The organism is Escherichia albertii NBRC 107761 = DSM 17582 (assembly GCF_000759775.1).
In the GTDB taxonomy this organism is placed as follows: Bacteria; Pseudomonadota; Gammaproteobacteria; order Enterobacterales; family Enterobacteriaceae; genus Escherichia; species Escherichia albertii.
Genome location: NZ_BBMY01000021.1, coordinates 1 through 49686, shown reverse-complemented (window position 1 = coordinate 49686; position 49686 = coordinate 1). Strand labels below are relative to the sequence as shown.

49 protein-coding genes and 1 pseudogene are annotated in these 49686 nt (G+C 51.7%); 17 read left to right on the top strand and 33 right to left on the bottom strand.

Going from position 1 to position 49686, the window contains the following annotated elements; translation table 11 throughout:
* Positions 1-203: 203 nt before the first annotated feature.
* Positions 204-776: a D-glycero-beta-D-manno-heptose 1,7-bisphosphate 7-phosphatase gene (gmhB, locus tag EA14781_RS06150; RefSeq protein ID WP_001140171.1), complete on the bottom strand. Its 573-nt coding sequence runs from the start codon at positions 774-776 to the stop codon at positions 204-206.
* A gap of 187 nt (positions 777-963) precedes the next feature.
* Between gmhB and metN the strand changes: the two genes are divergently transcribed.
* The 6 genes from metN (at position 964) to proS (ending at position 6551) form a co-directional block, all read left to right on the top strand.
* On the top strand, positions 964-1995 hold the full coding sequence (gene metN / locus EA14781_RS06145; protein WP_000590964.1) for a methionine ABC transporter ATP-binding protein MetN: 1032 nt from the start codon (positions 964-966) through the stop codon (positions 1993-1995).
* On the top strand, positions 1988-2641 hold the full coding sequence (locus tag EA14781_RS06140) for a methionine ABC transporter permease MetI (protein ID WP_001294595.1): 654 nt from the start codon (positions 1988-1990) through the stop codon (positions 2639-2641). The genes metN and EA14781_RS06140 overlap by 8 nt, the downstream gene beginning before the upstream one ends.
* 39 nt (positions 2642-2680) lie before the next feature.
* Entirely contained in the window at positions 2681-3496 is an 816-nt protein-coding gene (gene metQ / locus EA14781_RS06135; RefSeq protein WP_000874219.1) for a methionine ABC transporter substrate-binding lipoprotein MetQ, read from the top strand.
* A gap of 117 nt (positions 3497-3613) precedes the next feature.
* Entirely contained in the window at positions 3614-4018 is a 405-nt protein-coding gene (gene rcsF, locus EA14781_RS06130; RefSeq protein WP_001202318.1) for an envelope stress sensor lipoprotein RcsF, read from the top strand.
* A complete protein-coding gene (gene tsaA, locus EA14781_RS06125) occupies positions 4015-4722 on the top strand; it encodes a tRNA (N6-threonylcarbamoyladenosine(37)-N6)-methyltransferase TrmO (RefSeq protein WP_000094024.1) in 708 nt (235 codons plus the stop codon). The genes rcsF and tsaA overlap by 4 nt, the downstream gene beginning before the upstream one ends.
* A gap of 110 nt (positions 4723-4832) precedes the next feature.
* Positions 4833-6551, top strand: a complete 1719-nt coding sequence (gene proS / locus EA14781_RS06120) for a proline--tRNA ligase (RefSeq protein WP_001260698.1) — start codon at positions 4833-4835, stop codon at positions 6549-6551.
* A 42-nt stretch (positions 6552-6593) separates the two neighbouring features.
* On the opposite strand, the gene nlpE is transcribed toward proS, so the two are convergent.
* From nlpE to EA14781_RS06105, 3 genes are read right to left on the bottom strand one after another with little or no spacing between them, the layout of a single operon-like run.
* Positions 6594-7295 (bottom strand): envelope stress response activation lipoprotein NlpE, encoded by a 702-nt coding sequence (gene nlpE, locus EA14781_RS06115; RefSeq protein ID WP_001223990.1) that lies wholly within the window; start codon positions 7293-7295, stop codon positions 6594-6596.
* Positions 7296-7311: 16 nt separating this feature from the next.
* A complete protein-coding gene (arfB, locus tag EA14781_RS06110; RefSeq protein WP_000635524.1) occupies positions 7312-7734 on the bottom strand; it encodes an alternative ribosome rescue aminoacyl-tRNA hydrolase ArfB in 423 nt (140 codons plus the stop codon).
* Positions 7731-8276: a YaeQ family protein gene (locus EA14781_RS06105; RefSeq protein ID WP_001185304.1), complete on the bottom strand. Its 546-nt coding sequence runs from the start codon at positions 8274-8276 to the stop codon at positions 7731-7733. The genes arfB and EA14781_RS06105 overlap by 4 nt, the downstream gene beginning before the upstream one ends.
* A gap of 165 nt (positions 8277-8441) precedes the next feature.
* Between EA14781_RS06105 and EA14781_RS06100 the strand changes: the two genes are divergently transcribed.
* The gene (locus EA14781_RS06100; RefSeq protein ID WP_000417057.1) at positions 8442-8642 is read left to right on the top strand and encodes a YaeP family protein; all 201 of its coding nucleotides are present in this window, start codon (positions 8442-8444) and stop codon (positions 8640-8642) included.
* Positions 8629-8889 carry a Rho-binding antiterminator gene (gene rof, locus EA14781_RS06095; protein ID WP_000062303.1) on the top strand — a complete coding sequence of 87 codons (261 nt, stop codon included), beginning with the start codon at positions 8629-8631 and terminating at the stop codon, positions 8887-8889. Before EA14781_RS06100 ends, rof begins: the two co-directional genes overlap by 14 nt.
* A 52-nt stretch (positions 8890-8941) precedes the next feature.
* Here the strand turns inward: rof and tilS are convergent, their stop codons facing one another.
* From tilS to rpsB, 20 genes and pseudogenes are all read right to left on the bottom strand, one after another.
* Positions 8942-10237, bottom strand: a complete 1296-nt coding sequence (gene tilS / locus EA14781_RS06090; protein ID WP_000176589.1) for a tRNA lysidine(34) synthetase TilS — start codon at positions 10235-10237, stop codon at positions 8942-8944.
* A gap of 64 nt (positions 10238-10301) precedes the next feature.
* Positions 10302-10691 (bottom strand): VOC family protein, encoded by a 390-nt coding sequence (locus EA14781_RS06085; protein WP_000901084.1) that lies wholly within the window; start codon positions 10689-10691, stop codon positions 10302-10304.
* Positions 10692-10747: 56 nt separating this feature from the next.
* Positions 10748-10935: pseudogene (locus EA14781_RS24160) on the bottom strand (Orn/Lys/Arg family decarboxylase); the annotation flags it as partial.
* A gap of 109 nt (positions 10936-11044) precedes the next feature.
* The gene (gene accA, locus EA14781_RS06080) at positions 11045-12004 is read right to left on the bottom strand and encodes an acetyl-CoA carboxylase carboxyl transferase subunit alpha (RefSeq protein WP_000055744.1); all 960 of its coding nucleotides are present in this window, start codon (positions 12002-12004) and stop codon (positions 11045-11047) included.
* Positions 12005-12016: 12 nt separating this feature from the next.
* The gene (gene dnaE, locus EA14781_RS06075; protein WP_001294809.1) at positions 12017-15499 is read right to left on the bottom strand and encodes a DNA polymerase III subunit alpha; all 3483 of its coding nucleotides are present in this window, start codon (positions 15497-15499) and stop codon (positions 12017-12019) included.
* A 36-nt stretch (positions 15500-15535) separates the two neighbouring features.
* On the bottom strand, positions 15536-16132 hold the full coding sequence (gene rnhB, locus EA14781_RS06070) for a ribonuclease HII (protein WP_000569415.1): 597 nt from the start codon (positions 16130-16132) through the stop codon (positions 15536-15538).
* Positions 16129-17277: a lipid-A-disaccharide synthase gene (lpxB, locus tag EA14781_RS06065; RefSeq protein ID WP_000840597.1), complete on the bottom strand. Its 1149-nt coding sequence runs from the start codon at positions 17275-17277 to the stop codon at positions 16129-16131. The genes rnhB and lpxB overlap by 4 nt, the downstream gene beginning before the upstream one ends.
* A complete protein-coding gene (gene lpxA, locus EA14781_RS06060; RefSeq protein ID WP_000566780.1) occupies positions 17277-18065 on the bottom strand; it encodes an acyl-ACP--UDP-N-acetylglucosamine O-acyltransferase in 789 nt (262 codons plus the stop codon). The genes lpxB and lpxA overlap by 1 nt, the downstream gene beginning before the upstream one ends.
* 3 nt (positions 18066-18068) lie before the next feature.
* Positions 18069-18524: a 3-hydroxyacyl-ACP dehydratase FabZ gene (fabZ, locus tag EA14781_RS06055; RefSeq protein ID WP_000210739.1), complete on the bottom strand. Its 456-nt coding sequence runs from the start codon at positions 18522-18524 to the stop codon at positions 18069-18071.
* Between the two features lie 104 nt (positions 18525-18628).
* A complete protein-coding gene (gene lpxD / locus EA14781_RS06050) occupies positions 18629-19654 on the bottom strand; it encodes a UDP-3-O-(3-hydroxymyristoyl)glucosamine N-acyltransferase (protein WP_001139292.1) in 1026 nt (341 codons plus the stop codon).
* A gap of 3 nt (positions 19655-19657) precedes the next feature.
* Positions 19658-20143 carry a molecular chaperone Skp gene (gene skp / locus EA14781_RS06045; protein WP_000758953.1) on the bottom strand — a complete coding sequence of 162 codons (486 nt, stop codon included), beginning with the start codon at positions 20141-20143 and terminating at the stop codon, positions 19658-19660.
* Positions 20144-20265: 122 nt separating this feature from the next.
* Complete coding sequence (gene bamA, locus EA14781_RS06040; protein WP_001240910.1) at positions 20266-22698, bottom strand: outer membrane protein assembly factor BamA; 2433 nt, start codon at positions 22696-22698, stop codon at positions 20266-20268.
* A 29-nt stretch (positions 22699-22727) separates the two neighbouring features.
* Positions 22728-24080 carry a sigma E protease regulator RseP gene (gene rseP / locus EA14781_RS06035; protein WP_000948220.1) on the bottom strand — a complete coding sequence of 451 codons (1353 nt, stop codon included), beginning with the start codon at positions 24078-24080 and terminating at the stop codon, positions 22728-22730.
* A gap of 11 nt (positions 24081-24091) precedes the next feature.
* Positions 24092-24949 carry a phosphatidate cytidylyltransferase gene (gene cdsA, locus EA14781_RS06030; RefSeq protein WP_000922458.1) on the bottom strand — a complete coding sequence of 286 codons (858 nt, stop codon included), beginning with the start codon at positions 24947-24949 and terminating at the stop codon, positions 24092-24094.
* A 12-nt stretch (positions 24950-24961) separates the two neighbouring features.
* Entirely contained in the window at positions 24962-25720 is a 759-nt protein-coding gene (gene ispU / locus EA14781_RS06025; protein ID WP_010338877.1) for a (2E,6E)-farnesyl-diphosphate-specific ditrans,polycis-undecaprenyl-diphosphate synthase, read from the bottom strand.
* A gap of 188 nt (positions 25721-25908) precedes the next feature.
* Positions 25909-27105, bottom strand: coding sequence for a 1-deoxy-D-xylulose-5-phosphate reductoisomerase (gene ispC / locus EA14781_RS06020; RefSeq protein WP_000811947.1), 1197 nt, complete (start codon positions 27103-27105; stop codon positions 25909-25911).
* Positions 27106-27196: 91 nt separating this feature from the next.
* Positions 27197-27754, bottom strand: a complete 558-nt coding sequence (gene frr / locus EA14781_RS06015; protein ID WP_000622416.1) for a ribosome recycling factor — start codon at positions 27752-27754, stop codon at positions 27197-27199.
* 333 nt (positions 27755-28087) lie between these two features.
* On the bottom strand, positions 28088-28813 hold the full coding sequence (pyrH, locus tag EA14781_RS06010; protein ID WP_000224577.1) for a UMP kinase: 726 nt from the start codon (positions 28811-28813) through the stop codon (positions 28088-28090).
* Between the two features lie 146 nt (positions 28814-28959).
* Positions 28960-29811 (bottom strand): translation elongation factor Ts, encoded by an 852-nt coding sequence (gene tsf / locus EA14781_RS06005; RefSeq protein WP_000818112.1) that lies wholly within the window; start codon positions 29809-29811, stop codon positions 28960-28962.
* A 257-nt stretch (positions 29812-30068) separates the two neighbouring features.
* Positions 30069-30794, bottom strand: a complete 726-nt coding sequence (gene rpsB / locus EA14781_RS06000) for a 30S ribosomal protein S2 (RefSeq protein ID WP_000246882.1) — start codon at positions 30792-30794, stop codon at positions 30069-30071.
* A 367-nt stretch (positions 30795-31161) separates the two neighbouring features.
* On the opposite strand from rpsB, the gene map reads away from it, so the two are divergent.
* The 5 genes from map to EA14781_RS05975 all read left to right on the top strand — a co-directional run bounded on the left by map (position 31162) and on the right by EA14781_RS05975 (position 36956).
* Positions 31162-31956, top strand: a complete 795-nt coding sequence (map, locus tag EA14781_RS05995) for a type I methionyl aminopeptidase (protein WP_001008090.1) — start codon at positions 31162-31164, stop codon at positions 31954-31956.
* A gap of 61 nt (positions 31957-32017) precedes the next feature.
* On the top strand, positions 32018-34690 hold the full coding sequence (glnD, locus tag EA14781_RS05990) for a bifunctional uridylyltransferase/uridylyl-removing protein GlnD (protein ID WP_001094529.1): 2673 nt from the start codon (positions 32018-32020) through the stop codon (positions 34688-34690).
* Between the two features lie 30 nt (positions 34691-34720).
* The gene (gene dapD / locus EA14781_RS05985) at positions 34721-35545 is read left to right on the top strand and encodes a 2,3,4,5-tetrahydropyridine-2,6-dicarboxylate N-succinyltransferase (protein WP_001186661.1); all 825 of its coding nucleotides are present in this window, start codon (positions 34721-34723) and stop codon (positions 35543-35545) included.
* Positions 35546-35598: 53 nt separating this feature from the next.
* On the top strand, positions 35599-36411 hold the full coding sequence (gene yaeI, locus EA14781_RS05980; protein ID WP_000625640.1) for a phosphodiesterase YaeI: 813 nt from the start codon (positions 35599-35601) through the stop codon (positions 36409-36411).
* Between the two features lie 158 nt (positions 36412-36569).
* On the top strand, positions 36570-36956 hold the full coding sequence (locus EA14781_RS05975; protein WP_000272188.1) for a DUF3461 family protein: 387 nt from the start codon (positions 36570-36572) through the stop codon (positions 36954-36956).
* Positions 36957-37009: 53 nt separating this feature from the next.
* Here EA14781_RS05975 and cdaR read toward each other — a convergent pair whose 3' ends face one another.
* The 3 genes from cdaR to dgt all read right to left on the bottom strand — a co-directional run bounded on the left by cdaR (position 37010) and on the right by dgt (position 41392).
* Positions 37010-38167 (bottom strand): DNA-binding transcriptional regulator CdaR, encoded by a 1158-nt coding sequence (gene cdaR, locus EA14781_RS05970; protein ID WP_000929424.1) that lies wholly within the window; start codon positions 38165-38167, stop codon positions 37010-37012.
* 153 nt (positions 38168-38320) lie between these two features.
* Positions 38321-39745 carry a serine endoprotease DegP gene (gene degP / locus EA14781_RS05965; RefSeq protein WP_000753933.1) on the bottom strand — a complete coding sequence of 475 codons (1425 nt, stop codon included), beginning with the start codon at positions 39743-39745 and terminating at the stop codon, positions 38321-38323.
* A 129-nt stretch (positions 39746-39874) separates the two neighbouring features.
* On the bottom strand, positions 39875-41392 hold the full coding sequence (dgt, locus tag EA14781_RS05960) for a dGTPase (RefSeq protein WP_000057057.1): 1518 nt from the start codon (positions 41390-41392) through the stop codon (positions 39875-39877).
* 83 nt (positions 41393-41475) lie between these two features.
* Here dgt and mtnN point away from each other — a divergent pair, with 83 nt between their 5' ends.
* The 3 genes from mtnN to EA14781_RS05945 are packed head-to-tail and all read left to right on the top strand — an operon-like array spanning position 41476 to position 43628.
* Positions 41476-42174: a 5'-methylthioadenosine/S-adenosylhomocysteine nucleosidase gene (mtnN, locus tag EA14781_RS05955; protein ID WP_000689859.1), complete on the top strand. Its 699-nt coding sequence runs from the start codon at positions 41476-41478 to the stop codon at positions 42172-42174.
* On the top strand, positions 42167-42967 hold the full coding sequence (btuF, locus tag EA14781_RS05950; protein ID WP_002430291.1) for a vitamin B12 ABC transporter substrate-binding protein BtuF: 801 nt from the start codon (positions 42167-42169) through the stop codon (positions 42965-42967). The genes mtnN and btuF overlap by 8 nt, the downstream gene beginning before the upstream one ends.
* A 37-nt stretch (positions 42968-43004) precedes the next feature.
* Positions 43005-43628, top strand: a complete 624-nt coding sequence (locus EA14781_RS05945; RefSeq protein ID WP_000964217.1) for a TRIC cation channel family protein — start codon at positions 43005-43007, stop codon at positions 43626-43628.
* Positions 43629-43675: 47 nt separating this feature from the next.
* On the opposite strand, the gene erpA is transcribed toward EA14781_RS05945, so the two are convergent.
* The 4 genes from erpA to yadX are packed head-to-tail and all read right to left on the bottom strand — an operon-like array spanning position 43676 to position 45582.
* Positions 43676-44020 carry an iron-sulfur cluster insertion protein ErpA gene (erpA, locus tag EA14781_RS05940; RefSeq protein ID WP_002430292.1) on the bottom strand — a complete coding sequence of 115 codons (345 nt, stop codon included), beginning with the start codon at positions 44018-44020 and terminating at the stop codon, positions 43676-43678.
* Positions 44013-44078, bottom strand: coding sequence for a small protein YadW (gene yadW, locus EA14781_RS24680; protein WP_123057734.1), 66 nt, complete (start codon positions 44076-44078; stop codon positions 44013-44015). The genes erpA and yadW overlap by 8 nt, the downstream gene beginning before the upstream one ends.
* A gap of 23 nt (positions 44079-44101) precedes the next feature.
* Positions 44102-45523 carry a H(+)/Cl(-) exchange transporter ClcA gene (gene clcA / locus EA14781_RS05935; protein WP_000845421.1) on the bottom strand — a complete coding sequence of 474 codons (1422 nt, stop codon included), beginning with the start codon at positions 45521-45523 and terminating at the stop codon, positions 44102-44104.
* Between the two features lie 14 nt (positions 45524-45537).
* A complete protein-coding gene (yadX, locus tag EA14781_RS25415; RefSeq protein ID WP_212736864.1) occupies positions 45538-45582 on the bottom strand; it encodes a hypothetical protein in 45 nt (14 codons plus the stop codon).
* Positions 45583-45747: 165 nt separating this feature from the next.
* Here yadX and hemL point away from each other — a divergent pair, with 165 nt between their 5' ends.
* A complete protein-coding gene (gene hemL, locus EA14781_RS05930; protein WP_000045243.1) occupies positions 45748-47028 on the top strand; it encodes a glutamate-1-semialdehyde 2,1-aminomutase in 1281 nt (426 codons plus the stop codon).
* Between the two features lie 118 nt (positions 47029-47146).
* On the opposite strand, the gene fhuB is transcribed toward hemL, so the two are convergent.
* Positions 47147-49129 carry a Fe(3+)-hydroxamate ABC transporter permease FhuB gene (fhuB, locus tag EA14781_RS05925; protein WP_000044012.1) on the bottom strand — a complete coding sequence of 661 codons (1983 nt, stop codon included), beginning with the start codon at positions 49127-49129 and terminating at the stop codon, positions 47147-47149.
* Positions 49126-49686, bottom strand: a 561-nt coding sequence (fhuD, locus tag EA14781_RS05920; RefSeq protein ID WP_042335453.1) for a Fe(3+)-hydroxamate ABC transporter substrate-binding protein FhuD, incomplete at its 5' end; no start/stop codon positions are given. The genes fhuB and fhuD, both read right to left, overlap by 4 nt.

The window sequence follows — 49686 nt, the reverse complement described above, 5'->3', positions numbered from 1 at the left end:
TTCACTGTCGCGAGGTGGCGTATATTACGCTTTCCTCTTTCAGAGTCAACCCCGAATTTCAGGATTTTTCTCTTCAACCGAACCGGCTATTTGTGTGAAGTGATTCACATCCGCCGTGTCGATGTGAGGCGCATTATAGGGAGTCGTTTCAGGAAGACAAGCAAAAAAATGCATTTTTATTTCAACAGCTCACCTTTTAATCATCACGTCAGTTTTTGCTGCTTTTTTATCGCTTGCGGCAGGTCTGCCAGGCTATTTAACACCCAATCCGCCGCGTCTTCCGCTTCTGGAGTAACAGGTTTTCCCGTACGCACCAGCACCTTAGTTCCGACATTCGCCGCAGAGGCTGCCTGCATATCTTCTAATTTATCGCCCACCATATAAGAAGCGGTCATATCAATATGCAAATAATCGCGTGCCGAGATAAGCATCCCTGGATGCGGTTTGCGGCAATCGCAAACCTGGCGAAATTCTTCAACACTCCCTTGCGGATGATGCGGGCAATAATAAATGCCATCCAGATCAACATCGCGGTCCGCCAGCGACCAGTCCATCCACTCAGTCAACGTTTCAAACTGCGCTTCAGTAAATTTACCGCGCGCAATGCCAGACTGGTTAGTCACCACTACCAGCGCAAAGCCCATCTTTTTTAGCTCGCGCATCGCGTCGATGACACCGTCGATAAATTCAAAGTTGTCAATCTCGTGAACATAGCCGTGATCGACATTAATGGTGCCATCACGGTCAAGAAAAATTGCGGGTACGCTCTTCGCCACCTTTTATAGCTCCTTAATAAGGTATGTCGCGTTAGTATCGCATGTTTCGACCAGCAAGAAAGTGCTCTTCGTATAAACCTGATTGATTTAGACGTCTGGATGCCTTAACATCCATTTCGTTGACGGCTTTGACCGTATCAGGCAGACGAAAATGCCACGGCTAACTTAATTACGATAATAAATATCAATGATAAAAATTTCGAATATCAGCAAAGTGTTCCACCAGGGCACCCGCACCATTCAGGCGTTGAATAACGTCAGCCTGCATGTGCCTGCTGGACAAATTTATGGCGTTATCGGTGCCTCGGGCGCGGGTAAGAGTACGCTTATCCGTTGTGTAAACCTGCTGGAGCGCCCAACCGAGGGTAGCGTGCTGGTCGATGGCCAGGAGCTGACCACGCTGTCAGAATCCGAACTGACCAAAGCACGCCGCCAGATTGGCATGATTTTCCAGCATTTCAATCTACTCTCTTCGCGTACTGTTTTTGGCAACGTGGCGCTGCCGCTTGAGCTGGATAACACGCCGAAAGACGAGATCAAACGTCGCGTGACTGAGCTGCTGGCGCTGGTTGGTCTTGGCGATAAGCATGATAGCTACCCGTCAAATCTTTCCGGCGGGCAGAAACAGCGTGTGGCGATTGCCCGTGCGTTAGCCAGCAATCCCAAAGTGTTGCTGTGCGATGAAGCCACCAGCGCGTTGGACCCGGCAACCACGCGTTCTATTCTCGAACTGATGAAAGATATCAACCGCCGTCTGGGTTTGACGATTCTGTTGATCACCCACGAAATGGACGTTGTGAAGCGCATTTGTGATTGCGTGGCGGTCATCAGCAATGGCGAACTGATCGAGCAGGACACGGTAAGCGAAGTGTTCTCGCATCCCAAAACACCACTGGCGCAGAAGTTTATTCAGTCGACGCTGCATCTGGATATCCCGGAAGATTATCAGGCACGTTTAAAAACAGAGCCCTTCGCTGACTGCGTGCCAATGCTACGTCTGGAATTTACTGGCCAATCAGTAGATGCGCCATTGCTTTCAGAAACTGCGCGCCGTTTCAACGTCAATAACAACATAATTAGTGCGCAGATGGATTACGCCGGTGGCGTGAAGTTCGGCATCATGCTGACTGAAATGCACGGCACACAACAAGATACGCAAGCCGCCATTGCCTGGCTGCAGGAACACCATGTAAAAGTAGAGGTACTGGGTTATGTCTGAGCCGATGATGTGGTTACTGGTTCGTGGCGTATGGGAAACGCTGGCAATGACCTTCGTATCCGGTTTTTTCGGTTTTGTGATTGGTCTGCCGGTCGGCGTCTTGCTTTATGTCACGCGTCCGGGACAAATTATTGCCAACGCTAAGCTGTATCGCACCATATCTGCGATTGTGAACATTTTTCGTTCCATCCCATTCATTATCTTACTGGTATGGATGATTCCGTTCACCCGCGTTATTGTCGGTACATCAATTGGCTTACAGGCAGCGATTGTTCCACTGACCGTTGGCGCAGCGCCGTTCATTGCTCGTATGGTCGAGAATGCCCTGCTGGAAATCCCAACCGGATTGATTGAAGCCTCTCGCGCAATGGGCGCCACGCCGATGCAGATCGTCCGTAAAGTGCTGTTACCGGAAGCGCTTCCGGGTCTGGTGAACGCCGCAACCATTACGCTGATTACTCTGGTTGGTTATTCCGCGATGGGTGGCGCAGTCGGTGCCGGTGGCCTGGGTCAGATTGGCTATCAATATGGTTACATCGGCTATAACGCGACTGTCATGAATACGGTTCTGGTATTACTGGTCATTCTGGTTTATTTAATTCAGTTCGCAGGCGATCGCATCGTCCGGGCTGTCACTCGCAAGTAACGTTCAACACAACATAAATAATTGAAGAAGGAATAAAGTATGGCGTTCAAATTCAAAACATTTGCGGCAGTGGGAGCTCTGATTGGATCTCTGGCACTGGTAGGCTGTGGCCCGGATGAAAAAGATCCGAATCACATTAAAGTCGGTGTGATTGTCGGCGCCGAACAGCAGGTTGCAGAAGTTGCACAGAAAGTCGCGAAAGACAAATATGGCCTGGACGTTGAACTGGTAACCTTCAACGACTACGTGCTGCCGAACGAAGCACTAAGCAAAGGCGATATCGACGCCAACGCCTTCCAGCACAAACCATATCTCGATCAACAACTGAAAGATCGTGGCTACAAACTGGTAGCAGTAGGCAATACCTTTGTTTATCCGATTGCCGGCTATTCCAAGAAAATTAAATCATTAGATGAACTTCCGAATGGTTCGCAGGTTGCCGTTCCCAACGATCCGACTAACCTCGGTCGTTCGCTGCTGTTGCTGCAAAAAGTGGGGTTAATCAAACTGAAAGATGGCGTTGGTCTGCTGCCGACCGTTCTTGATGTAGTCGAGAACCCAAAAAATCTGAAAATTGTTGAGCTGGAAGCGCCACAGTTGCCGCGTTCTCTGGACGATGCTCAGATTGAACTGGCAGTTATCAATACCACCTACGCCAGCCAGATTGGCCTGACCCCGGCAAAAGATGGAATCTTCGTAGAAGACAAAGAGTCTCCTTACGTGAATCTGATCGTGACGCGTGAAGATAACAAAGACGCAGAAAACGTGAAGAAATTCGTCCAGGCTTATCAGTCTGATGAAGTTTACGAAGCGGCAAACAAAGTGTTTAACGGCGGTGCAGTTAAAGGCTGGTAATTTTTAGGCTGTTTCCACAATTTGTAATATCATTCAGGACGGGCGCTTGCCCGTCTTGTTATTTTTATAAGCGCCTGATTCAATATTGACGTTTTGATCATACATTGAGGAAATACTATGCGTGCTTTACCGATCTGTTTATTAGCACTCATGCTGAGCGGCTGTTCCATGTTAAGCAGATCCCCTGTCGAACCCGTTCAAAGCACCGCACCCCAGCCGAAAGCGGAGCCAGCAAAACCGAAAGCGCCGCGCGCTACGCCGGTCCGAATTTATACCAATGCTGAAGAATTAGTCGGCAAACCGTTTCGCGATCTCGGTGAAGTGAGCGGCGACTCTTGTCAGGCCTCTAATCAGGACTCTCCGCCGAGTATCCCAACTGCACGTAAGCGGATGCAAATCAACGCCTCTAAAATGAAAGCCAACGCAGTATTGCTGCATAGCTGTGAAGTCACCAGCGGCACGCCAGGCTGCTATCGTCAGGCTGTATGTATCGGTTCTGCGCTTAACATTACGGCAAAATGAGCAGTTTCCAGTTCGAGCAAATAGGCGTTATTCGCTCGCCCTATAAAGAAAAATTCGCCGTTCCACGCCAGCCAGGTCTGGTAAAAAGTGCTAACGGCGAACTGCATCTCATTGCTCCATACAACCAGGCCGACGCCGTTCGCGGCCTGGAAGCATTCAGCCATTTATGGATACTTTTCGTCTTTCATCAAACAATGGAAGGCGGCTGGCGCCCAACTGTGCGCCCACCTCGTCTTGGTGGTAATGCCAGAATGGGCGTTTTCGCCACACGCTCTACTTTCCGTCCTAACCCGATTGGTATGTCGCTGGTAGAGCTGCAAGAGGTTGTTTGCCATAAAGATAACGTGATTCTGAAGCTTGGCAGTCTGGATCTGGTCGATGGTACGCCGGTGGTAGATATAAAACCGTATCTCCCCTTTGCCGAATCGCTTCCCGATGCCAGCGCCAGCTATGCGCAAAGTGCGCCAGCGGCAGAGATGGCGGTGAGCTTTACCGCAGAAGTCAAAAAACAACTTTTGACACTGGAGAAACGTTATCCGCAGTTAACGCTGTTTATTCGTGAAGTACTGGCGCAGGACCCGCGCCCGGCCTATCGTAAAGGTGAAGAAGCGGGTAAAACCTATGCCGTCTGGCTGCATGATTTTAATGTCCGCTGGCGCGTCACCGATGCCGGTTTTGAAGTCTTTGCGCTGGAACCACGTTAAATTCACGCCCTTCTCTTTTGACATCTCTTTTGCACTGGTAAACTAAATCACTTTTTTTGTCCCAGGCTCACTTTGAGCCTGTTCTACCTTCCAACTGGAACCGTAACAACATGCGTACTAGCCAATACCTGCTCTCCACTCTTAAGGAGACACCTGCCGACGCCGAGGTTATCAGCCACCAGCTGATGCTGCGCGCCGGGATGATCCGCAAGCTGGCCTCCGGGTTATACACCTGGCTGCCGACCGGCGTGCGCGTCCTGAAAAAAGTCGAAAACATCGTGCGTGAAGAGATGAACAACGCCGGTGCTATCGAGGTGTTAATGCCGGTGGTTCAGCCATCTGAACTGTGGCAAGAGAGTGGTCGTTGGGAACAGTACGGCCCGGAATTGCTGCGTATTGCTGACCGTGGCGATCGTCCGTTCGTACTCGGCCCAACTCACGAAGAAGTCATCACCGACCTGATTCGTAATGAGCTCAGCTCTTACAAACAGTTGCCACTGAACTTCTACCAAATCCAGACGAAATTCCGTGACGAAGTTCGCCCGCGTTTTGGCGTGATGCGTTCCCGCGAATTCCTGATGAAAGATGCCTACTCTTTCCATACTTCTCAGGAATCCCTGCAGGAAACCTATGATGCAATGTATGCAGCCTACAGTAAAATCTTCAGCCGTATGGGGCTGGATTTCCGCGCCGTTCAGGCTGACACGGGCTCTATCGGCGGCAGCGCCTCTCACGAATTCCAGGTGCTGGCGCAGAGTGGTGAAGATGATGTGGTCTTCTCCGACACCTCTGACTACGCGGCAAACATTGAGCTGGCAGAAGCTGTCGCACCGAAAGAACCGCGCGGCGCGGCTACTCAGGAAATGACGTTGGTTGATACGCCGAACGCGAAAACCATCGCCGAACTGGTTGAACAGTTCAATCTGCCGATTGAGAAAACGGTTAAGACTCTGCTGGTTAAAGCAGTTGAGGGCAGTAGCTTCCCGCTGGTTGCGCTGCTGGTGCGCGGCGACCACGAGCTGAATGAAGTTAAAGCGGAAAAACTGCCGCAGGTTGCAAGCCCGCTGACTTTCGCAACTGAAGAAGAAATTCGCGCCGTGGTTAAAGCGGGTCCGGGTTCGCTGGGTCCGGTAAACATGCCGATTCCGGTAGTAATTGACCGTACCGTTGCGGCAATGAGTGATTTTGCTGCTGGTGCTAACATCGACGGTAAACACTACTTCGGTATCAACTGGGATCGCGATGTCGCTACTCCAGAAGTTGCTGATATCCGTAACGTGGTGGCTGGCGATCCAAGCCCGGATGGTCAGGGTACACTGCTGATCAAACGTGGTATCGAAGTCGGTCACATCTTCCAACTGGGTACTAAGTACTCCGAAGCCCTGAAAGCCTCCGTTCAGGGCGAAGATGGCCGTAACCAGATCCTGACGATGGGTTGCTACGGTATCGGGGTAACGCGCGTAGTGGCTGCAGCAATTGAGCAGAACTATGACGAACGCGGCATCGTGTGGCCTGACGCTATCGCACCGTTCCAGGTAGCAATTCTACCGATGAACATGCACAAATCTTTCCGCGTACAAGAGCTGGCTGAGAAACTGTACAGCGAACTGCGTGCACAGGGGATCGAAGTACTGCTGGATGACCGTAAAGAGCGTCCAGGCGTGATGTTTGCCGATATGGAACTGATTGGTATTCCACACACCATCGTGCTGGGCGACCGTAACCTCGACAATGACGATATTGAATACAAATATCGTCGTAATGGCGAGAAACAGTTAATCAAGACCGGTGATATCGTCGATTTTCTGCTAAAAGCCATTAAAGGCTGATAACACTGTTGCTCCCCCCGCGATCTGTCGTGGGGGTTCTCTTTATTTGCTGCTGCAATCCTGTCCTGGAATAAATTTAATCTCTTTATCCGCCACCAGCACTTTTACCGATTCGCCCGTGTCCGGGTTCTCTTCCAGAGTAAAATGACCTTCCATTGCCAACAATACGGGTTTCTCTGCCGTATCGCGTATCGCCAGATAATCTCGCTCAAGGCGAGGATCGCTAGCGACAATGACCCGTTTACCCGTTGCGCAATCGGTAAAGGTCGCCGCGTCAGCCATATAAAAATACATGCCGCGCATGGTCATCGGCGTCACAGGCAGACTGGATTTTGTCGGTTCCAGCGTATAGTTGAACTGGGATTCAATCGGATTACCTTCACGATCGAGCATCTCCAGCGCATCGCCTCTCACCCGATAATATGACTTCTCACCTTTACTATCGGTAAGTACCAACTTGTCGGCGGTTCGCGCCCAGGTGCCGTAAGAAGCAAAGGACGAAGGCTCTTCTCGTGCGCCAAGATAGCGCTCATTCATTACCCAGGTTCCGTCTTTTTCGAGGAACAAAGAGGTTTCGATACCTTCGCAATCAGCACACGGTAGCACGCCGCGCCAGTTTTGCGGCATCGGTTTCAATTCAGCAGCCTGCGCCGGAGAAAGCATCTCGACTTCGGCACGATTATTACATCCCATAAGTGTAAAAAGGCTGATTACAGCCATCGCTGTCACTATCGCTTTTCTCACTCTTCATTCCTTCTTTTTATTCCCGACCACTGCGCACTTTACCGCGCATTGCCTTCACGGTTGATTTTTGTGCCTTCGATGCCAGCCGGCGTTCTTTTGATGCGCGGGTGGGCCGTGTTGGTCGGCGGGCTTTTTGTACGGTGGTCAATTCTTTAATTACCGTCATCAGTCGGGCCAACGCCGCTTCGCGGTTAAGCTCCTGGCTACGATATTCCTGTGCCTTAATAACAATCACGCCATCGCTGCTGATCAGATGATGGCTGGCGGCAAGCAGGCGTTCTTTGTAATACTCTGGCAGGCTGGAGGCCCGAATGTCAAAACGTAAATGAATGGCCGTTGAGCCCTTATTAACATGCTGCCCGCCCGCGCCCTGCGAACGAATGGCGGTGATCTCAAGCTCGCCATCGGGGATAACTGCATGCCGGGAAATCACAATCATGATGGTGGTTGCCAGGCAGTTAAGTTCACTTCCAGATTATTCCTGTCATCCGATAACCAGATAACGCCATCCTGAATCGTCGCCTGTAGCGTCATAGTCCGGTCAGCGAAGGCGCTTACTTTTGCCAGCTGCTCATCGTCCAGATACCAGACTGACAGGTTGGCAAATTGCGCGCATTTGTTTTGATTTTGCTGCCACCAGATTTGCGCTGCCCGACTATTATAGGCAAACAACGCCACTTCTGCGGCCTGGGTGCAGGCTTTCTTAATCCGTCGTTCGTCCGGCAATCCCAGTTCAATCCACAAATCAATCCCCAGATGATCATTACGCAACCATGCTTCCGGCTCATCATCAGCACACAAACCACGGGTAAATTGCAGACGTTCATCGGCATATTTCATCCACGCCAGCAGACGCAGCATCATACGTTCCTGGGTTTCTGAAGGGTGGCGCGCCAGCGTCAGAGAGGCATCGAGAAACTGGTTGCGGTCGAGATCGGCCACATTAACTGTCGCTTTATAAATTGTCGCTTTAAGCGCCATAAGAAAACTCCTTTCGAATCAGGAGACCATTGTAACGGAATACGTGCAGTTGCGACGCTGATATTGCAGAAATGAGTGTGGTATAGTCACCTTGCGAAACAGAGTTTATCTTCGTAGGCTTAGACTTGCATCCACGGTTAAGTCAGAGTACTGACAGGAGGGCATGTGGAAAAATATTGTGAGTTAATACGCAAGCGGTACGCGGAAATTGCCAGCGGAGACTTAGGATACGTTCCAGACGCGCTGGGCTGCATTTTGAAAGTGCTGAATGAAATGGCAGCCGACGATGCCCTTTCAGAAGCTGTCAGGGAAAAAGCGGCATACGCTGCTGCAAACTTACTGGTGAGCGATTATGTCAATGAATGATACGTATCAACCAATCAATTGTGATGATCACGATAATCTTGAGCTCGCCTGCCAGCACCATTTAATGCTGACGCTGGAGCTGAAAGATGGCGAAAAATTGCAGGCGAAGGCCAGCGATTTAGTCTCCCGCAAAAATGTGGAATATCTGATTGTCGAGGCCGCTGGCGAACCCCGCGAGCTGCGTCTGGATAAAATTACCAGCTTTAGCCACCCGGAAATCGGAACAGTGGTGGTGAGCGAGTCCTGATTCACTTTTGCCGGATGCGACGTTTGATACGTCTTATCCGGCTTTCACTTAACTAAGCGTTTCTCTGCCAGACAAAACTTACGCCGTTCTCATCTTCAGCCACACCTTCTTGCGTCACAAAAATCCCTGCCGCCGCAATCAACGTTTCGCCATAAAACAGTAACGGCGTGGTGTCGCGCAACCACGGCGGCACGCCCAGTTCCTGCCAGATTTTCTTTAACTTGCGCCCACCGTTGCGCCCGACAATATGCAGTAATCCTGACGCTTTAAAACGCACGCTGACCGCTTCGTCTGCACGTGGAAAGCGAATATCGCCTCCCGCAGTAAGCTGTACACTTCCCAGCCCCGCCGGTAATTCCAGCGACTGTTGCCACATCTGCCACGGCACAATAGTTTCGCTTTGCCCGACAAAGGATTTAATCCACCACAATTGCGACTGATAGCGACGGATTTCAAACGCGCCAAAGCGCAAGCAAGGAGAAGCATCTTCTCGCGCCAGCGCCACTTCCTGCCAGATACGCACCAGAGCGTCGCGGGAAGGCATCTGCGCATTCAACTTCGCCAGCCAGCGACGAATAATCGCCGCGCGACGGGCATCGCTCATCGTCATCATTGGCGTAATCAGCAACGTTCCCTGCGACGTTTGACAGTGTGCTAAATCATCCGCCAGCAGTTCATCCAGAAGACGTTCTTGTTCAGCGCAAAGTGCGGCGCTACGAGCCGTTGCTTCGGTAAAATGCGGCCAACGCTGCTGCAATAACGGCACCACATGCAAGCGCAGAAAGTTACGATCGTAGGTATCATCCTGATTACTTTCGTCTTCAATCCAGCGCAAGCCATGTTCATGCGCCCACAGCTCAAGTTCTCCACGCGTGCGGGCAAGTAATGGGCGGATGAGTTGAGTTCCGGCAAAATCTGAGACTTCCCCCATGGCAGAAAGCCCGGCAGGACCGCTGCCGCGTTTGAGCGCCAGCAGAAAGGTTTCACATTGATCGTCAAGATGTTGCGCTGTAACCAGCACTTCACCGGGCAACAAGGTGTGGGCAAATGCCTGATAACGCGCTTGCCGGGCCTGGGCCTCAATACCCAATCCTTCCTCCGCAAGTTGTACTCGTTCAACCACCAGCGGCACCTGCCACTGTTGGCAGATGTTCTCGCAATGCATAACCCAGGCATCGGCATTGGCACTTAAACCGTGATGCACATGAATAGCGCGCAGAGTGACGCCCGGATTTTCCATCCGCCACTGCACCAGCTGATGCAGCAGAACAGTTGAATCAAGGCCGCCGCTAAAGGCCACCAGAATCTGGCGTGATGAAAGAAGATGTGTATTCAGCGTGAGTGTCATAATGGTGCTGCTTTATCGTGATGATGCCCGGCACGTTACCGGGCAAATGCCGTAATGACAAGCCTTACAGTTCGTACAATTCCAATGGTAATCCGTCAGGATCGTTAAAGAACGTGAAGCGTTTTTGCGTGTATGGATCGACACGTATCGCTTCACATTTCACATTATGACTTTCCAGGTGCGCCACCGCGTCATCAATATTATCAACGCTAAACGCCAGATGACGCAGGCCGCAAGCTTCTGGGCGACTGGGGCGTTCTGGCGGAAAAGGGAATGAGAAAAGCTCAATCACATACTGCCCATTAAGCGCCAAATCCCCTTTCCACGAATCTCGTTCTTCGCGATAGACTTCGCTTTGCAGCGTGAAACCGAGAATGTCGCAGTAGAAGGCTTTGCTCTGCGCATAATCCGTCGCAATAATCGCAATATGGTGAACCTGTTTTAACCCCAGCATAGCGTCTCCTTTATTTGTTAACTGCACGTTACTCGCCTCCTGGCTTGTCTGGCAAGTTATCCAGCTATTTTTAGCGCTCGTACGCGATAAACACCATCGTCATCCTGCTTCGCACCGTGAATATCCGTTGCGAAACCGGGGGAACTTTACCCACCGAACAAAGTAGCAGCAGAAAACCTGGCACCGCACAGCTCTTCTGGGTCAGTATTTCTCCCGGCATCAGTAGTGGCACGCCCGGAGGGTAAGAAGACGTCAGGTGTTCCTCCAGGAAAATCTTTCCTTAATCATAGCCAGCTCAAACTGCGGCGATAAAAAAAGGCCACCGAAGTGACCCTTTTCAGAACATTTACTGATTATGCGTAGCCGTAGCTCATCAGACGCTGATAACGACGATTTTTTAAATCTTCAGTGCTTAACACGTCGAGATCGGCCAGATCCGCCAGCAGTTGCGCTTTCAAAGATGCAGCCATCGCTTCCGGGTTACGGTGAGCGCCGCCCAGCGGTTCCGGGATGATGGAGTCAATCAGTTTCAGTTCTTTCAGACGCGGAGCGATGATCCCCATCGCTTCTGCCGCCAGAGGCGCTTTATCCGCGCTCTTCCAGAGGATAGAAGCACAACCTTCTGGCGAAATAACGGAATAGGTGCTGTATTGCAGCATATTTACTTTATCGCCCACGCCAATCGCCAGCGCGCCGCCGGAGCCACCTTCACCGATCACGGTGCAGATCACCGGTACGTTCAGACGAGACATTTCGCGCAGGTTGCGAGCAATAGCTTCAGACTGACCGCGCTCTTCTGCACCCACGCCAGGATAAGCGCCCGGAGTGTCGATAAAGGTGATGATTGGCATCTTAAAACGTTCAGCCATTTGCATCAGACGCAGTGCTTTGCGGTAACCTTCTGGCGCTGGCATACCAAAGTTACGACGAATTTTTTCTTTGGTTTCACGACCTTTTTGATGACCAATGATCATCACCGGACGACCGTCGAGACGGGCGATACCACCGACGATCGCTTTATCGTCTGCATACGCACGGTCGCCAGCCAGTTCGTCAAATTCATCAAATGCCAGGCGAACATAATCCAGGGTATAAGGGCGCTGCGGATGACGTGCCAGTTGGGCAATCTGCCATGCACCGAGATCGGCAAAGATTTTACGCGTCAGTTCTACGCTTTTTTCACGCAGACGATGCACTTCTTCATCGATATTAATATCCAGTTTCTCATCCTGGCGGCTAACCGCAGTCAGAGAATCGATTTTCGCTTCCAGCTCTGCAATCGGCTGTTCAAAATCAAGGAAATTCAGACTCATAGTATTCCTGTATTAGTCAAACTCCAGTTCCACCTGCTCCGAACCAATGAGGCCACGGAGATCGTTTAATAAACGATCGCTCGGAGAGACACGCCACGTCGCGCCAAAACGCAACCGCGCACGTGCATCCGTCCTCTGATAGTAGAGATGTACTGGAATTGTCCCAGAGCGGTGGGGTTCCAGAGACTGACGGAGTCGGTTTAAAAGCTGGTCATCAATTTGCCTGTCCGTCAGCGAGATAGCAAGCCCGCGAGCATATTTTTCCCGGGCTTCGTCAATATCCATCACTTCGCGAGCGGTCATTTTAAGCCCGCCGCTGAAGTCATCAAAGCTGACCTGTCCGCTGACGATAAGTATGCGGTCTTTTTCCAGCAATTGCTGGTATTTATCCAGGGCGTCAGTAAACAACATCACTTCGAGGCGCCCGGAACGGTCATCCAGCGTGCAGATACCGATACGATTACCGCGCTTGGTGACCATAACCCGCGCAGCAACAACAAGCCCGGCGGCCGTGGTGACTTTACCACGTTCTGTCGGGTGCATGTCTTTCAGCCTTACGCCTCCGACATAACGCTCAATCTCTTTTAAATACTGGTTGATAGGGTGTCCCGTCAGGTACAAACCCAACGTTTCGCGCTCCCCATCCAGCACCACCTGATCCGGCCACGGCTGGCAGCTGGCGTAGGATTGCTCAATTTGCTCCGGCTCTTCCGCCAGCACGCCAAACATATCGGCCTGACCGATGGCTTCCGCTTTCGCGTGTTGATCAGCCGCTTTTAACGCATCGCCCAGCGAGTTCATCAACGCGGCGCGGTGCGGCCCCAAGCGGTCAAACGCCCCGGACATGATTAGCTTTTCCAGCACTCGCCGGTTCAGCTTTTTAGTGTCGGTTCGGGCGCAGAGATCAAACAGTTCGCGGAAGTAGCCGCCTTTATTACGGGCTTCAATGATGGCCTCAATCGGGCCTTCCCCCACCCCTTTGATGGCGCCAATACCATACACGATTTCGCCGTCATCGTTGACGTGGAAATGGTAAAGACCCGAGTTTATATCTGGCGGCAGGATTTTCAGCCCCATCCGCCAGCACTCATCCACCAGACCCACCACCTTCTCGGTGTTGTCCATATCGGCGGTCATTACCGCCGCCATAAACTCTGCCGGGTAGTGCGCTTTCAGCCATAACGTTTGATATGACACCAAAGCATAGGCCGCAGAGTGCGATTTGTTAAATCCGTAACCAGCGAATTTCTCCACAAGATCGAAGATTTTCATCGCCAGTTCAGCGTTGATCCCGTTCTTTTCCGCACCTTCAGCAAATACAGAACGCTGCTTGGCCATCTCTTCTGGCTTTTTCTTACCCATCGCACGACGCAGCATATCTGCACCGCCGAGGGTATAGCCAGAAAGCACCTGGGCAATCTGCATGACCTGTTCCTGATACAGGATAATGCCGTAAGTCGGCTCCAGTACCGGTTTCAGGCTTTCATGCTGCCACTGCACGTCTGGATAGGAAATCTCTTCGCGACCATGTTTACGGTCGATAAAGTTATCCACCATCCCTGATTGCAACGGGCCGGGGCGGAACAGCGCCACCAGTGCGATCATATCTTCGAAGCAGTCAGGTTGCAGACGCTTGATCAGGTCTTTCATGCCGCGCGATTCAAGCTGGAATACCGCGGTGGTTTCCGAGCGTTGCAGCATGTCAAAACTTTTCTTGTCATCCAGCGGGATCGCGGCGATATCCAGCGGCGGCTCACCATTCTTCTCCCGCCGCTTATTGATCATCTCCAGCGCCCAGTTGATGATGGTGAGCGTACGCAGGCCAAGGAAGTCAAATTTCACCAACCCGGCGTATTCAACGTCGCTTTTATCAAACTGGGTGACCGGATGTTTACCCTCTTCATCGCAATAAAGCGGCGCAAAATCGGTAATTTTGGTCGGTGCGATAACCACCCCACCAGCATGTTTACCGGCGTTACGGGTAACCCCTTCCAGTTTGCGCGCCATGTCGATCAGCGCCTTAACTTCTTCATCCGCTTCATAGATTTCCGGCAGCTGCGGCTCTGCTTCAAACGCTTTCGCCAGCGTCATCCCCGGATCGGGCGGGATCAGTTTCGAGATACGATCAACAAAGCCGTACGGATGCCCCAGCACGCGGCCTACGTCGCGGATCACCGCTTTTGCCGCCATCGTACCGAAGGTGATAATCTGCGATACCGCATCGCGACCGTACATGTCCGCCACGTGTTCGATAACCTGGTCGCGTTTCTCCATACAGAAGTCAACGTCAAAGTCAGGCATGGAGACACGTTCCGGGTTAAGGAAACGTTCGAACAGCAGGTCAAACTCCAGCGGATCGAGGTCGGTAATTTTTAGCGCGTAGGCCACCAGTGACCCCGCACCTGAACCACGGCCCGGTCCTACCGGTACGCCGTTATCCTTCGACCACTGGATAAATTCCATTACGATAAGGAAGTAGCCGGGGAACCCCATCTGGTTGATAACCTGGAGTTCAGTATCCAGACGTACGTCATATTCCGGGCGCCGCTTAAGACGTTCTTCCTCGTCAGGGAATAAAAATGCCAGACGCTCTTCCAGCCCTTCTTTTGCACGTTTGATCAAATAATCTTCGGTGCTCATGTCCCCGGTCGGGAACTGCGGCAGGAAGTATTCACCAAGACGCACGGTCACGTTACAACGTTTGGCAATCTCAACGGTGTTGGCAAGGGCTTCGGGGATGTCGGCAAACAGCTCGCACATCTCCTCTTCGCTGCGCATATATTGCTGCGGCGAATAGTTACGCGGGCGTTTGGGATCGTCGAGAGTAAATCCATCATGAATGGCGACGCGGATTTCGTGTGCGTCAAAGTCGCTACTGTCGATAAAACGCACGTCGTTGGTCGCCACGACAGGCAAACCGCGCGCTTCCGCCAGTTCCACCGCCGCGTGCAGATAGCTTTCTTCGTCCGGCCTGCCAGTGCGAATCAGTTCGAGAAAATAACGATCCGGGAAATGTTCTTCATAAAAGGCGACACACTCATCTACCAGCGCACTGTTGCCACGCAAAAGGCTGCGACCAACGTCGCCCATGCGTCCACCGGAAAGAAGGATCAGTCCTTCGTTTAATTCGATAAGCCAGTCGCGATCGATGATTGGCCCGGCAGCACCATACCCGCGCTGATACGCTTTTGAGATCAGCAATGTCAGATTCTGATAGCCGGTATTGTTCGCAGCCAGCACTGTCAGGTGGGTTAACTCATCACCCAGCGGTTCGCTCTGGACGTTAAAATCCGCCCCGACGATGGGTTTAATCCCTGCACCATGTCCCGCTCCGTAGAACTTCACCAGACCGCAAAGGTTGGTGAAATCGGTGATCGCCAGTGCAGGCATACCCAACGCCGCCGCCTTTTTTACCAGCGGCGCGGTTTTGGCCAGGCCATCGATCATCGAGTAGTCGCTGTGCACCCGCAGGTGTACGAAACGTGGTTCAGACATCTTCAGATTCCGGTTTACTTAATCTCGACACAAGAATCAGGACGCAAGTCCCAGTGCGCGTTTGACAGGCCCAAAACTGCGCCGATGATGCTCAGTCGCACCGTATTCAGCCAGTTTTTCCAGATGAAAAGCCGTTGGATACCCTTTATGCTGGGCAAAACCATATTGCGGATATACGGTGTCCAGCGCTGCCATTTCAGCGTCACGCGTTACTTTCGCCAGAATAGACGCGGCGCTGATTTCCGGCACGCGGCTATCGCCTTTAACTACTGCCATCGACGGCACAGGCAATTTCGGACAGCGATTCCCATCAATCAATACATATTCCGGCGCAATATGTAGCCCAGCGACGGCACGCTGCATCGCCAGCATGGTCGCGTGTAAAATATTCAGCTCGTCGATTTCATGAGGCTCTGCGCGGCCCAGACTCCAGCTTAGCGCTTTTTCTTTGATCTCTTCGTACAGCGCCAGACGGCGTTTTTCGCTCAGCTTTTTGGAATCATTCAACCCGGCAATCGGACGCGCCGGATCGAGGATCACGGCAGCAGTAACAACCGCGCCAACCAACGGCCCACGCCCGACCTCATCCACACCCGCAACCAGGTTCGTGTGCGGATAAACAAATTCGATCATTGTGCTAACTCCAGAACGGCCTGTGCCGCCTGCTCATCGGCATTGCAGCGGATCTGCTGATGCAGTTCGCGGAAGGTGTCGTGCATCGTGTGACTGGTTTTACCATTTGCCAACAGCGGCAACAGCGCCGCAGCCAGTTTTTGCGGCTCACACTCTTCCTGCAATAACTCTTTGACTAACTCTCTTCCCGCCAGCAAGTTAGGCAGCGAGACATAATCCGTTTTTACCAATCGCTTTGCCAGCCAGAAGGTGAAAGGCTTCATACGATAGCCCACCACCATCGGGCATTTCGCCAGCATACACTCCAGTGCCGCCGTCCCCGATGCCAGCAGTGCCGCGTCGCTGGCGATCATCGCCTCACGGCCCATCCCATCCAGCAGATGAACCGAAAGATCCGGTGCGACTTCTGCTTTGATACGCTCAAATTGCTCGCGGCGTTTAGCATTTACCAGCGGCACCACGATCTCAAGATCAGGATACGTCTGGCGCAAAAGCTGAGCGGTTTTCAGAAAATCGGCGCTGAGCATCTCCACTTCCGCACCACGGCTGCCCGGTAACAACGCCAGACAGTGGACATCATGAGGGAGCCCCAACGCATCACGCGCGGCGTTTTTATCAGGATCTAACGGCATGGCATCAGCCATGGTGTGGCCGATAAAACGACACGGCACATTATATTTGTCATAAAACGCTTTTTCGAAAGGCAGAAAAGCAAGCACCAGATCGGTGGCTCTGCCTATTTTGAAAACGCGTTTCTGTCGCCACGCCCAAACGGACGGACTGACATAATGAATAGTTTTGATACCCTGCTTTTTGAGATTGCCTTCGAGGGTAATATTGAAGTCAGGCGCATCAATGCCGACAAAAACGTCTGGCTTCAGTTCGCCAAAACGCTTTGTCAGATCAGCACGAATATACAGCAAACGACGCAGGCGACCGAGCACTTCAACAATGCCCATCACCGCCAGCTCTTCCATTTCGTACCAGGCTTCGCAGCCCTCAGCCTGCATCCGCGGCCCGGCAACCCCCACAAAACGAGCGTTGGGCACACGTTCTTTCAGGGCACGGATTAAACCGGCGCCCAGAATATCGCCGGAGGTTTCTCCGGCGACCAGGGCAATCGTTAATGGACGCTGCTCAGCCATTAACGAATCAGACCGCGCGTTGAGCGAGCAAAGAAATCGGCAAAGGCTTTCACTTCCGGCCATGTTTCCGCCAGTTCAGCAATTTCCGGTTTCACTTCATCGAGCGTTTTACCGCTGCGATAAATCAGCTTGTACGCATTACGGATAGCGGTAATCGCCTCACGGCTAAATCCACGACGCTTTAACCCTTCGATGTTGACACCAAACGGCGTTGCGTGGTTACCCTGCGCAATAACATAAGGAGGGACGTCCTGTGCCACGCCGGAACAACCGCCAACCATCACGTGCGCACCAATGATGCAGAACTGATGGACTGCAGTCATACCGCCGATGATCGCAAAGTCGTCTACTGATACGTGCCCTGCCAGCGTTGCATTGTTGGCGAGGATGCAGCGGTTACCTACCGTACAATCGTGCGCGATATGCGCATTGATCATCAGTAAGTTGTCGCTGCCCACCTTCGTCAATCCACCGCCCTGGATTGTACCACGATGAATGGTGACGCTTTCGCGAATGCGGTTACGATCGCCGATTTCCACACGGGTCGGTTCGCCAGCATATTTCAGATCCTGGTTAACTTCGCCGATGGAGGCGAACTGATAAATCTCATTGTCGCGGCCAATTTTAGTATGACCATTCACGACAACATGAGATTTCAGTACGGTACCCTCACCAATTTCGACATGGGGTCCAACGATACAAAAAGGACCAATGTGGACGTTGGCGCCAATCGTCGCACCCTCTTCCACAATGGCGGTTGGATGCACAAAGGCGGAGTTATCAATCACGTATCAGGCCTCCCGGCTACGAGCACACATCATCGTTGCTTCGCAAACTACTTTACCGTCGACCAGAGCAACCCCTTTAAAACGGGTCAGGCCGCGGCGCGTTTTTTCGAAAGTGACTTCCATGATCATTTGATCGCCAGGCACGACCGGGCGCTTGAAACGCGCTTCGTCAATACCGGCGAAGTAGTACAGCTCGCCCGGTTCCAGTTTTCCTACGCTTTTAAACGCCAGAATACCCGTTGCCTGTGCCATAGCTTCCAGAATCAGCACGCCCGGGAAAATCGGTTTCCCAGGGAAATGGCCCTGGAAGAATGGCTCATTGACAGAGACATTTTTTACCGCGCGCAGAAAACGACCTTCTTCAAAATCCAGCACACGATCTACCAGTAAGAACGGAAAACGGTGCGGTAGAAGTTCTAAAATCTCTTCAATCTGCAGAGTATGAGTGTTAGTAGTCAAGATACTCTTCCTGTCAAAATATAAGAAACGACAATAATAACACGGCCTGCCACAATCGTAAGAATGAGACAGGCCGTAAAGCTTGGCGAACAAAAGATGGAACGTTAGTCTTGCTGATTAACTTTGCGCTCAAGCGCTTTCAGACGCTTGCTCATGTCATCAATGTTCATCACCAGTGCAGCGGTTTTGCGCCAGACTTTGTTGGGTTGCAGCGGAATGCCTGAGGAATAGACGCCAGGTTCTGTGATGGGACGCATCACCATACCCATGCCCGTAACCGTTACCTTATCGCATATTTCCATATGCCCGTTGATTACGCTGGCACCGCCAATCATGCAGTAACGACCAATTTTCAGGCTGCCCGCCATAATGACGCCACCGGCAACCGCCGTATTGTCGCCAATCACGACGTTATGTGCAATCTGACACTGGTTATCAATGATCACGCCATTGCCGATCACCGTGTCATCCAACGCGCCACGATCGATAGTGGTACATGCGCCGATCTCCACGCGATCGCCAATAATTACGCGACCAATTTGTGGGATCTTCACCCAGTTGCCACGATCGTTGGCATAACCAAAACCGTCCGCGCCTATCACAGTTCCTGACTGGATCAGGCAATTTTGGCCGATCTGGACTTCATGGTAAATGGTGACGTTTGCCCAAAGACGCGAGCCTGCGCCAATCTTACTGTTCTTACCAACGAAACAGCCAGCGCCGATAATCACGTTATCGCCTAACTCAACGCCGGACTCAATTACCGCGTTAGCGCCAATTGAGACATTGCTACCCAGCTTTGCCGTCGCGTCGATCACTGCACTGGGAGCGATGTTCTGCGCGGGCTGCGGCGTGGTATCTAAAATTTGCGCCATGCGCGCATAAGTCAGGTAGGGATTCTTCACTACCAGCGCGGCACTTTTCGCGAAAGGGAGATCGTCCTGGGTCATCACAACCGCAGACGCCTGGCACAAGCCTAAATGCTCACGGTATTTAGGATTAACCATGAACGTGATGTGACCTGTTTGTGCAGATTGCATGGACGCAACGCCGGTGATGACGATATCGCCATCACCGTGTAGTTCTGCATCCAACTGCTGCGCTAAATCAGCCAGTCGAATTGAAGGCATTACTTATTTAACCTGTTTCAGTACGTCGGCAGTGATGTCTTTTACATCGCTGCTGTTGTAAGCAACGGCGTTTGCATCAACAACCAGATCGATGCTCTGGCTGCTGGCAACGGATTTCACAGCAGTCTGGATACGAGTAACCAGTTTGCCGCGTTCTTCGTTGGAACGACGTGCGCGATCTTGCTCAAAGGCCTGTGCTTTCTGAGCAAAAGCCTGACGCTGAGCCATCACGTCTTTTTCCAGCTTAGTACGATCGCTGCCTGCTTTCATGGATTGCAGCTTTTTCATTTTAGCCTGTAGATCAGTTTCCATACGCTGTAGTTCGCTGGCACGGCCTTTGAACTCATTTTCCAGCGTGTTGGAAACTCCGGTTTTCTGTGCTACCTGCTGGAACAGGCTGCCCATATTGACGATTGCAATTTTGTCAGCCGCCTGAGCAGAAGTTGCCAGTGCTAAACCGAGACCTGCAGCTAATAACCACTTTTTCACAATAAACTCCTTACCATCCCATTTGCACCGGAAGGTGCAGTTCTTTGCGTGGCCCGGCGATCTTACACAAGATCGCCTAAAGTCATCGCTACACTACCACTACATTCCTTTGTGGAGAACACTTACCAGGTTTTACCGATGTTAAACTGGAACTGTTCTGCCTTGTCTCCATCGTACTTTTTGAACGGCTGGGCGTAGGAGAACACCAACGGCCCCAATGGGGACATCCATTGTAACGCGACACCCGCAGACATACGGATATTGCCTGGATCACTATAGTCCGGATATCCAGAATATTGGCTGGAATCCCAGTTTGTATCCCAAACAGTCCCCATATCCCAGAAGAAGGAGGTACGGACCGAGTTGGCATACTTGTCGCTAATGAACGGCGTCGGGGTAATGAATTCGAGGCTGGCAACCGCCATGGCGTTACCCCCTACGGCATCATTAGATTTACACAGGTCTTTCGCTCCGTCCTGTGTCGCACATTCGTAGTCGTAGTCTGGATCATAGTTACTGGCCTGATGCGGGAAGTAGACCGCTTTTGGACCAATGGTGTTAGACTGGAAGCCACGCACGGTGCTGGAGCCACCGGCATAGAAGTTCTCATAGAACGGCATCTCTTTACCGCCTAAACCATCACCATAGCCCCAGCGAGTACGTCCCAGAACAACCCATTTGTGATCATCGTCGATCGGTACATAGGTCGCCGTATCTAACGTCACTTTGTAGTATTCGTTATCCGATCCAGGAATGGTTACTTTACCCGTCAGGTTGACGCGCGAACCATCGGTCGGGAAGTAACCACGGTCGAGCTTGTTATAGGTCCAACCATAGTTGAACGTAAAGTCGTCTGTTTTGAAGCTGTTATCTTGGTTAGCGGTGCTCGGATGTTCACCCATGGAGTAGAGATAACGCCACATCGCAACCTGCGGCTGCATATTGGACAAGGAGTTATGTACATAACCCAGACCCGCACGCAGGGAGTTATATTCGTTAATCGGGAAGCCCAGCGTTACATCTGTACCATAACTCTTGTTGGTATAGTCGGACAGGTCGGCGTCATCTGCCTGGAAGTCATTGTAGAAGAGACGACCGCCAAGGCTTACGCCATCTACAGTGAAGTATGGGTTAGTTACCGACAGTTCAGCATAGGTCTGGTAATCATTTTTAGTACCGTTGATACCTACAGCATAACCCGTACCTAACCAGTTATCCTGCTGCACGCCAGCCTGGAAACTCACGCCACTTTCTGTGCCGTAGCCAATACCAAAGTTGAAGCTACCGGTGTTACGTTCTTTCACTTTGTAGACCACGTCAACCTGGTCCGGGCTACCCGGAACACGCTGAGTGTCTGTATCAACAGTTTCAAAGAAGCCCAGACGATTCAGACGCTCTTTACCCTGATCGACCAGATCGCTACCCAACCAGGCACCTTCCATCTGGCGCATTTCACGGCGCAGAACAGCATCTTTGGACGTATCGTTGCCTTCAAAGCGGATCTTACGAACGTAGAAGCGGTTACCCGCATCAACATTCACATGTAATTTAACGGTTTTGTCAGCATCGTTAATTTCAGGCTGCGACTGTACACGTGGGTAGGCATAACCATAGCGACCAAGAAGCTTTTTAATATCATCTTCCATTTTGGTCACTTTGGTGCCGTTATACAGCTCACCCGGCTCGATCTTAGTTAGCTGCTCAATTTCCGCAGAGTGTCCGGCAAGGTTGCCGCTTACTTCAACGCCAGAGAGCTTGTATTGATCGCCTTCGGTGATGTTGACCGTGACGTAAATACCTTTTTTATCCGGGGTCAAACTGACCTGGGTAGAGTCGATGTTGAAACGTGCATAACCGCGATCCAGATAGTAACTACGCAGGGTCTCAAGGTCCCCCGCCAGTTTCTGTTTCTGGTATTTACGATCGCCTACCACGTTCCACCACGGCACTTCGTCACGCAACTGGAAATGAGAGATCAGTTCATCGGTAGTGAAAGCATGGTTACCAACGATATTGATTTGCTGGATTTCCGCTGACACACCTTCCTGGAACACCAGTTTAAGGTCAACACGGTTACGCGGCAGAGGAGTCACGACAGCCTTAACGCTGGCGCTATATTTACCGACGCTGTAGTAGAAGTCTTCCAGACCTTTTTCGATATCAGCAATGGTGGTGCGATCGAGAGATTCGCCCACACGCACGCCAGAAGCCTCGAGGTTTTGCTTCAGCATGTCATCTTTCACCGATTTGTTACCGGAGAAAGTGATGCTGGCAATGGTCGGGCGTTCTTTTACCTGAACCAGGAGGGTATCACCATCACGAAGGACACGAACATCCTCAAAGTTGCCGGTAGCAAACAGAGCGCGAATGGTATTACTGATATCTTCATCATTAACCGTGTCGCCTGTGCGCACCGGCATACTGAGGAGGGCCGCACCAACGGCGACACGCTGAAGGCCTTCGAAATGAATGTCTTTCACTACGAACCCTTCAGCACCGTATACGGTGGCGCTGCTAAACAGCAGCGACGCTATGAGCAACTTTTTCATCGCCATCGTTATTATGCGTTCTTCCTAACTAACTCTCATAACCGAGAGAAATCATTGAAAAGTGCAAGCCCCATTAACAGCACCAGCAAAATCGAGCCGATGCGATAACAAAAGTCTTGAACCCGCTCGGATACCGGTCCGCCCTTGATCTTTTCGATCGCAAGGAACAGCAGATGCCCCCCGTCAAGCACGGGCAACGGAAACAGGTTGATTATCCCTAAGTTCACGCTAATAAGCGCAAGAAACGGCAGGTAATAAACAACCCCGAGTTCCGCTGTCATCCCAGCCCCCTTGGCGATAGAGATCGGCCCACTGAGGTTGTTCAGCTTCACATCACCGGTGATCAATTTTCCCAGCATACTGACCGTCAGCTTCATCAGCTGCCACGTTTTATCCGTGGCTTCGACGACAGCGTTGAACGGCCCATACTGGCGTACAACTTTATACTCATCTGGCAAAGGAATGACTTTCGGTTCAATGCCGACAAAACCAATCGCCTTACCATTACCCGGTTTGCTCTCCGGGACTAATGTCAAAGACAAGGGACTTCCCTGCCTTTCGATATCCAATGTCAGAGGTTTGCCCGGGTTATCCCGGACAAGCATCACAAACGCCACCCATTGTGTTAATGGCTGACCATCGACTTTAACGATCCTGTCGCCTGCTTGCAAACCGGCCTTACTTGCCGCTGAGTTTGGCTGCACATTTTCCAGTACAGGTTCAATTTGCGGCCCACGAGGACGAATCCCTAGCGAAGATACCGGATCTTCTTTGTCTGGCTCAAACGCCCACTGACGTAAATCGAGCTTTACATCCCGCCGCTGGTCGCTGCCAAATGGCGCTACCGTGATAGTGGTACTTTCATCGCCAATTTTATCGACCAGTTGCAAACGCACGGCATCCCAATCAGGCGTTTCGATACCATCGATGGCTTTTAGTTCCGTACCAGGTGCAATTTGTGCTTCCGCAGCTATCGAGTTGGGCGATATTTCGCCAACTACCGGACGAACGCCGGGCACGCCAAGGATAAAAACCAACCAGTAGGCAAAGATAGCAAAAATGAAGTTTGCAACCGGACCTGCGGCAATAATCGCCGCACGTTGACCGACAGATTTATTATTGAAAGCCTGGTGGCGAAACTCTGGAGCGACCGGTTCTGCCCGCTCATCCAGCATTTTGACATAACCGCCCAAAGGGATCAGGGCGATGACATACTCGGTACCAAGTTTGTCAGTACGGCGCCAGAGCGCCTTACCAAAACCTATTGAGAAACGCTCAACGCGAACACCACAACGCCGGGCAACCCAGAAATGACCAAATTCATGCACGGTGATAAGTACACCCAGCGCAACAATGAACGAAGCCAAATCCCAGAGAAAACTCAGCATAATACCTTCCGTTAAAGCGTCTTGAATACCAACAACAACAGGCAAGCAAAGACCGGCACCGCAGCCGTCAGGCTATCAATACGATCTAAAATACCGCCGTGTCCTGGAATTAAATGACCGCTGTCCTTGATTCCTGCTTCACGCTTAAACATGCTCTCGGTCAAATCACCGAGCACAGAGGCTAACGCTGCGACAATGGAGCAAATGAGCAAGGTGACAGGCGCAACATCGAGATTCGCCCACATCCCATAACCCCATGAGATGACTGCTGCGGTAGCAAGTCCACCGATAAAGCCCTGCCAGGTTTTGCCCGGAGAAACCTTCGGCGCCAGCTTATGTTTGCCAAATAATTTGCCAAACATATATGCCCCGGAATCAGCCCCCCAAACCAGGATCATGACATAGAGCAACCATATCGCGCCACTGTAATGATTTTCGTCATAGTGCCAGGCCCGTAATGCCAGCATGCCCCAAAAGAAGGGAACAATGGTTAATATGCCAAAGATAATGCGCAACGTTCTGGAGTTACGCCAGATCGCCGCGGAACCGGGATAGAATAACACCAACAGTAATGCGACACCCCACCAGCCAAGCGATGCCCAAAGCGAGGCTTCAACCAGCAGTTGATGAATATTTCGGTGATATTCCGGCAACAGAAAAAGCATCAGCGCTAGTAATAAACCGCACAACAACGCCAGCCAAACTCGCTGCGAGCGAGTGGTAAAACCGCTAAGCTGTCCCCATTCCCATGCCGCCAACATACTGACAACCAACGTAACAATGGCGAACCCCACCGGCGGCAACAGAAACAACGCCGCGATGACAACGGGTATTAAAACAAAAGCAGAAATCAGGCGATACTTCAGCAAAAGCGACCCCCATCAGGCTGTTTCATCACCGGGCTCGGTGCCGCCGAAACGACGCTCTCGATTAGCAAAGGCATTTAGCGCCCCTTCAAAGTCTTGTTCATCGAAATCGGGCCAGAGAACATCCGTAAAGTAAAGTTCGGCATAGGCAATTTGCCAAAGCAAAAAGTTACTAATGCGATGTTCTCCCCCAGTCCTAATTACTAAATCTACAGGGGCCAGTTCATGCATACAGACATGCTGGTTGAGCATATCTTCATCTATCTGAGCCGGTTGCAGGTTTCCTTGCTGCACCTTTTCAGCCAGTTGCCTGACTCCCTGGACGATATCCCAGCGTCCACCGTAGTTCGCTGCAATATTCAGCGTCAGGCCCGTATTCCCGGCAGTTAACGCTTCAGATTTACGAATACGTTCTTGCAAACGCGAGTTAAAACGACTGGTATCGCCAATAATACGCAGACGCACGTTATGTCGGTGCAGGCTTTTTACTTCGCTATCGAGCGCCCACACAAACAGTTCCATTAACGCACTGACTTCCTGCGCTGGTCGGTTCCAGTTTTCACTACTAAAGGCATACAGCGTTAGCGCCTCAATACCGTTGTTGGCCGCAAAAGAGACAGCCCGGCGGACGGATTTTGCCCCGGCCTTATGCCCAAAGGCACGAATCTTCCCTTGCTTTTTTGCCCAGCGACCATTGCCATCCATAATGATCGCAACATGACGACAGCCATGAGCTGGCATTTTTTCGCTAAGTGGTTGAGTAGCAGACAACATCACGCGTTTCTTATTCCCTGACAGGGTTTACGGTACTCAGGAATACTGAAGCCTATACAAAAAAAAGCCGTGTCAAACCACGGCATATCTGATCTTATAAAGCCGACTAATTAGGATCAGATGGCGCAGACTATATCACTGAAGCCCTACGCTAACAAATAGCACGACTCTCTGTAGCCGGATTATCCTCAGCTTGCGAGACGCATCACCTCTTTTCTGGCGACATCACGCGCACTGGCATCGACAGACAACACATCTTCCACACATTGCGGTTCGCGCAGATCCATTTTTTCCAGAACGGATAAATTCAACGCAGCGATATCCGTAAAGCGGATTTGTTGCGCAAGAAATGCTGCAACGGTGATTTCGTTTGCGGCATTTAATGCGGTGGTCGCTGCCTGGCCTTGTTCGAACGCTTCCATAGCCAGTTTCAGGCACGGATAACGCTCATAATCCGGTGCGGCAAATGTCAATGCGCTCAGCTTGCAAAAATCGAGCGGCTTCACGCCAGAATTCACACGATTCGGCCATGCCATGGTGTGGGCAATTGGCGTGCGCATGTCAGGTTCTCCCAGTTGCGCCAGAACACTGCCATCCTGATAACGCACCATAGAGTGAATCACTGACTGCGGGTGAAGCAGCACTTCCATCTGGCTGGCGCTGGCGTTAAACAACCAACGCGCTTCAATGTACTCGAGACCTTTGTTCATCATGGTCGCCGAATCGACGGAGATTTTACGTCCCATCGACCAGTTTGGATGACGGCAGGCTTGATCGGGCGTCATTGTTGCCAGTTCGCACAATGGCGTCTCACGGAAAGGGCCACCAGACCCGGTAAGTAAAATGGACACCACCCCATTTTGCGCAAGGTCAGCGTATCCCAGATTATGCTGGATAGGTTGCGGTAAACTCTGAAAAATAGCGTTATGTTCGCTATCGACAGGCAAAAGTTGAGCTTTACATTGTTTTACCGCGTCCATAAACAGACGTCCGCAGGTAACCAATGACTCCTTGTTTGCCAGCAAAATAGTTTTACCCGCGCGGATGGCTGCAAGTGTAGGAAGTAATCCCGCTGCGCCAACAATCGCCGCCATCACTTGATCAACATCCTCAAGCGCCGCCATATCGCAGGCTGCTTGCTGGCCGCTTAAGACTTCAGTGCGGCTACCGTGTTGTCGGAGCGTCGTTTTGAGAAGATTTGCACTCGCCTCATCATCCATTACGGCATAGCGCGGAGAGAATTCCAGGCACTGTTCTACCATACGAGTGACATTTTTGCCTGCCACCAGCGCAACTACGCGGAAGTGTTCGGGATTATGGCGCACCACGTCCAGCGTGCTGCAACCAATCGAGCCGGTTGAGCCCAGAATGGTGAGTTGCTTCATGAAACATCCAACGTTGAGACAGAATAAAAAGCAAAACGCCGCCAGCCGATCCGCAAGGATCTACTGAGCGGCGTTTTTGTCGTGTAAGAAATCAGAACTGCATCAGTTCTGCTTCTTTGTCTGCCAGCGCCGCTTCAATTTTCTTGATTGCAGCATCAGTCAGTTTCTGTACATCATCCTGAGAACGGCGATCGTCATCTTCGCTGATCTCTTTTTCTTTCAACAGTGCTTTCACTTTGTCGTTCGCGTCACGGCGCACGTTACGGACTGCAACACGCGCTTGTTCTGCTTCACCACGAACGATTTTGGTCAGATCTTTACGACGTTCTTCCGTCAGCGGCGGCAGCGGAACACGAATGTCGCTACCCGCAGAGTTCGGGTTCAGGCCGAGATCGGACGCCATAATCGCTTTTTCAACGGCCGCAGACATTGAACGATCAAACACGTTGATTTTCAGAGTACGGGAATCTTCTACCGTTACGCTTGCCAGCTGACGCAGCGGCGTCGGCGTGCCGTAATATTCCACGACAATGCCATCCAGCAGGCTGGGAGAAGCACGACCCGTGCGTATTTTGCTGATTTGGGTTTTGAACGCTTCTACGCATTTGTCCATGCGTACTTCAGCATCTTTTCTGATATCGCTAATCACGTTACGAATCCTTGAAAACTTGTCTCAGTCAGACCAGACAGTCACACACAGTGGAAGTGTGCTAAGTATAGCCCTGATTAAACATATTACGGGTAATCGTCTGGATTATTAGGCTATTTTATTTGCCATTTTGGCCCCAGGCTGTGCTCGCACCAAACGCTTAAGAATGTTGAACGCCCTTCAGGGCGACCCGAAGAACGCATAATCCTCACGTACTTTTGTTTGCTGCGCGCTGGCCGTGACCAAACTGCCTGCAACAATAACACCTTATAATCAGACTTACGCCCCGCGATACTTACGCGGAATCTTACCCTTATTTATCCATCACGGGAATTATTCCGTGATTAAAGTCCCTTCTTTTTCACCCATTACCACACGGCGCAGCGCACCCGGTTTATTCATGTTGAAAACACGAATCGGCAATTTGTGGTCACGAGCCAGCGTAAAGGCAGCCAGGTCCATCACTTTCAGCTCTTTTTCCAGCACTTCGCTGTAGGTCAACTGCTCGTACATAGTTGCAGTTGGATCTTTCGCCGGGTCAGCGGTAAACACGCCATCAACTTTGGTCGCTTTCAGTACCACGTCGGCTTCAATTTCAATACCACGCAGACAAGCAGCAGAGTCGGTGGTAAAGAATGGGTTGCCCGTACCGGCGGAGAGAATCACCACACGGTTGTTACGCAACAGGCTGATGGCTTCTGCCCAGCTATAGCTGTCGCACACGCCATTCAATGGAATAGCAGACATCAGACGAGCGTTCACATAGGCGCGGTGCAGCGCATCACGCATTGCCAGACCGTTCATAACAGTAGCCAGCATGCCCATGTGGTCGCCCACAACGCGGTTCATACCCGCTTTCGCCAGACCAGCGCCACGGAACAGGTTACCCCCACCAATCACCACACCAACCTGAACACCCAGTTCAACCAGTTCTTTGATTTCCTGAGCCATGCGATCCAGTATGCTTGCATCAATACCGAAGCCTTCCGTGCCCTGCAGAGCTTCGCCACTCAACTTAAGCAGAATGCGTTTATAGACGGGTTTTGCATTGGTAGCCATGTTTCTTTCCTGAGACTGTCAACGATTGAAATGAATTAATACCGACGACATCGTATGTCGCTTTTCAGCGCCCCCCCATAAGGGTTAGCTGAATTTACAAGATGGGCGCAAAAAGAAGCCGCCCTCAGGCGGCTCCTTTTCGATAATTAAGACTGCTTGGACATCGCAGCAACTTCTGCTGCAAAGTCAGTCTCAACTTTCTCGATGCCTTCACCCACTTCGAAGCGGATGAAACCAGTCACTTCAGCGTTATGCTCTTTCAGCAGCTGACCAACAGTTTTTGCCGGTTCCATAACGAACGGCTGACCGGTCAGAGAAACTTCGCCGGTGAATTTCTTCATGCGGCCTTCAACCATTTTCTCTGCGATTTCTTTCGGCTTACCAGACTGCATCGCGATGTCCAGCTGAACCTGGTATTCTTTCTCTACCACTTCAGCGGATACGTCTTCCGGCTTGATGAATTCTGGCTTGCTGGCAGCAACGTGCATAGCGATGTGTTTAACCAGCTCTTCGTCAGCGCCTTTAGCAGCAACCAGAACGCCGATACGCGCACCGTGCTGATAAGAACCCAGAACATCGCCTTCCAGTGCAGCAACACGACGAATGTTGATGTTTTCACCGATTTTCGCAACCAGTGCAACACGCTCTTCTTCGAACTGAGCTTTCAGAACTTCAACGTCAGTGATTTTGCCAGCAACAGCTGCATCCAGAACTTTGTCTGCGAACGCCTGGAAACCAGCGTCTTTTGCTACGAAGTCAGTCTGGCAGTTCACTTCCAGAATGATGCCGTAGTTGCCGTCGATTTTGGTTTTGATCACGCCGTCAGCAGCAACGTTGCCTGCTTTTTTCGCTGCTTTAATAGCACCGGACTTACGCATGTTTTCGATTGCCAGCTCGATGTCGCCGTTAGCTTCAGTCAGTGCTTTTTTGCAATCCATCATGCCTGCGCCAGTACGCTCACGCAGCTCTTTTACCAGGGATGCGGTAATTTCAGCCATTCTAAAATCCTCGGAGATGTGATCTGCCCGGCATTAAACCGCACAGATATAAAAGTGAAAAAGGGGGCCATATGCAGGCCCCCTAACCAAACGTGTACTACCTGGTCTATAAGGGCTCTCCCCCTTCATCTTTCGCGCCGCAGATGCGTTGTCTTCGCTCGCTCATCCCGCTCACTTACTGATGTAAGCTCCCGGGAATTCTCGAGCTTGCCGCCTTTCTGCAACTCGAACTATTTTGGGGGAGTTATCAAGCCTTATTACTCAGCTTCTACGAAGCTTTCTTCCGCCTGAGAAGCCAGATCCTGAGAACGGCCTTCACGTACGGTTGCAGCAACAGCGCCCAGGTACAGGGTCACAGCACGGATTGCGTCGTCGTTACCCGGGATAACGAAGTCAACACCGTCCGGATCAGAGTTGGTATCAACGATAGCAAATACCGGAATACCCAGGTTGTTTGCTTCTTTGATAGCAATGTGTTCGTGGTCAGCATCGATTACAAACAGAGCGTCCGGCAGACCGCCCATGTCTTTGATACCGCCCAGGCTGTTTTCCAGTTTCTCCAGCTCACGAGTGCGCATCAGCGCTTCTTTCTTGGTCAGCTTGTCGAAAGTACCGTCCTGAGACTGAGTTTCCAGGTCTTTCAGACGTTTGATGGACTGACGAACGGTTTTCCAGTTAGTCAGCATACCGCCCAGCCAGCGATGGTTCACGAAGAACTGGTCGCAGCTCAGAGCAGCGTCTTTCACCGCTTCGCTTGCAGCGCGTTTAGTACCAACGAAAAGGATTTTACCTTTGCGAGAAGCAATCTTGTTCAGTTCAGCCAGAGCTTCGTTGAACATCGGTACAGTTTTCTCAAGGTTGATGATGTGAACTTTGTTACGCGCACCGAAGATGAACGGCTTCATTTTCGGGTTCCAGTAACGAGTCTGGTGACCGAAGTGAACACCAGCCTTGAGCATGTCGCGCATGGAAACAGTTGCCATGATTAAAACCTCTATATAAAAGTTGGGGTTATGCCTCCACGTATCCCATATTACCGACCCCAAAGGGCACCCCGGAATATGTGCCGATACGTGTGTGTTGTTACACAAAGTGAGATTGTCGCTTCCGTCCAGTCTGTGTATACGAAATAGATCGGAAGTCCGGCGCGCTTTATACCACAAATACGCCGCGGACTCCAATAATTGTTGGCATGGTGTACAGCATCAGATGGTGAACTTTCTATTATAGAAAACGTTCAGTGGCACGTTTGGCGAAATTCAGAATGATTCTCAATTTGCCCGGGTGTGATACCATTGACGGCACTTACATATATATTGTCGGTATCACCGACGCTGATGGACAGAATTAATGGCTATCTCAATCAAGCCCCCTGAAGATATCGAAAAAATGCGCGTCGCTGGCCGACTGGCTGCCGAAGTGCTGGAGATGATCGAACCGTATGTTAAACCGGGCGTCAGCACCGGCGAGCTGGATCGCATCTGTAATGATTACATTGTTAATGAACAACACGCGGTTTCTGCCTGCCTCGGCTACCACGGTTATCCGAAATCCGTGTGCATCTCTATTAATGAAGTGGTATGCCACGGTATCCCGGACGACGCCAAACTGCTGAAAGATGGCGATATCGTTAACATCGACGTTACCGTAATCAAAGATGGTTTCCATGGCGACACCTCGAAAATGTTTATCGTCGGTAAGCCAACCATCATGGGCGAACGCCTGTGTCGCGTGACGCAAGAAAGCCTGTACCTGGCACTGCGAATGGTGAAACCAGGCATCAATCTGCGCGAAATCGGTGCGGCGATTCAGAAATTTGTCGAAGCTGAAGGTTTCTCCGTCGTTCGTGAATATTGCGGACACGGTATTGGTCGCGGCTTCCATGAAGAACCACAGGTTCTTCACTATGACTCCCGCGAAACCAACGTCGTACTGAAACCGGGGATGACCTTCACTATTGAGCCAATGGTCAACGCGGGTAAAAAAGAGATCCGCACCATGAAAGATGGCTGGACGGTAAAAACCAAAGATCGCAGCTTGTCTGCACAATACGAGCATACTATTGTGGTGACCGATAACGGCTGCGAAATTCTGACACTACGCAAGGATGACACCATCCCGGCGATAATCTCGCACAACGAATAAGAGGAAGCCGGCAAATGCCGGCTTTTTTAATGCGATAATTTAATCTTATGGGTGGCGCACGATGAATACCCTTCCAGAACAGCACGCAAACACCGCTCTCCCCACCCTTCCCGGCCAACCGCAGAATCCGTGTGTCTGGCCTCGTGACGAATTAACCGTTTGTGGGATAAAAGCCCGTATCGATACTTTTCAGCGTTGGCTGGGCGAGGCTTTTGACAGCGGTATCTCCGCAGAACAGTTAATTGAAGCGCGTACTGAATTTATCGACCAACTCCTGCAACGGTTGTGGATTGAAGCAGGTTTCAGTCAAATTGCCGATCTGGCGCTGGTCGCCGTCGGTGGCTATGGTCGTGGCGAGCTGCATCCGCTTTCAGACGTCGATTTGCTAATTTTGAGCCGTAAGAGACTCCCGGATGAGCAGGCGCAAAAAGTGGGCGAGCTGTTAACGCTGCTGTGGGATGTAAAGCTGGAAGTCGGTCATAGCGTGCGCACGCTTGAAGAGTGCATGCTGGAAGGGTTATCGGATTTAACCGTCGCCACGAACTTAATTGAATCTCGCTTATTAATTGGCGATGTCGCGTTATTCCTCGAACTGCAAAAACATATTTTCAGCGAAGGCTTCTGGCCGTCCGATAAGTTTTACGCGGCGAAAGTTGAAGAACAGAACCAGCGCCATCAGCGTTACCACGGCACCAGCTACAACCTTGAGCCAGACATCAAAAGCAGCCCCGGCGGCTTGCGCGATATCCACACTCTGCAATGGGTCGCTCGCCGTCATTTTGGCGCGACCTCGCTGGATGAGATGGTTGGATTTGGCTTCTTAACCTCAGCGGAACGGGCGGAATTAAACGAGTGTCTACATATCTTGTGGCGTATTCGCTTTGCCCTGCATCTGGTCGTCAGTCGTTACGATAATCGCCTGTTATTCGATCGCCAGCTTAGCGTCGCCCAGCGCCTGAATTACAGTGGTGAAGGCAACGAACCGGTCGAGCGGATGATGAAGGATTACTTCCGTGTTACGCGTCGCGTCAGCGAGCTCAACCAAATGCTGCTGCAACTGTTCGATGAAGCTATTCTCGCGCTCCCCGCTGACGAAAAACCCCGTCCGATTGACGATGAATTTCAGCTACGCGGTACACTTATCGACCTGCGCGATGAAACGCTGTTTATGCGCCAGCCGGAAGCCATCCTGCGAATGTTCTACACCATGGTGCGCAATAGCGCGATCACCGGTATTTACTCCACGACACTGCGCCAGTTACGCCATGCCCGTCGCCATCTGCAACAACCGCTTTGCCATATTCCAGAAGCGCGAAAACTGTTTTTAAGCATTCTTCGTCACCCCGGCGCGGTGCGTCGCGGGCTGTTGCCGATGCATCGTCACAGCGTATTAGGCGCTTATATGCCGCAATGGTCGCATATTGTCGGGCAAATGCAGTTTGACCTGTTTCACGCGTACACGGTGGATGAACATACTGTTCGCGTGATGTTGAAACTGGAGACTTTTGCCAGTGAAGAAACGCGCCAGCGCCATCCGTTGTGTGTGGATGTCTGGCCACGCCTGCCGTCGCCGGAGCTGATTTTCATTGCCGCATTGTTTCACGATATCGCCAAAGGGCGCGGCGGCGACCATTCCATTCTCGGGGCGCAAGATGTAGTGAATTTTGCCGAACTGCACGGTCTGAACTCACGTGAAACGCAACTGGTTGCCTGGCTGGTTCGCCAGCACTTGCTGATGTCCGTAACCGCCCAACGTCGCGATATCCAGGACCCGGAAGTGATTAAACAGTTCGCCAAAGAAATGCAAACGGAAAATCGTCTACGTTATCTGGTATGCCTGACGGTAGCCGATATATGCGCCACCAACGAAACATTGTGGAATAGCTGGAAACAGAGTCTGTTGCGCGAACTCTATTTCGCCACTGAAAAACAACTACGACGCGGAATGCAAAACACGCCGGATATGCGCGAACGGGTTCGCCATCACCAACTCCAGGCGCTGGCACTACTGCGCATGGATAACATCGACGAAGAGGCGCTGCACCAAATTTGGTCACGCTGTCGCGCTAACTATTTTGTCCGTCATAGCCCAAATCAACTGGCCTGGCACGCACGCCATTTATTACAGCATGATTTAAGCAAACCGCTGGTACTGCTTAGCCCGCAGGCTACGCGTGGAGGCACCGAGATTTTTATCTGGAGCCCGGACCGCCCCTATCTGTTTGCCGCCGTCTGTGCCGAATTAGACCGCCGCAATTTAAGCGTTCACGACGCGCAAATATTCACTACCCGTGACGGTATGGCGATGGATACCTTCATTGTTCTTGAGCCGGATGGCAGCCCGCTGTCCACCGATCGCCATGACGTTATTCGTTATGGACTTGAGCAGGTACTGACACAAAGCACCTGGCAACCACCGCAGCCGCGTCGCCAGCCCGCTAAATTACGTCACTTTACTGTAGAAACTGAAGTAACGTTTTTGCCGACGCATACCGAGCGAAAATCCTTCCTCGAATTGATTGCGCTTGATCAGCCAGGCTTACTGGCACAGGTGGGGAAAATTTTTGCCGATCTGGGAATTTCGCTTCATGGCGCCCGAATTACAACCATTGGCGAACGAGTAGAAGATTTATTCATAATTGCTACCGCTGACCGGCGTGCGCTTAATAACGAGTTGCAGCAGGAAGTGCATCAGCGGTTGACAGAGGCCCTCAATCCAAACGATAAAGGGTAATGTGTTTACTGATATGAAAAGAGTTTAACAATGCAGCAGTTACAGAACATTATTGAAACCGCTTTTGAACGCCGTGCCGAAATCACGCCAGCTAACGCAGACACCGTTACCCGCGAGGCGGTAAATCAGGTGATCGCCATGCTGGATTCCGGCGCACTGCGTGTTGCGGAAAAAATCGACGGTCAGTGGGTGACGCATCAGTGGTTGAAAAAAGCGGTGCTGCTCTCTTTCCGTATAAATGATAATCAGATGGTCGAGGGAGCAGAAAGCCGCTACTTCGATAAAGTGCCGATGAAATTCGCTAACTACGACGAAGCGCGTTTCCAGAAAGAAGGTTTCCGCGTAGTACCGCCAGCGGCAGTGCGTCAGGGGGCATTTATCGCCCGTAACACCGTACTGATGCCGTCTTACGTGAACATTGGCGCTTACGTTGATGAAGGCACCATGGTTGATACCTGGGCCACCGTCGGTTCCTGTGCGCAAATCGGTAAAAACGTTCATCTCTCTGGCGGCGTTGGCATTGGTGGCGTACTGGAGCCGCTGCAGGCTAACCCAACCATCATTGAAGATAACTGTTTCATCGGCGCGCGCTCTGAAGTCGTTGAAGGCGTGATCGTCGAAGAAGGCTCCGTCATTTCCATGGGCGTATATATCGGTCAAAGCACCCGTATTTACGACCGTGAAACTGGCGAAATCCATTACGGCCGCGTTCCAGCGGGTTCTGTGGTTGTTTCAGGCAACCTACCGTCGAAAGATGGTAAATACAGCCTCTATTGTGCGGTTATCGTTAAGAAAGTTGACGCGAAAACCCGCGGCAAAGTCGGCATCAACGAACTGCTGCGCACCATCGACTAAAAAGATAAACACGGGCAGCACGACGCTGCCCGATTTTTTTACAGGGACAGATAATGATTTCACGCCGACGTTTGTTGCAGGTTGCCGCCGCGACGTTAGCAGCGGGATCTGGTTTCGGTTATATACATTACATGGAACCAGGCTGGCTTGAATTAACCCATCACCGCATCGCCTTTTTTAAAGACAAATCTCAGTCTTTTAAAATTCTTTTTCTTGCCGACCTCCATTATTCCCGCTTTGTTCCGCTGACCTTAATTTCAGAAGCCATTAACCTTGGCATAGCACAAAAGCCTGACTTGATTTTGCTGGGCGGCGATTACGTATTATTTGATATGCCGCTGAATTTTCCAGCGTTCAGTGACGTACTCTCGCCATTAGCCAAGCGTGCACCCACGTTCGCTATTTATGGCAACCACGATCACCCCGTGGGAACGGAGAAAAATCGCGTAATTGGCGAGGCGTTAAAATCAGCGGGGATCACGGTGTTATTTAACGAAGCTACGCTAATCTCCGCTCAGAAGCAGCAATTTGAACTGGTTGGCACTGGTGATTTATGGGCCGGACAATGCAAACCGCCTCCCACCAGCGAAGCTGGTCTGTCACGACTGGTGCTGGCGCATAATCCAGATAGCAAAGAAGTCATGCGTGATGAAGCGTGGGATCTGATGCTCTGCGGTCATACTCACGGCGGTCAAATATACATACCGTTGGTTGGCGAACCTTTTGCGCCCGTAGAAGATAAACGCTACACCGCTGGTTTAAACGCCTTTGGTGAGCGACAAATTTACACGACTCGGGGTGTCGGAAGTTTGTATGGCTTGCGTCTGAATTGCCGCCCGGAAGTAACAATACTGGAGCTGGTGTAGAAAGCGAATTCTCTTATCAGAATAAAGCAGGTAATTTTTTAATTTTTACGCCATGATAGAAGTCTGGAAAAAGGCTTTCTGCGATCGCCGTCGAGCCGGTCGGGCCAGGACAAATGCTAAGATAAGCACAATTTACTGACTCATTTTGAGGTAACGCTATGTACGACAATCTGAAAAGTCTGGGTATTACCAATCCTGAAGAAATTGATCGTTACAGCCTCCGGCAGGAAGCCAACAACGATATTCTGAAAATCTATTTCCAGAAAGACAAAGGCGAGTTTTTCGCTAAGAGCGTGAAGTTTAAATATCCGCGCCAGCGCAAAACGGTGGTCGCCGATGGCGTGGGTCAGGGTTATAAGGAGGTTCAGGAGATCAGCCCGAATCTGCGATATATCATTGATGAGCTTGATCAAATCTGCCAGCGCGACCGAAGCGAAGTTGATCTAAAACGTAAAATCCTCGACGATTTACGCCATCTTGAATCGGTAGTAACCAATAAGATCAGCGAGATTGAAGCCGATCTGGAAAAACTGACGCGTAAATGATGTCATTCCAGGAGCCGGGTAACATATCACCCGGCTTAAATTCTGTCATGGACCTACTGCTCTTCATCCAGTTGTAACGCCACATACAGCAACAGTCTGTCATCAAAATTGTCCAAATCCAGCCTGGTCAGTTCCGAGATACGATTAAGTCGATATTCCAGGGTATTACGATGGATAAACAGCGCCTTTGAGGTTGCCGACGGTTGCACATTATGACGAAACCATGCTGCCAATGTCCGCCGCAACAAGCCGTTATTATCCATTGCTTTTAGCCGGGCCAGAGGGCGAGCCAATTCATTGGCCTGCCAGTCGCCACGCAAACTATCGAGCAACACTGGTAACATCAGATCCTGATAAAAATAGCAGCGGTTTTCCGGCATCCGGTGTTTGCCCACCATCATCGTTGTTTTCGCCGTACGATAAGAGCGTGCAATACTGCCTGCACCGGTAAAATAATTGCCCAGTGACACGCGAAAACGCAGCGGGCCATACTCTTTCATGCGGATGATAAGTTGTTCTACTCGTTTACGATGCTCCTCCGCATCCCAGCGACCAAACTGATTCAACGCCGGTTTCAGCACCACTATTTCAGTCAGCGAGACTATCGCCACCAGATTATTGCGTTCCGGTGTGGTTAACGCATTTTGCAACTGCTGTAACTCCGCCATTGCGCTGTCCACGTCGAGCTGACCGCTATCGACCTCGACAATCGCCACCACGCGCGGTTGGTTAAGATCAATACCCAGGCGCTGCGACCATTCAGTTAACGCTGGCGTATTCTCTTCAGCCTGAATCAGATGCATCACCAACTCTTCACGCAAACGGCTATCCTGTGCGAGAAGGTGCATCAGTCGCGACTGCTCCAGCATCATTTCCGCTGTCATACAGACCAGCTCGCCATACTTGCGCCAATGCTCCGGTTCGCCAGTCAGTCCGATCACACCGACAATCTCGCCTTCCAACCGCAACGGCAGATTAATCCCCTGTCGCACACCATGAAGATGCCGCGCCACCGCATCGTCAATATCGACCACCCGCCCCTGAGAAAGGACCAACAAAGCCCCTTCGTGCAATTCACCAATACGCTCACGATCGCCGCTGCCGATAATGCGCCCACGTGCATCCATCACGTTAATATTGGTATCGATAATGCGCATGGTGCGCGCCACGATATCCTGCGCCATTTTGGTATCAAGATGCCAGCCAGCCATAAGCCCTCCGTTGTGCATGGCTTAGCATAAGGAAGTATGGAATGCGCGGCATTGTGCAAACGCCCAAAGGACGACGAAGATATATGGAGTTGTGGAGAAGTTCACAGATTATAAGGAGAACCCCTTCCCTGAACAGGAAGGGGTTGAAAGTGATTACTGCATTAACAGATAGATAGTGCTGTCGCCACGCTGAATATTCAGCGCCAGAACAGACGGTTTGCTGTCGAGAACTTTACGCAGTTCAGCGATGTTTTTTACTGCCTGCTGGTTCGCGCCAATAATCACATCACCTTTCTTCAGGCCGATCTGCGCAGCCGGAGTGCCCGTTTTCACGTTGTTCACCACCACGCCCTGATCTTTGCCTTTGTTGCTCATCTCAGCGCCTTCAATGCCGTTGAAGATGGTGCTGGAATCAACCTGATTCTGGCTGCTCTGCTGAAGTTCCAGGTTCACGTTAACCTGCTTCCCGTCGCGCAGTAAGCCCAGGGTCAGTTTGCTGCCTACCGGCATAGTGCCCACCTGAGCACGCAGTGCGGCAAAGCTGCTGATTGGCTTACCGTTCAGTGAGGTGATCACATCACCCGCTTTAATACCCGCTTTCGCGGCGGAAGAATTCGGCAGAACCTGGCTTACGAAAGCACCGCGCTGGGCGTCAACTTTCATCGCTTTCGCCAGATCGGAGTTCAGCTCAGTGCCCATAATACCCAATTCACCACGTTTCACCTGGCCGTATTCCACCATCTGCGAGGTCAGGTTTTTCACCATGTTGCTCGGGATAGCAAAACCGATACCGATGTTTCCGCCGTCCGGTGCGAGGATCGCGGTGTTGATACCAATCAGTTCGCCGTTCAGGTTAACCAGCGCACCACCGGAGTTACCCCGGTTGATAGCCGCATCCGTCTGGATGAAGTTTTCGTAGTTTTCTGCGTTCAGGCCGCTACGTCCCAGCGCAGAGACAATCCCGGAAGTTACTGTCTCGCCCAGGCCGAACGGGTTACCAATTGCTACAGTGTAATCACCGACACGCAGTGCATCAGAATCCGCCATCTTAATTGCGGTCAGGTTTTTCGGGTTCTGGATCTGGATCAGCGCGATATCAGAGCGCGGATCTTTGCCCACCATCTTCGCGTCGAACTTACGACCATCGCTAAGCTGAACTTTAATTACCGTCGCGTTATCAACAACATGGTTATTAGTAACGACATAGCCTTTATCGGCATCAATGATAACGCCAGAGCCCAGCGCCATAAATTTCTGTTGTTGACTCCCGCCATTACCGCCTTGACCGCCCTGGCAGAACGGAGAGCTCTGGAACGGAGAACCGTCCTGACAGAACGGGGAATCATCACCGAAGAACTGCTGGAAATTACGCGGCATACGCGGCGTATTCACGGTTGTGCTACCTTCTACGTTAATGCTGACCACCGAAGGCATCACCTTTTCGAGCATCGGTGCAAGGCTCGGCATTTGCTGGGCTGACGTTGCAGAAGATGTCTCCGCGGCTGTCGCAGAGAGCGGAGATAACGCCAAACCTAAACTCAGAGCAAGGGCACTCAATGCTAATGTGGTTTTTTTCATGTATTTCAGTCTCGATTAACAGATAACGCAAAATTGCTGTGTTCTTCAGATTCGTTTTATAGCGCGAAGTTCCGAACTAAAGTTTCTGCAAAAAGTAAAAATTTATTGTTCGTCTTTACAAAAGCCTGGTTATTGTTCTACCGCCATCAGACGTCGGTATTCATCCCACGCATAGAGGTCGGTCATACCGCTAATATAATCCTGTAGCAGACGACAACGGTAATAATATTCCCATAGCGGATACTCAGGAGAATCTGACGGTAATTTACTCATGGCCTCCACATAGGCCAGTCGATGGCGCGTTGAGAGCTTATGGAATAAACGCGATTCAATTGGAAAGCGTTTCACCCGTTCTTTTTCGACCAGTTCGCTAAAATCTGATAACGACATACTTAACAAAGGTCGATATATCTCTAATAAACCACTAATTACCCGGTAGCCTTGCAACTCAAGCTGCTCAACGTCTGGATGGCTAAACACATGTTTTACAGCGACATTTTTGTATAACTTCAGGAGATCGCTACATTCGCTGGCATCCTCCAGCAGTGCATGATTAAAGGTTCCGGCAAATATCTCTGGCAAATTATCGATAAATCGTTGCGCAGCATAGGGCACCAGTTTATTTAAGCTATTCACCCGTAAATACATAAAAAACTGATCTTCCGTGCTGTGGCTTAAGCTATTTGAACGTGATTTTTCCCAGGCATTTTCCACCACCTGCGCAAAGAGCGAACCTTTCTCATGCTGGCCCCACGCCTCATGCAAATGATGATAAAGCTGCTCGACGGTGAATATTCTTTTCTCTACCGCATCTTCAAGGTCGGCGACACAATAAGAGATGTCGTCAGCGGCTTCCATAATCCATGTTAATGGGAAACGACTGTAAAGCGCCAAATTAAGTTCTTTACGTAAACGAGTAATATAGCGTTCTTCAGAAAGGTAATAGCCCGGCTTTTTCATTAAATAGTTATGCGTCGCAGGTGTATCGCCACGCCACCACGCCGGGCGGGTATATTTTAAAATACCGCCAACCTGCGCCCAGGTGAGATTCATCCGCATCAGTGTATGCACCAGACGAATACCTTGCGCATTGCCTTCAAAATGACACAAATCCTGACGAATTTTTCGTCGCAGTTCGTTGAGAGGCTCTTCCCCTTCCCTCAATCTCAACGCGGCTACACTACAGCGATCGTCGGTCAACGGCTGGCTTTCGGCATCGCCAGGAAATAAACGCTGGCGAAACCAGTCATTAATAGCCGCTTCACCAAAATGACCGAACGGCGGATTGCCGATATCGTGCATCAAACATGACATCTCGACAATACTTTCAAAGGGGCCAGTCAGTTCATCCAGCCCATACGCCTCCAGCAATTTAAGCTCTTTCAGTCGGCTTAAAATCTCTTTGGCGATATAACGCCCCACCTGCTGTACTTCCATAGAGTGAGTAAGACGCGTGCGCACAGCAGCATTGCGCTCGAGCGGAAAAACCTGGGTCTTTTGTTGCAAACGACGAATTGCCGGGGAGTTGATAATACGTCCACGATCGCTTTCAAAGATTCGCAGAATTTCATGTTCCGTTTTAATACCTTGCGGCGAACGATAACGACGATGCCAGTTTATTTTTTTTCGGAAATCAATCTGTGCCATGTCCTCTCCCGCGTGAGAAATACGCTTCCCCTTAAGCGCATGGTAAACTATGCCTTCAAATCGGGCTTATCGCGAGTAAATCTATGAAAATCGGCATCATTGGTGCAATGGAAGAAGAAGTTACGCTACTGCGTGACAAAATCGAAAACCGTCAAACTCTCAGCCTGGGCGGTTGCGAAATCTACACCGGCCAACTGAATGGAACCGAGGTTGCATTACTTAAATCAGGCATTGGTAAAGTCGCTGCGGCACTGGGCGCGACTCTGCTACTGGTGCACTGCAAGCCAGATGTGATTATTAACACGGGCTCCGCTGGCGGTCTGGCGCCAACACTGAAAGTGGGCGATATCGTTGTCTCTGACGAAACACGTTACCACGATGCAGATGTTACGGCGTTTGGCTATGAATACGGTCAGTTACCTGGCTGTCTGGCTGGCTTCAAGGCCGATGATAAACTGATCGCGGCAGCCGAGTCGTGCATTGCCGACCTGAATCTTAACGCCGTGCGCGGTCTGATTGTCAGCGGCGACGCTTTCATCAACGGCTCCGTAGCGCTGGCGAAAATCCGCCACAACTTCCCACAGGCCATTGCGGTGGAGATGGAAGCAACAGCTATTGCCCACGTCTGCCACAATTTTAACGTGCCGTTTGTGGTGGTACGCGCCATCTCCGACGTAGCCGATCAGCAGTCTCATCTCAGCTTCGATGAGTTCCTGGCGGTTGCCGCTAAACAGTCCAGCCTGATGGTTGAGTCGCTGGTGCAGAAACTGGCTCATGGCTAAGTCACTGTTCAGGGCGCTGGTCGCCCTGTCTTTTCTCGTACCGCTGTGGCTCAACGCCGCGCCGCGCGTCATCACGCTTTCCCCCGCTAACACTGAACTGGCCTTTGCCGCCGGGATCACCCCGGTGGGAGTCAGTAGTTATTCCGACTATCCACCAGAAGCGCAGAAAATTGAGCAAGTTTCCACCTGGCAGGGGATGAATCTGGAACGCATCGTAGCGCTGAAACCCGATCTGGTGGTTGCCTGGCGCGGAGGTAATGCCGAACGGCAGGTTGACCAGCTGGCTTCGCTGGGCATAAAAGTGATGTGGGTCGATGCAACAAGCGTTGAGCAAATTGCCGATGCGTTACGCCAACTGGCTTCCTGGAGTCCACAACCAGACAAAGCCAGGAAAGCCGCGCAAACGTTGCTGGAACAATATGCGCAACTGAAAGCGCAATACGCTGATAAACCTAAAAAACGTGTTTTCTTACAGTTCGGCATTAATCCACCATTTACCAGCGGAAAAGAGTCGATTCAGAATCAGATTCTGGATGTTTGCGGCGGAGAAAACATCTTTAAAGACAGCCGGGTTCCCTGGCCGCAGGTTAGCCGGGAACAAGTATTAGCACGCGCCCCGCAAGCCATTGTCATCGCTGGCGGAGTGGAGCAAATTCCTAAAATCAAACAATACTGGGGCGAACAGCTCAAAATTCCGGTCATACCTCTTACAAGCGACTGGTTTGAACGTGCAAGCCCACGTATTATCCTCGCTGCACAACAACTCTGTAATGCGCTTTCACAGGTGGATTAGCGCCTGACCTTTTCAGGTGCTCAGTGGGGATTGAACAATGCTCGTCTATTGGCTGGATATAGTCGGCACAGCGGTATTTGCCATCTCCGGCGTTTTACTGGCCGGAAAATTGCGTATGGACCCTTTTGGCGTCCTGGTATTAGGCGTGGTTACCGCAGTAGGCGGCGGGACAATTCGCGACATGGCGCTGGATCACGGCCCGGTATTTTGGGTAAAAGATCCCACCGATCTGGTCGTCGCAATGGTGACCAGCATGTTGACTATCGTTCTGGTGCGCCAGCCAAGACGCTTACCAAAATGGATGTTGCCAGTGCTGGACGCCGTTGGTCTGGCGGTGTTCGTCGGTATTGGCGTCAACAAAGCCTTTAATGCCGAAGCCGGGCCGTTGATCGCGGTTTGTATGGGCGTCATTACGGGCGTTGGCGGCGGGATTATCCGCGATGTGCTGGCGCGTGAAATCCCGATGATTTTCCGCACAGAGATCTACGCAACGGCCTGTATTATCGGCGGCATTGTCCACGCTACGGCTTATTACACATTTTCCGTGCCGTTAGACACAGCCAGTATGATGGGAATGGTGGTGACGCTGTTGATTCGTCTGGCGGCTATCCGCTGGCGCCTGAAATTGCCGACATTTGCGCTGGATGATAACGGACGTTAAAGAGAGAAAATATGCCGACCAGATTGGCCGGCATATTAATCAGTAGGTTAAATGCTGAAGGAAGAACCGCAACCGCAGGTACTTTTCGCATTCGGGTTGTTCACGATGAAGCGCGAACCTTCCAGACCTTCGGTGTAGTCAACGGAACCACCCACCAGATATTGCAGGCTCATTGGGTCAACCACCAGGCCAACGCCCTGTTTCTCGATAGTCATATCGCCTTCATTCACCTGATCATCAAAGGTGAAACCGTACTGGAAGCCGCTACAACCACCACCGGTGATATACACGCGTAACTTCAGATTCGGGTTATCTTCATCAGCGATCAGACTCTTAACTTTGTTGGCTGCTGCGTCGGTAAACTCCAGCGGCAGTGCTACGTCATCACTCATATTTTGCTCCAAACGACATCGGCAATTGGGCAAATTCTAACCCAATAATATTCGCCATTATCTAATACCCTGGTATTTCGTTCAAGTATTCTCGCCGGCAGGTGCAGCCTTGTTGCGCGCCAACTGTTCCACTTCCTGTTTTGCCAGCGTACGGGCAAGAATTGCCGAGTATAGCGGTTTCCCGCCGGTAAATTGTGCTAATAGTGTTGCGCCAAGCCCCGTAATAATCATTGGCAAAATGAGCTGATAATTATCGGTCATCTCAAGTACCAATATAATGCCGGTCAACGGTGCGCGGACAGATGCCGCCAGTAACGCCCCCATTCCGGCAACCGCAAACGTTCCTGCTTCAAGGTGATATTGCGGGAACACTTCTACGGCGGCCATACCGAATGCCGTCCCCAGCACCGTGCCTAACGCCAACATCGGCGCGAAAATGCCCCCCGGCGCACCTGAAGAGAAGCAGAGTAAGGTAGTGATTACGCGCGCAACGAAGATGAATATCAACATTCCCACGCTGAAATTCCCCGCTGTCGCGATTGGAATCAGGGTAAAGCCGCCGCCCGAGGTTACAGGCGCGATAAAACCAAGCAGTCCGCACAGTCCGCCAATCACACCGCCCATTAGCACCCATTTGGTAATATTGCCGCCGTGTACACGGTGCAGCAAATCCTGCATCCCCAGCACCCATTTATTAAAAACAGGGCCGAAGATGCCAAAAATAATCCCGAGGATCAGATAAAGCCAAAGCGTATTGAGCGGAGCATCAGAAAGCTTCCCCACGTCAATCAGAGCCGTTTCGTGATTAAAAATACGGTACATAATGGTCGACATAATGACACCAATAAATACCGCTTTAATTGAAATCAGCGTATAGCGAAACTGCGGACGCATCTCTTCGATAATAAACAAGATACCCGCCAGCGGTGCGTTAAAGGCCGCCGCCAGACCCGCGGCTGCACCGGTTGCCAGCAAGGTGTGACGCGCTTCATCACCTTTCATGCGGAAAATATCAAGCACCATGCGACCAATGTTACCGCCAATCTGCACGGTTGGCCCTTCTCGCCCCAGCACCATACCGCCGCCCAGCGTTCCCAGCCCCCCGAAGAATTTCACCGGCAATACGCGCCACCAGCGAACGGGGCGTTGATCTTCCAGCGCCCCTTCAATTTCTGGGATACCCGAACCGCCAGCTTCCGGCGCGTATTTACGTACCAGAAAATAGCCGAACATTGCCAGCACTGCCGAACCAAGAAAAGCGACAGTCAACAAAAGAGGATAATTATCGGCAGCATGTACCAACGCCCCCATACGTTGGTTCTGCAACCAGGCAACACCTTTGTCAAACGCAACCGCCGCCAGCCCGACAAGCGTGCCAACGACCGCCGCCATAAACAAAATGGCTAATGGTGTTTTATCGCGTTCAAGAAGTTGACGAATCAGCTGTCTGCGTCGCAGACGTGCAGCCTGCGGTATTTCATAAGAGGGAGTATCAGTTTTCATCCAATGATCACTTATTAGTCATACAAATAAGATGACGGCATTTTACTCGCACGCTCAATGAAAATCCTTTGCAAAGCGTAATGTTTCAAACGTGCAAAACTTTTATACTCTTAGGAATCCGGGTTGCAGCAGCACTGGCAACCTGAGATTTGACGAGTATTTAACTTGTTATGAATAACATAGAATAGCAGCCATTCACTTTTTCTACGAATCAGGAACCCTCCATGAGTAAGTCTGAAAATCTTTACAGCGCAGCGCGCGAGCTAATCCCTGGCGGTGTGAACTCTCCTGTTCGCGCCTTTACTGGCGTGGGCGGCACTCCGTTATTTATCGAAAAAGCGGACGGCGCTTATCTGTACGATGTTGATGGCAAAGCGTATATCGACTATGTCGGTTCCTGGGGGCCGATGGTGCTGGGCCATAACCATCCGGCAATCCGCAATGCGGTAATTGAAGCCGCAGAACGCGGTCTGAGTTTTGGTGCGCCAACCGAAATGGAAGTGAAAATGGCAGCACTGGTCACCGAACTGGTGCCGACCATGGATATGGTGCGCATGGTGAACTCCGGTACCGAAGCGACAATGAGCGCCATCCGCCTGGCCCGTGGTTTTACTGGTCGCGACAAAATCATTAAATTCGAAGGTTGTTACCACGGTCACGCCGACTGCCTGCTGGTGAAAGCCGGTTCTGGCGCACTCACTTTAGGTCAACCAAACTCACCGGGCGTTCCGGCAGATTTCGCCAAACATACATTAACCTGTACTTATAACGATCTGGCGTCTGTACGAGCCGCGTTCGAACAGTACCCGCAAGATATTGCCTGTATTATCGTCGAACCGGTGGCAGGCAATATGAACTGTGTTCCGCCGCTGCCAGAGTTCCTGCCGGGTCTGCGCGCGCTGTGCGACGAATTTGGCGCGTTGCTGATCATCGATGAAGTCATGACCGGCTTCCGTGTGGCGTTAGCTGGCGCGCAGGATTATTACGGCGTGGTGCCGGATTTAACCTGCCTGGGCAAAATTATCGGCGGCGGAATGCCGGTAGGCGCGTTTGGCGGTCGTCGTGATGTAATGGATGCGCTGGCCCCAACCGGTCCGGTGTACCAGGCGGGTACGCTTTCCGGCAACCCGATTGCGATGGCAGCAGGTTTCGCTTGTCTGAATGAAGTGGCGCAGCCGGGCGTTCACGAAACGCTGGATGAGCTGACAACACGTCTGGCAGAAGGTCTGCTGGAAGCGGCTAAAGAAGCGGGAATTCCGCTGGTGGTAAATCACGTTGGCGGCATGTTCGGTATTTTCTTTACTGACGCCGAGTCGGTGACGTGTTATCAGGACGTAATGGCCTGTGACGTGGAACGCTTTAAGCGTTTCTTCCATATGATGCTGGATGAAGGTGTTTACCTGGCGCCGTCAGCGTTTGAAGCGGGCTTTATGTCCGTGGCGCACAGCATGGAAGACATCAATAACACCATCGATGCAGCACGTCGGGTGTTTGCCAAATTGTAATCCTGCACTGCTTGCCGGATGCGGCGTAAACGCCTTATCCGGCCTGCTGTTCAGAGCCGTTTGTAAGCCCGATAAGACGCGCCAGCGTCGCATCGGGCATCGTTTGCCAGCAAGCAAACTAACGGCTTTGCTTTCTCAACAAATAGATAAAATACGGCGCGCCAATAAACGTCGACAGTAGCCCCGCCGGGACCTGGAACGGAAACAGTACCATCCGCCCGCACCAATCAGCGAACACCAGCAGCAAACCACCCACCAGCGCCGAAATCACAATGTGCGGCATCGTCCGTCGAAATCCCATCATCCGCGCAATATGCGGTGCCATTAAACCAACAAAACTCAACGGCCCGATGGTCATTGTCGCGGTCGCTGTCAGGCTGGCCGCCAGTAGCAGCAACGCAACTCGCGTCGGCGTCAATGCCATCCCCACGGCCCGCGCGGTATCACCACCCAGCGGTAAAATAGTCAGCCAGCGGCGACACAGCGGGGTAATCGCCAGCAAAATCACCATCACAATTCCGGTGCGCCAGACCTGCGCATCGGTCGCGTTATAGGTCGAACCGGAAATCCAGGTCAGCACTTGCGCCATTCGCGGATCACCACTCGCCTGTAACATCATCAAAAGCATGGTAAACGCAGTGCTTAACGCCATCCCCGCAAGCAGCATCCGGTGTGGAGAAAATCCACCGCGCCCGGCGGCGATCATAATGATCAACAAAGTCACCGCCGCACCGAGGCTTCCCGCAGGCAGCAACCAGCCAAAGGCATTACCCGGCACCAGAAACAACATCAACACCACGCCAAACGCCGCGCCGGAGCTAATCCCTAACACTTCCGGGCTTGCCATCGGATTTCCGGTCAGCCGCTGAATAATACATCCCGCTACCGCCAGCATGACGCCCGCAAACAGCGCCGCCATAATTCGCGGCCAGCGCCACGGCATTAAATCCTCAAGTAGCGCACCACTCGCCCACGTCCAGCCTTGCGAGTCACGACCAAACGACAGCGCCACCACTACGGCAATCAGCAGCAGCACGCCGCCAGCGAGAGCAAACGCCAGCACATGTTGACGTTCAGTCGCAACCCGGTCATTAACTTTCATATTCGGCGCGCTAATACTGCGTAGACGAGGTAGCAACCACAACAGCAGCGGCGCACCAATCAGTGCAGTGACCGAACCAGTGGAAACTTCCATCCACACGCAAGTCAGCCAGAGGATGATTTGATCGGAAAGCCAGAGAATTAGCGCCCCAATCAGCGACGCCAGCATCAGCCGTGGCAGCAGTCGCCGCGCCCCCAGCATTTTTGCCAGCAGTGGCGCGAACAACCCGATAAAACCGATAATCCCCACCGCGTTCACCAGCAGCGCACTGATGACTATCGCCAGCGACAGCGCCGCCAGACGCGCCAGCGACAAGGCCAGCCCCAGATTGCGCGCCACGCCATCATCAAGCCCCATCAGGGTTAACGGGCGAAGTAGCAGTAACGTCAGCATCACGCCGCCCAGCAACTGCGGCCATAAACGCTCAACGCCGCCCCAGTCGGTTTGCGTCAGCGTTCCGGTGCTCCACAGGAACATGCTTTGCAACTGGTCGTGGTGGAAAATAACCAGTAACTGATTGATTGCGCCGCAATAAAGGCTCACTACCAGCCCCGCGAGGATCAGCGTTACCGGCGAAAGCCGTTTCCCCCACGCGACGCCAAAGACGATTAAGCCAACGACACAAGCTCCCGCCAGCGCGGCAAACTGGCTTGCCATCGCGCCGGGGATCGCCCAGAGCGTCGTGACGGTAATCCCCAGTTGCGCCCCTGTTGCCACGCCCAGCGTCGTCGGTTCCGCCAGCGGGTTACGCAGCACTTGCTGAAACAGTACGCCCGCCAGTCCCAGGCCTGCGCCAACCAGCAACGAAATCGCCAGACGCGGCAGCAAGCTGTAGTGAAAAATCATCTGCTCAATAGCATCGATATCCGGCGACCAGATGGCCTGCGCCCACTGGCTACGCGGCAGCGCCTGTGAGAAGTTCACCCAGGTTAACGCCGCAGCGGTAATCACCAATATTGCCAACAATAACGCCGGGAAAAGCGCAATTCGCTTACTCACGCTTTACCTCCAATGGCGTTATCCAGAATACGCACAAAGTGCATAGCCGAGAGCGTCGCGCCATAGAACCAGACTGCCGGAACGCGCTGAAAACGTCCTGCACGGACAAACGGCATCGCCTGCCACAGCGGCGTCGCCATTAACGCCTCCATGTCCTTATTGTTACCGTGATCAAAACACAACATATCAACATCTTTATACGCCGCCAGACGATCGATACTGACGGCAGTGCTACCCCAGAAGTTAGTTTCCCCTTGCCAGGCATTTGGGATGCCGTACTCATCGAGAATTTCCTGGAACAAGCTGTTTGGACCGAAGACCAGCATATGGCGCGGATCGAGAAGCGACGTCAGCAATAATGGGCGCGCACCACGCTTCACAAAACGGGGTTTCATGCTGCGGATGAAGTCTTCATAGTGCGCTAAATGCGTTTCTGCTGCGCTTTGCAGGTTAAGCAAATCCGCCATTTCCGTCAGTGATTTACGCGCCATCGCCAACGGCTGTTTACCGTCACTGAAGTTAAATCCGCGTCCCGGAGCAATGCGCGCCAGCATTTC

Excerpts from the sequence above, each read along its gene's own strand:
- metN (WP_000590964.1), top strand. The coding sequence starts at position 964 with ATGATAAAAATTTCGAATATCAGCAAAGTGTTCCACCAGGGCACCCGC.
- EA14781_RS06140 (WP_001294595.1), top strand. The coding sequence starts at position 1,988 with ATGTCTGAGCCGATGATGTGGTTACTGGTTCGTGGCGTATGGGAAACG.
- metQ (WP_000874219.1), top strand. The coding sequence starts at position 2,681 with ATGGCGTTCAAATTCAAAACATTTGCGGCAGTGGGAGCTCTGATTGGA.
- rcsF (WP_001202318.1), top strand. The coding sequence starts at position 3,614 with ATGCGTGCTTTACCGATCTGTTTATTAGCACTCATGCTGAGCGGCTGT.
- tsaA (WP_000094024.1), top strand. The coding sequence starts at position 4,015 with ATGAGCAGTTTCCAGTTCGAGCAAATAGGCGTTATTCGCTCGCCCTAT.
- proS (WP_001260698.1), top strand. The coding sequence starts at position 4,833 with ATGCGTACTAGCCAATACCTGCTCTCCACTCTTAAGGAGACACCTGCC.
- arfB (WP_000635524.1), bottom strand. The coding sequence starts at position 7,734 with ATGATTGTGATTTCCCGGCATGCAGTTATCCCCGATGGCGAGCTTGAG.
- EA14781_RS06105 (WP_001185304.1), bottom strand. The coding sequence starts at position 8,276 with ATGGCGCTTAAAGCGACAATTTATAAAGCGACAGTTAATGTGGCCGAT.
- rof (WP_000062303.1), top strand. The coding sequence starts at position 8,629 with ATGTCAATGAATGATACGTATCAACCAATCAATTGTGATGATCACGAT.
- tilS (WP_000176589.1), bottom strand. The coding sequence starts at position 10,237 with ATGACACTCACGCTGAATACACATCTTCTTTCATCACGCCAGATTCTG.
- EA14781_RS06085 (WP_000901084.1), bottom strand. The coding sequence starts at position 10,691 with ATGCTGGGGTTAAAACAGGTTCACCATATTGCGATTATTGCGACGGAT.
- accA (WP_000055744.1), bottom strand. The coding sequence starts at position 12,004 with ATGAGTCTGAATTTCCTTGATTTTGAACAGCCGATTGCAGAGCTGGAA.
- dnaE (WP_001294809.1), bottom strand. The coding sequence starts at position 15,499 with ATGTCTGAACCACGTTTCGTACACCTGCGGGTGCACAGCGACTACTCG.
- rnhB (WP_000569415.1), bottom strand. The coding sequence starts at position 16,132 with ATGATCGAATTTGTTTATCCGCACACGAACCTGGTTGCGGGTGTGGAT.
- lpxB (WP_000840597.1), bottom strand. The coding sequence starts at position 17,277 with ATGGCTGAGCAGCGTCCATTAACGATTGCCCTGGTCGCCGGAGAAACC.
- lpxD (WP_001139292.1), bottom strand. The coding sequence starts at position 19,654 with ATGCCTTCAATTCGACTGGCTGATTTAGCGCAGCAGTTGGATGCAGAA.
- bamA (WP_001240910.1), bottom strand. The coding sequence starts at position 22,698 with ATGGCGATGAAAAAGTTGCTCATAGCGTCGCTGCTGTTTAGCAGCGCC.
- rseP (WP_000948220.1), bottom strand. The coding sequence starts at position 24,080 with ATGCTGAGTTTTCTCTGGGATTTGGCTTCGTTCATTGTTGCGCTGGGT.
- ispU (WP_010338877.1), bottom strand. The coding sequence starts at position 25,720 with ATGTTGTCTGCTACTCAACCACTTAGCGAAAAAATGCCAGCTCATGGC.
- ispC (WP_000811947.1), bottom strand. The coding sequence starts at position 27,105 with ATGAAGCAACTCACCATTCTGGGCTCAACCGGCTCGATTGGTTGCAGC.
- pyrH (WP_000224577.1), bottom strand. The coding sequence starts at position 28,813 with ATGGCTACCAATGCAAAACCCGTCTATAAACGCATTCTGCTTAAGTTG.
- tsf (WP_000818112.1), bottom strand. The coding sequence starts at position 29,811 with ATGGCTGAAATTACCGCATCCCTGGTAAAAGAGCTGCGTGAGCGTACT.
- rpsB (WP_000246882.1), bottom strand. The coding sequence starts at position 30,794 with ATGGCAACTGTTTCCATGCGCGACATGCTCAAGGCTGGTGTTCACTTC.
- map (WP_001008090.1), top strand. The coding sequence starts at position 31,162 with ATGGCTATCTCAATCAAGCCCCCTGAAGATATCGAAAAAATGCGCGTC.
- glnD (WP_001094529.1), top strand. The coding sequence starts at position 32,018 with ATGAATACCCTTCCAGAACAGCACGCAAACACCGCTCTCCCCACCCTT.
- dapD (WP_001186661.1), top strand. The coding sequence starts at position 34,721 with ATGCAGCAGTTACAGAACATTATTGAAACCGCTTTTGAACGCCGTGCC.
- yaeI (WP_000625640.1), top strand. The coding sequence starts at position 35,599 with ATGATTTCACGCCGACGTTTGTTGCAGGTTGCCGCCGCGACGTTAGCA.
- EA14781_RS05975 (WP_000272188.1), top strand. The coding sequence starts at position 36,570 with ATGTACGACAATCTGAAAAGTCTGGGTATTACCAATCCTGAAGAAATT.
- cdaR (WP_000929424.1), bottom strand. The coding sequence starts at position 38,167 with ATGGCTGGCTGGCATCTTGATACCAAAATGGCGCAGGATATCGTGGCG.
- degP (WP_000753933.1), bottom strand. The coding sequence starts at position 39,745 with ATGAAAAAAACCACATTAGCATTGAGTGCCCTTGCTCTGAGTTTAGGT.
- dgt (WP_000057057.1), bottom strand. The coding sequence starts at position 41,392 with ATGGCACAGATTGATTTCCGAAAAAAAATAAACTGGCATCGTCGTTAT.
- mtnN (WP_000689859.1), top strand. The coding sequence starts at position 41,476 with ATGAAAATCGGCATCATTGGTGCAATGGAAGAAGAAGTTACGCTACTG.
- btuF (WP_002430291.1), top strand. The coding sequence starts at position 42,167 with ATGGCTAAGTCACTGTTCAGGGCGCTGGTCGCCCTGTCTTTTCTCGTA.
- EA14781_RS05945 (WP_000964217.1), top strand. The coding sequence starts at position 43,005 with ATGCTCGTCTATTGGCTGGATATAGTCGGCACAGCGGTATTTGCCATC.
- erpA (WP_002430292.1), bottom strand. The coding sequence starts at position 44,020 with ATGAGTGATGACGTAGCACTGCCGCTGGAGTTTACCGACGCAGCAGCC.
- clcA (WP_000845421.1), bottom strand. The coding sequence starts at position 45,523 with ATGAAAACTGATACTCCCTCTTATGAAATACCGCAGGCTGCACGTCTG.
- hemL (WP_000045243.1), top strand. The coding sequence starts at position 45,748 with ATGAGTAAGTCTGAAAATCTTTACAGCGCAGCGCGCGAGCTAATCCCT.